At 70.4% G+C, this 55,837-nt stretch carries 48 protein-coding genes, 2 tRNA genes and 1 riboswitch (2 of these 51 running past the window's edge); of the genes, 9 read left to right on the plus strand and 41 right to left on the minus strand.

The annotated features are described in order from the left end of the window. Together AC07OQ_RS04110 and AC07OQ_RS04115 are read right to left on the minus strand one after the other, a co-directional pair. A protein-coding gene (locus AC07OQ_RS04110) for a sensor histidine kinase (RefSeq protein WP_495051817.1) crosses the window boundary here: on the minus strand, positions 1–811 show its 5' portion. It extends 635 nt beyond the left edge of the window; the window shows 811 of its 1,446 coding nt (coding positions 1–811); its start codon is at positions 809–811; its stop codon lies beyond the left edge, outside the window. Then, positions 804–2,345: a DUF3369 domain-containing protein gene (locus AC07OQ_RS04115; RefSeq protein WP_495051818.1), complete on the minus strand. Its 1,542-nt coding sequence runs from the start codon at positions 2,343–2,345 to the stop codon at positions 804–806. The genes AC07OQ_RS04110 and AC07OQ_RS04115 overlap by 8 nt, the downstream gene beginning before the upstream one ends. 88 nt (positions 2,346–2,433) lie before the next feature. Between AC07OQ_RS04115 and AC07OQ_RS04120 the strand changes: the two genes are divergently transcribed. Beyond that, positions 2,434–5,052, plus strand: a complete 2,619-nt coding sequence (locus AC07OQ_RS04120) for a PAS domain S-box protein (protein ID WP_495051819.1) — start codon at positions 2,434–2,436, stop codon at positions 5,050–5,052. Here the strand turns inward: AC07OQ_RS04120 and senA are convergent. Continuing rightward, positions 5,000–6,223: a selenoneine synthase SenA gene (gene senA / locus AC07OQ_RS04125; protein WP_495051820.1), complete on the minus strand. Its 1,224-nt coding sequence runs from the start codon at positions 6,221–6,223 to the stop codon at positions 5,000–5,002. The two genes, AC07OQ_RS04120 and senA, sit on opposite strands and share 53 nt — an antisense overlap. Before the next feature lie 7 nt (positions 6,224–6,230). On the opposite strand from senA, the gene senB reads away from it, so the two are divergent. Continuing rightward, the gene (senB, locus tag AC07OQ_RS04130) at positions 6,231–7,214 is read left to right on the plus strand and encodes a selenoneine biosynthesis selenosugar synthase SenB (RefSeq protein ID WP_495051821.1); all 984 of its coding nucleotides are present in this window, start codon (positions 6,231–6,233) and stop codon (positions 7,212–7,214) included. Here senB and cobT read toward each other — a convergent pair. From cobT to pth, 18 genes are all read right to left on the minus strand, one after another. Further along, on the minus strand, positions 7,198–8,247 hold the full coding sequence (gene cobT / locus AC07OQ_RS04135) for a nicotinate-nucleotide--dimethylbenzimidazole phosphoribosyltransferase (RefSeq protein WP_495051822.1): 1,050 nt from the start codon (positions 8,245–8,247) through the stop codon (positions 7,198–7,200). The genes senB and cobT overlap by 17 nt on opposite strands. Before the next feature lie 8 nt (positions 8,248–8,255). Then, positions 8,256–9,782: a cobyric acid synthase gene (locus AC07OQ_RS04140; RefSeq protein WP_495051823.1), complete on the minus strand. Its 1,527-nt coding sequence runs from the start codon at positions 9,780–9,782 to the stop codon at positions 8,256–8,258. After that, entirely contained in the window at positions 9,779–10,756 is a 978-nt protein-coding gene (locus tag AC07OQ_RS04145; protein WP_495051824.1) for an aminotransferase class I/II-fold pyridoxal phosphate-dependent enzyme, read from the minus strand. The genes AC07OQ_RS04140 and AC07OQ_RS04145 overlap by 4 nt, the downstream gene beginning before the upstream one ends. Next, on the minus strand, positions 10,756–11,703 hold the full coding sequence (gene cbiB / locus AC07OQ_RS04150) for an adenosylcobinamide-phosphate synthase CbiB (RefSeq protein ID WP_495051825.1): 948 nt from the start codon (positions 11,701–11,703) through the stop codon (positions 10,756–10,758). The genes AC07OQ_RS04145 and cbiB overlap by 1 nt, the downstream gene beginning before the upstream one ends. A gap of 118 nt (positions 11,704–11,821) precedes the next feature. Further along, on the minus strand, positions 11,822–12,391 hold the full coding sequence (gene cobO, locus AC07OQ_RS04155) for a cob(I)yrinic acid a,c-diamide adenosyltransferase (RefSeq protein ID WP_495051826.1): 570 nt from the start codon (positions 12,389–12,391) through the stop codon (positions 11,822–11,824). Positions 12,392–12,521: 130 nt separating this feature from the next. After that, positions 12,522–13,172 (minus strand): 5,6-dimethylbenzimidazole synthase, encoded by a 651-nt coding sequence (gene bluB / locus AC07OQ_RS04160; protein ID WP_495051827.1) that lies wholly within the window; start codon positions 13,170–13,172, stop codon positions 12,522–12,524. A gap of 8 nt (positions 13,173–13,180) precedes the next feature. After that, a complete protein-coding gene (locus AC07OQ_RS04165) occupies positions 13,181–15,244 on the minus strand; it encodes a TonB-dependent receptor (protein ID WP_495051828.1) in 2,064 nt (687 codons plus the stop codon). Then, the gene (gene cobN, locus AC07OQ_RS04170) at positions 15,241–19,296 is read right to left on the minus strand and encodes a cobaltochelatase subunit CobN (RefSeq protein ID WP_495051829.1); all 4,056 of its coding nucleotides are present in this window, start codon (positions 19,294–19,296) and stop codon (positions 15,241–15,243) included. The genes AC07OQ_RS04165 and cobN overlap by 4 nt, the downstream gene beginning before the upstream one ends. 14 nt (positions 19,297–19,310) lie before the next feature. After that, positions 19,311–19,631, minus strand: coding sequence for a DUF2149 domain-containing protein (locus AC07OQ_RS04175; protein WP_495051830.1), 321 nt, complete (start codon positions 19,629–19,631; stop codon positions 19,311–19,313). Further along, entirely contained in the window at positions 19,628–20,092 is a 465-nt protein-coding gene (locus tag AC07OQ_RS04180; RefSeq protein WP_495051831.1) for a hypothetical protein, read from the minus strand. Before AC07OQ_RS04180 ends, AC07OQ_RS04175 begins: the two co-directional genes overlap by 4 nt. Then, positions 20,089–21,408, minus strand: coding sequence for a cobyrinic acid a,c-diamide synthase CobB (locus AC07OQ_RS04185; protein WP_495051832.1), 1,320 nt, complete (start codon positions 21,406–21,408; stop codon positions 20,089–20,091). The genes AC07OQ_RS04180 and AC07OQ_RS04185 overlap by 4 nt, the downstream gene beginning before the upstream one ends. Then, the gene (locus tag AC07OQ_RS04190) at positions 21,405–22,175 is read right to left on the minus strand and encodes an ABC transporter ATP-binding protein (protein WP_495051833.1); all 771 of its coding nucleotides are present in this window, start codon (positions 22,173–22,175) and stop codon (positions 21,405–21,407) included. The genes AC07OQ_RS04185 and AC07OQ_RS04190 overlap by 4 nt, the downstream gene beginning before the upstream one ends. Further along, a complete protein-coding gene (locus tag AC07OQ_RS04195) occupies positions 22,172–23,170 on the minus strand; it encodes a FecCD family ABC transporter permease (protein ID WP_495051834.1) in 999 nt (332 codons plus the stop codon). The genes AC07OQ_RS04190 and AC07OQ_RS04195 overlap by 4 nt, the downstream gene beginning before the upstream one ends. Positions 23,171–23,299: 129 nt before the next feature. Continuing rightward, entirely contained in the window at positions 23,300–24,220 is a 921-nt protein-coding gene (locus tag AC07OQ_RS04200) for an ABC transporter substrate-binding protein (protein ID WP_495051835.1), read from the minus strand. Continuing rightward, complete coding sequence (cobU, locus tag AC07OQ_RS04205) at positions 24,217–24,798, minus strand: bifunctional adenosylcobinamide kinase/adenosylcobinamide-phosphate guanylyltransferase (protein ID WP_495051836.1); 582 nt, start codon at positions 24,796–24,798, stop codon at positions 24,217–24,219. Before cobU ends, AC07OQ_RS04200 begins: the two co-directional genes overlap by 4 nt. Positions 24,799–24,801: 3 nt before the next feature. Then, a complete protein-coding gene (locus tag AC07OQ_RS04210) occupies positions 24,802–26,691 on the minus strand; it encodes a TonB-dependent receptor domain-containing protein (RefSeq protein WP_495051837.1) in 1,890 nt (629 codons plus the stop codon). Between the two features lie 85 nt (positions 26,692–26,776). Continuing rightward, a riboswitch (cobalamin riboswitch) is annotated at positions 26,777–27,022 on the minus strand. Next, entirely contained in the window at positions 27,019–27,450 is a 432-nt protein-coding gene (locus AC07OQ_RS04215; RefSeq protein WP_495051838.1) for a hypothetical protein, read from the minus strand. It overlaps the preceding riboswitch by 4 nt. Next, on the minus strand, positions 27,447–28,091 hold the full coding sequence (gene pth, locus AC07OQ_RS04220) for an aminoacyl-tRNA hydrolase (protein ID WP_495051839.1): 645 nt from the start codon (positions 28,089–28,091) through the stop codon (positions 27,447–27,449). The genes AC07OQ_RS04215 and pth overlap by 4 nt, the downstream gene beginning before the upstream one ends. 27 nt (positions 28,092–28,118) lie before the next feature. On the opposite strand from pth, the gene AC07OQ_RS04225 reads away from it, so the two are divergent. Continuing rightward, entirely contained in the window at positions 28,119–29,525 is a 1,407-nt protein-coding gene (locus AC07OQ_RS04225) for a M20 family metallopeptidase (RefSeq protein WP_495051840.1), read from the plus strand. Here AC07OQ_RS04225 and AC07OQ_RS04230 read toward each other — a convergent pair. The 9 genes from AC07OQ_RS04230 to AC07OQ_RS04270 form a co-directional block, all read right to left on the minus strand. Continuing rightward, positions 29,475–30,869, minus strand: coding sequence for an efflux transporter outer membrane subunit (locus AC07OQ_RS04230; RefSeq protein WP_495051841.1), 1,395 nt, complete (start codon positions 30,867–30,869; stop codon positions 29,475–29,477). The two genes, AC07OQ_RS04225 and AC07OQ_RS04230, sit on opposite strands and share 51 nt — an antisense overlap. Further along, the gene (locus AC07OQ_RS04235; protein ID WP_495051842.1) at positions 30,866–34,159 is read right to left on the minus strand and encodes an efflux RND transporter permease subunit; all 3,294 of its coding nucleotides are present in this window, start codon (positions 34,157–34,159) and stop codon (positions 30,866–30,868) included. Before AC07OQ_RS04235 ends, AC07OQ_RS04230 begins: the two co-directional genes overlap by 4 nt. A 16-nt stretch (positions 34,160–34,175) precedes the next feature. Then, positions 34,176–35,378, minus strand: coding sequence for an efflux RND transporter periplasmic adaptor subunit (locus tag AC07OQ_RS04240; protein ID WP_495051843.1), 1,203 nt, complete (start codon positions 35,376–35,378; stop codon positions 34,176–34,178). 219 nt (positions 35,379–35,597) lie between these two features. Next, positions 35,598–36,221, minus strand: coding sequence for a 50S ribosomal protein L25/general stress protein Ctc (locus tag AC07OQ_RS04245; RefSeq protein WP_495051844.1), 624 nt, complete (start codon positions 36,219–36,221; stop codon positions 35,598–35,600). A gap of 157 nt (positions 36,222–36,378) precedes the next feature. After that, a complete protein-coding gene (locus tag AC07OQ_RS04250) occupies positions 36,379–37,341 on the minus strand; it encodes a ribose-phosphate pyrophosphokinase (RefSeq protein WP_495051845.1) in 963 nt (320 codons plus the stop codon). A gap of 94 nt (positions 37,342–37,435) precedes the next feature. Continuing rightward, positions 37,436–37,512 (minus strand) — tRNA-Gln (locus AC07OQ_RS04255). A gap of 39 nt (positions 37,513–37,551) precedes the next feature. After that, on the minus strand, positions 37,552–38,475 hold the full coding sequence (gene ispE / locus AC07OQ_RS04260) for a 4-(cytidine 5'-diphospho)-2-C-methyl-D-erythritol kinase (RefSeq protein ID WP_495051846.1): 924 nt from the start codon (positions 38,473–38,475) through the stop codon (positions 37,552–37,554). Positions 38,476–38,484: 9 nt separating this feature from the next. Next, entirely contained in the window at positions 38,485–39,021 is a 537-nt protein-coding gene (locus AC07OQ_RS04265) for a lipoprotein insertase outer membrane protein LolB (protein ID WP_495051847.1), read from the minus strand. Then, a complete protein-coding gene (locus AC07OQ_RS04270; protein WP_495051848.1) occupies positions 39,018–40,760 on the minus strand; it encodes a tetratricopeptide repeat protein in 1,743 nt (580 codons plus the stop codon). Before AC07OQ_RS04270 ends, AC07OQ_RS04265 begins: the two co-directional genes overlap by 4 nt. 117 nt (positions 40,761–40,877) lie before the next feature. Between AC07OQ_RS04270 and mutM the strand changes: the two genes are divergently transcribed. Genes mutM through AC07OQ_RS04285 form a run of 3 tightly spaced genes read left to right on the plus strand, consistent with a single transcriptional unit; the run spans position 40,878 to position 43,066 of the window. Next, positions 40,878–41,705, plus strand: coding sequence for a bifunctional DNA-formamidopyrimidine glycosylase/DNA-(apurinic or apyrimidinic site) lyase (mutM, locus tag AC07OQ_RS04275; RefSeq protein WP_495051849.1), 828 nt, complete (start codon positions 40,878–40,880; stop codon positions 41,703–41,705). Next, positions 41,690–42,718: an A/G-specific adenine glycosylase gene (gene mutY / locus AC07OQ_RS04280; protein WP_495051850.1), complete on the plus strand. Its 1,029-nt coding sequence runs from the start codon at positions 41,690–41,692 to the stop codon at positions 42,716–42,718. Before mutM ends, mutY begins: the two co-directional genes overlap by 16 nt. Positions 42,719–42,760: 42 nt before the next feature. Next, the gene (locus AC07OQ_RS04285; RefSeq protein ID WP_495051851.1) at positions 42,761–43,066 is read left to right on the plus strand and encodes a hypothetical protein; all 306 of its coding nucleotides are present in this window, start codon (positions 42,761–42,763) and stop codon (positions 43,064–43,066) included. Between the two features lie 40 nt (positions 43,067–43,106). Here AC07OQ_RS04285 and rapZ read toward each other — a convergent pair whose 3' ends face one another. From rapZ to AC07OQ_RS04300, 3 genes are all read right to left on the minus strand, one after another. Then, positions 43,107–44,000 (minus strand): RNase adapter RapZ, encoded by an 894-nt coding sequence (gene rapZ, locus AC07OQ_RS04290; protein ID WP_495051852.1) that lies wholly within the window; start codon positions 43,998–44,000, stop codon positions 43,107–43,109. Further along, a complete protein-coding gene (gene recN, locus AC07OQ_RS04295) occupies positions 43,997–45,697 on the minus strand; it encodes a DNA repair protein RecN (RefSeq protein WP_495051853.1) in 1,701 nt (566 codons plus the stop codon). The genes rapZ and recN overlap by 4 nt, the downstream gene beginning before the upstream one ends. Positions 45,698–45,776: 79 nt before the next feature. Then, a complete protein-coding gene (locus tag AC07OQ_RS04300; protein WP_495051854.1) occupies positions 45,777–46,664 on the minus strand; it encodes an NAD kinase in 888 nt (295 codons plus the stop codon). A gap of 68 nt (positions 46,665–46,732) precedes the next feature. Here AC07OQ_RS04300 and hrcA point away from each other — a divergent pair, with 68 nt between their 5' ends. After that, positions 46,733–47,755 carry a heat-inducible transcriptional repressor HrcA gene (gene hrcA, locus AC07OQ_RS04305; protein ID WP_495051855.1) on the plus strand — a complete coding sequence of 341 codons (1,023 nt, stop codon included), beginning with the start codon at positions 46,733–46,735 and terminating at the stop codon, positions 47,753–47,755. A gap of 74 nt (positions 47,756–47,829) precedes the next feature. After that, a tRNA-Ile gene (locus AC07OQ_RS04310) sits at positions 47,830–47,906 on the plus strand. Between the two features lie 295 nt (positions 47,907–48,201). Here AC07OQ_RS04310 and AC07OQ_RS04315 read toward each other — a convergent pair. Then, a complete protein-coding gene (locus tag AC07OQ_RS04315; protein WP_495051856.1) occupies positions 48,202–48,501 on the minus strand; it encodes a hypothetical protein in 300 nt (99 codons plus the stop codon). Positions 48,502–48,518: 17 nt separating this feature from the next. Next, positions 48,519–49,391 (minus strand): helix-turn-helix transcriptional regulator, encoded by an 873-nt coding sequence (locus AC07OQ_RS04320; RefSeq protein WP_495051857.1) that lies wholly within the window; start codon positions 49,389–49,391, stop codon positions 48,519–48,521. Positions 49,392–49,524: 133 nt separating this feature from the next. Here AC07OQ_RS04320 and AC07OQ_RS04325 point away from each other — a divergent pair, with 133 nt between their 5' ends. Continuing rightward, positions 49,525–50,313 (plus strand): cysteine hydrolase family protein, encoded by a 789-nt coding sequence (locus tag AC07OQ_RS04325; RefSeq protein ID WP_495051858.1) that lies wholly within the window; start codon positions 49,525–49,527, stop codon positions 50,311–50,313. A gap of 298 nt (positions 50,314–50,611) precedes the next feature. Here the strand turns inward: AC07OQ_RS04325 and AC07OQ_RS04330 are convergent, their stop codons facing one another. From AC07OQ_RS04330 to AC07OQ_RS04355, 6 genes are all read right to left on the minus strand, one after another. Beyond that, positions 50,612–51,031, minus strand: coding sequence for a cupin domain-containing protein (locus AC07OQ_RS04330; RefSeq protein ID WP_495051859.1), 420 nt, complete (start codon positions 51,029–51,031; stop codon positions 50,612–50,614). 166 nt (positions 51,032–51,197) lie between these two features. Next, on the minus strand, positions 51,198–51,575 hold the full coding sequence (locus tag AC07OQ_RS04335; protein WP_495051860.1) for a RidA family protein: 378 nt from the start codon (positions 51,573–51,575) through the stop codon (positions 51,198–51,200). A 506-nt stretch (positions 51,576–52,081) separates the two neighbouring features. Continuing rightward, the gene (locus tag AC07OQ_RS04340) at positions 52,082–52,405 is read right to left on the minus strand and encodes a hypothetical protein (RefSeq protein WP_495051861.1); all 324 of its coding nucleotides are present in this window, start codon (positions 52,403–52,405) and stop codon (positions 52,082–52,084) included. Between the two features lie 237 nt (positions 52,406–52,642). Next, on the minus strand, positions 52,643–53,488 hold the full coding sequence (locus tag AC07OQ_RS04345) for an alpha/beta hydrolase family protein (protein ID WP_495051862.1): 846 nt from the start codon (positions 53,486–53,488) through the stop codon (positions 52,643–52,645). After that, positions 53,475–54,656, minus strand: coding sequence for a DUF3182 family protein (locus AC07OQ_RS04350; protein WP_495051863.1), 1,182 nt, complete (start codon positions 54,654–54,656; stop codon positions 53,475–53,477). Before AC07OQ_RS04350 ends, AC07OQ_RS04345 begins: the two co-directional genes overlap by 14 nt. Positions 54,657–54,817: 161 nt before the next feature. Next, positions 54,818–55,837, minus strand: partial view of a TonB-dependent siderophore receptor gene (locus tag AC07OQ_RS04355; protein WP_495051864.1) — the 3' end only. Its footprint extends 1,155 nt past the window's final position; 1,020 of the gene's 2,175 nt are visible here — the last part of the coding sequence; the start codon falls outside the window, past its right edge; it ends in the stop codon at positions 54,818–54,820.

A 55,837-nucleotide genomic window follows, 5' to 3' on the forward strand; every position in this document is an offset into this window, starting at 1 on the left:
CGAACACCTCCATGCCGGAGGCCGCCGTCACCGCGATGCCCAGCGGTGTATTGACCTCATGCGCCACGCTGGCCACCAGCCCACCCAGCGCGGCCAGCTTCTCGCGCTCAACCAAGGTCGTCGTGGCCAGGCGCAGCTCCTCGGTGCGGGCACGCACCTCGCGCTCCAGCTCGGCCGCGCGGTCCTGGTGCTGCAGCTCGGCGGCGCCGCGCGCCGCGAAGATGGACAGCAGGGACAGGGCCAGCAGGTGCTTGTCGGCATCGATCTCGCGCTTGTCCAGCGCCACCAGGATGCCGAGGCTCTGCCCGGCGGTGCCCACCATGGGCGTGCCCACATAGCTCTGCGCGCCCATCTCGCCCAGCAGCAGGTCGTCCGGATAGGCCTGCTGCACGCCGCAGGGATAGAAGCACATGCTCTGGTCGGCCACATTGCTGCAGGGCGTGCCCTTGAGCGAATAGCTGATGTTCGGCAGCCAGTCGGCGCCGCCCCAGACCGCCAGGGTCTGGATGCCCTCGCTGCCGTCCGCCATCTCGATCAGGCGCCCGGCGATCACATAGGCCACGTCCAGCGCGGCCGCCAGGTCCTTGACCAGCACGCGGAAGAAGGCCTCGCCCTGCACCCGCGAGGTCGAGAGCGTGATCGAGCGCAGCGCCGCCTCGGCCAGGCGCCGGCTCTCCGCCTCGTCGAACAGACGGGGGCTCTCCGTGGTGTTCCCGAGCGGCCGCCGCGGATCCGGCTCCGCCGGTCCGCCGGCGGCGCCCCCTTCGAGGGGGCGCGCGGAGCGCGTAGGGGGTGGGTCAATCTCACGCATCGGGATAGCGCTCGTAGATGGCGCGCACCTCCGGCAGGCGCTCCAGCAGCAGCCGTACCAGGTTCGGGTCGAAACGCCCGCCGGACTCGGTCTTGACGAAGTCCAGCGCGGCATCGAAGTTCCAGCGCTGCTTGTAGCAGCGCACGCTGACCAGGGCGTCCAGCACGTCGGCCAGCGCCGTGATGCGGCCGACGATGTGGATCTGCTCGGCGGCCAGGCCGCGCGGATAGCCCTGGCCGTCCCAGCGCTCGTGATGCTCGTGCGCGATCGTCGCCCCCAGCTGCAGGATGCGCTTGTCGCTCTTGCTCAGCAGCTCGTAGCCGATGCGGGCATGGGTCTGCATCACCCCCCATTCCTCCTCGTCGAGCTTGCCGGGCTTGTTCAGCACGCGGTCCGGAATGCCGATCTTGCCCACGTCGTGCAGCGGCGCGGCCTGGCGCAGGAACTCCACGTCCGAGGCCTTCATGCCGACCGCCTCGCCCAGCAGCGCGGCCAGTTCGGCGACGCGGCGCACATGGGCGCCGGTTTCCTTCGAGCGCTTCTCGACCGCCTCGCCGAGGATGAAGACGGTGGAGCGCTGCGTCTCCTCGATCTCCTCGCGCAGCAGCAGGCTCTCGTAGGTGATGGCCACATTGGCGCAGAAGATCTCCAGCAGCTCGCGCGCCGCGGCGTCCACCGGTTCGCAGAACGACATATAGAGCAGGCTCTCGTTGCCGGTGCTGCTGCGGTAGTAGCCGACGAAATGGCGCTCGTCGAAGTGGCTCTGCTGCGTGGACAGCGCGCGGTCCAGCGCCTCGCGCACCTCGGTGGGCAGGGTCTGCAGCTCATCGTCCACCAGCAGGCGCGAGTACTCGGCCGTGGCGGCCAGCACCCGCAGTCGGCCGTCCATGTGCGAGGCCGCATAGGCCGCCACCCGGGTGGCGCACAGGCCCTGCGCCTCCAGCCCCAGCAGGTGCGCCACCTGCTCCAGCACGGCCGAGGCGAAGCGGCGCAGGTTCTGCGAGTCGTAGACCTTGGTGATCGCATCGATGACGCGGCGCAGCGCCTGGCGCGAGGCCTCGATGATCATGATGTCGCGGTAGCTGCGCAGCGCCGCGTAGAAGACCGTGATCAGCTTGCGCTGGGTGAGCTCGGTCTTCTCCTTGTAGTCGTTGATGTCGTAGCTCTTGATCACATGCTCTTCGGGCGCCTGGCCGGGCTGGCCGGTGCGCAGCACGATGCGCACATGGCGGTTGTGCAGCTCCTCGCGGATATGGCGCGCCAGCTCGAGGCCGGCATGCTCGGACTCCATCACCACGTCCAGCAGCACCATCGCGATGTCCTGGCGGCTGGCCAGCAGCTCGCGTGCCTCCAGGCCGCTGTAGGCATCGAGGAACTGCAGGCGCCGGCCGGCGAACTCGAAATCCGCCATCACCAGCTGCGTGACCTCGTGCACGGCCGGATCATCGTCCACAATCATCACCACCCAGGGATCCAACAGCCTGGCCGGCGCGGGGGCATCCGGAGCTTCGTCGGCAAATACCAGGTCCGTCATGAAGGCCTCGCAAGAGTCGGTGGCGGGACGATTATCGCCAGCGGTGGCGAGCGGCGCAGCGGCTAGGATGGGCCGCCGCCGACATGCGATGACTCCACTACTTCAACAACACGCCGATCTGCTGAGGGACCTGGGCACCAATCTGGGCCTGATGAGCCTGCTGGTGCTGGCCTATGCGCTGCTGGCGCCCGGGCGTTCGCAGGTGCGGGCCTGGGGCTGGCGCCATGCGGCGCTGGGCCTGGTTTTCGGGCTGGCGGCGCTGCTGGTGCAGCTGGCGCCGATCACCCTGGACAACGGCCTGCGGACCGATGCGCGCGGCGTGATGCTGGGCCTGGCCGGGGCCTATCTGCCGCTGCCCGGGGCGCTGCTGGCCCTGCTGGTGGCCGGTGCCTACCGGCTGCAGGCGGGCGGCGTCGTGGCGGTCATGGGGCTGGTCAGCATGGCGGGCGCCGTGCTGCTGGGCTGGCTGTGGGCGCGCGGCTGGGCACGCTGGCGTCCGCAGGGGCCGGTGTCGGGCGGCCGTTGGCAGCGCCCGCTGTGGCTGGCGAGCCTGGGCCTGGCGGTCGCGTGGATGGGGCTGGGCATGGCCCTTCTGCTGCTCGGCGATCGCGGCCCGCACCTGGTGGAGCAGACGGCGCTGCCCCTGTCCCTGGCCTTCTCCGCGGGGGCGCTGGGTCTGGGAACCCTGCTGGACCTGGTGCGCGACCATGGCCGTGACGTCGAGGCCCTGCAGCGTGCGCTGCACGAGCGCGAGGCCAGCCAGGCCCAGCTGGAGCTGGCCCTGGAGGCCAGCGGCGCGGCGCAATGGGAATGGCTGATCGGCGAGCGCCGCATGGTGCTGTCCGAGCGCTTCTTCCGCCAGCTGGACTACGCGCCGGGCGCCTTCCCGGCCACCGTCGAGCAATGGCGCTCGATGCTGCATCCGGACGACGCCGAGCGGGCGGTCGAGGCGGCGATGGCGGCCGCGCGCAGCGCCAGCGGGAACTATGTCAACGAATACCGCATGCGCGACGCTCAGGGGCATTGGCGCTGGCTGTTGTCGCGCGGCCGGGTGGTGCGGCGCGGGCCGCGCGGCGAGCCGCGGGTGATGGTGGGCAGCCATCTGGACATCGACACCTTGCGGCGCCAGCAGCTGGCGCTGCTGGAATCGCACGAGCGCTTCCAGCAGATCTACCAGACCACGCCCGACGCGATGGGCATCAACCGGCTCGGCGACGGCGTCTATCTCGATGTCAACGAGGCCTTTGTGCGCCTGACCGGCTATGCGCGCGAGGAGGCGCTGGGCCGCACCAGCAAGGACCTGGGCATCTGGGCCCGGCCGGAGCAGCTGCGGGCGCTGGTCGAGGCCTTCCGGCGCGACGGCCGGGTCGACTCGATGGAGATGGAGGTGCGGCGCAAGGAGGGCCGGCTGCTCCACGGCCTGATGTCGGTGCGGCCGCTGCCGGGCCAGGGGCAGGACTGCGTGCTCTTCATCTACCGCGACATCAGCGAGCGTCAGCGCCTGCGCGGCGAGGCCGAGGCCGCCGCGGCGGCCAGCCTGGCCAAGACCGAATTCCTCTCGCGCATGAGCCACGAGCTGCGCACGCCCCTGAATGCGGTGCTGGGCTTTGCCCAGCTGCTGCTGGCCGCGCCCGAACCGGTGCTGCGCGAGCGCCAGCGCGGCCAGGTGGAGGCCATCGCCCAGGCCGGCTGGCATCTGCTGGAGCTGATCAACGATGTGCTGGACATCTCGCGCATCGAGGCCGGTCAGCTGCCGCTGCAATCGCAGCCGGTGGCGCTGGCACCGCTGCTGGACGAGGCGCTGGAACTGCTCGACCCGCAGCTGCAGGCCATGGCGCTGGTGCCCGAGCTGCGGCTGGAGGCGGATCTGCCCCTGCTGGCGGCCGACCCGGTGCGGCTGCGCCAGGCCCTGGTCAACCTGCTGAGCAATGCGATCAAGTACAACCGCCCCGGCGGAAGGCTGAGCGTCAGGGCGGGGCCGGAGGACGGCCACGGGGCTCGCCGGCTGCGGCTCGAGATCAGCGACGGCGGCCTGGGCATGAGCGAGCAGCAGCTGGCCCATCTGTTCGAGCCCTTCAATCGGCTGGGCCGCGAGCGCGAGGCGATCGAGGGCACCGGCATCGGCCTGGTGCTGACCCGCTACCTGCTGGAACTGATGGGGGCCGAGCTGCATATGGCGAGCCGGGCCGGCGAGGGCACGACCGCCACCCTGCTGCTGCCCCTGGCCGAGGGGGTGCAGGTGCAGCCGCCGTTGACGGCGCCGCCCGCCGCGGAACCGGTCCTGCCGGCCGGACTATGCCTGCTCTATGTGGAGGACAACGCGGTCAACCGGCTGCTGGTGCAGGAGATGCTGTCCGGCTGGGCGGGCCTCGCCCTGCACCTGGCCGAGGACGGGGCCGAGGGCCTGCGCCAGGCGGCCGCGCTGCGGCCCGACCTGATCCTGCTGGACATGCGCCTGCCCGACATGGACGGCAACGAGGTGCTGCGCCGGCTGCACGCCGACCCGGCCTGCGCGATGCTGCGGGTGGTGGCCCTGTCGGCCAGCGCGATGCCCGACGAGGTGGCGCAGACCCTGGCCGCCGGGGCCGAGGAGTACTGGACCAAGCCGCTGCAGCTGCAGCGCTTCCGTGCCGACCTGGCGCGGGTGCTGGAATCTAGGGCGCCACGGTGCGAAAGCCCGCAAACACATCGGCACGCTGGGGCATGAAGAAGTTGCGGTAGCGGGGATGGTGCAGCCGCTCGTGGCTGACGAAGGCGCCGCCACGCAGCTCCCGGTGGCTGCCGAACCAGGGCTGCGAGTAGTCGCGGTAGGGGCCGGGCACGAAGCCCTCGTAGGGCAGGAAGGCCGTGGCCGTCCATTCCCAGACGCTGCGGCCCCAGCCAAAGTCCGCGCTGCCGGCCCGGCTGCAGGCGGCATGTTCCCATTGCGCCGCGCTCGGCAGGCGCCGCCCGGCCCAGACGCAGTAGGCCTCGGCCTCGTAGGCGTTCAGGTGCAGCATCGGCAGGGCCGGGTCCAGCGCCTGCCAGCGGTCGAAGACGCGGGTCTGCCAGTCGCCGCTGCCACCGGCCGGGGCGCGGCGCCAGCGCAGCGGCTGCGCGCGCCCGCAGCCCGCGCGCCATGTGCCGGCCGCGCCGGGCCAGCAGCGCGCCTGGTCGTAGCCGCCGGCTTCGACGAAGCGCAGGTACTGCCCGGCCGTCACGACCTGGCTGTCGATCTCGTAGGGCGGCAGCACCTGCCGGACGCCCGGCAGCTCGTTGTCGAAGGCGAAGCCCGGGCGGTCGGCCGGCCGGCCGAGCCGGACCTCGCCGCCCTCGATATGCAGCGGCGTCGCGACGGGCCGCGGCGTCAGCGCCGGCCCGACCGGCGCCGCATAGCCCAGGGCCGCGCGCAGCCATGTCAGGGCCTCGCCATGCATGTCCTCGTGGAACAGGCTCAGGCGATGGAAGTACAGCCCCGCGTCATCGGCCGCGCGCAGGCTCAGGTCCTGCAGGCAGGCGTCCAGCTGCGCCTCCAGCCGCTCCAGCAGCTCGGCGCGCGCGGGCAGGGGGATCTGCCAGCGCTGGCCATGGGCCAGGCGCGCCGAGTCGAACAGCGCATCGGGTCCGGCGAGACGGGCGGGGCGGGCCGCATGGATCAGGCCGGCGGCGTCGGCCCGGTGCGGACCGCGCAGTATCCAGAACTCGCCGAACCAGGCCAGATGGGCCAGCTCCCAGGCGATCGGGTTGATGCCCGGCTGCTCGGGCACGCGCCATTGCGCCTCGTCGAGCTCGGCGACCAGGGCCAGGCTGCGGCGACGGCTGTCGCGCAAGGCCTCGGCCAGGTCGGTGCCGGCCAGCCGGCGGGCCGCGTCGAAGCGGCTGTCTGGGCATGCGAACATATCGGGCATGAGTGGGGACCCCGTCATCATCGTGTCGCCGGCGCTGGCCTCAAGCAATAACGGCAACTGGCGCACCGCCGCGCGCTGGCAGAAACTGCTGCGGCCGGCCCTGCGGCAGCCGGTGCTGATCCGGCCCTGCTGGAGCGGCGAGGCCGCGAGTGCCCTGATCGCGCTGCATGCGCGCCGCTCGGCCGCGGCCATCGCCGGTTTCAGGGCGGCCCATCCCGACCGCCCGCTGGCCCTGGTGCTGACGGGCACGGACATCTATGGCGCCGGGCCGGAGGATGCGCTGGTGCTGCATTCGCTCAAGTGTGCCAGCCATATCGTGGTTCTGCAGCCGGAAGCCCTGGGCGGGCTGGCGGACGCCGAGCGGGCCAAGGCCCGGGTGATCCTGCAGTCGGCCGCCAGCCTGCGGCACCGCGACCGCGCGAGGCCCGGCATCGAGCTGGTGGCGGTGGGCCATCTGCGCGACGAGAAGGACCCGCTGACCCTGATGCGCGCGGCAGGGCTACTGGGCGGCGATCAGGGCGGGCCGCGCATCGTCCATATCGGCGCCGCGCTCGATCCCGCGCTGGGCGCCGAGGCCGAACGCACGATGCAGGCCTGCCCGAACTATCGCTGGCTGGGCGGCCTGCCGCAGCCCGCGGCGCGGCGCTGGATCGCGCGGGCGCATGCCCTGGTGCACATGAGCCGGCTGGAGGGCGGGGCCAATGTCGTCATCGAGGCCCTGCGTTCCGGCACCCCGGTGCTGGCCAGCCGCATCGAGGGCAATAGCGGCCTGCTGGGCGCGGACTACGAGGGCTATTTCCCGCCCGGCGACGCGCCGGCGCTGGCGCAGCTGGTGCGGCGTTTTGCGGGGCAGGATCCGGAACTGGCGCAACGCCTGCGCGATCAATGCGCGCGGCGCGAGCCCCTGTTCACGCCCCGGGCCGAGGCTGCGGCGCTGCGGGCCCTGCTGGCCGACATGCTGGCGCTCAAGCCTGCCGGCTGACCCCGGCGGCCTCGAAGCTGGCCATCTCCGCCAGGATGCGGCAGGCCGACTCCAGCAGCGGCCAGGCCAGCGCGGCGCCCGAGCCCTCGCCCAGGCGCAGGCCCAGGTCCAGCAAGGGCTCCGCTTGCAAGGCTTCCAGCATCAGGCGATGCCCGCTCTCGTTCGAGGCATGGGCGAACACGCAGCGCTCCAGCACGGCCGGCTGCAGCCTGGCCGCCACCAGCACGGCCGCGCCGCAGATGAAGCCGTCGACGACGATGACGCGTCGTTCCAGCGCCGCCTGCAGCACCGCGCCCACCATCATCGCGATCTCGAAGCCGCCGAAGGCCGCCAGCGCGGCCAGCGGCGTGGCGGCATCCGGGTGGCGCCGCAGCACCTGGCGCAGGATCTCGGTCTTGCGCCCGAGCTGAGTATCGTCAAGACCCGTCCCCCGGCCTGTGCAGTCGGCGATCGGCAGGCCCTGCAGCCGCGCCAGCAGCAGGGCCGCGGCCGAGCTGTTGGCTATGCCCATCTCGCCCAGCAGCAGGACGTTGCCGGGCCTCTTCTGCAGCAGGTTCTTGCCGGCGGCGATGGCGGCCGCGCATTGGTCCATGCGCATCGCCGGGCCCTGGCCGGCGTCGGCCGTGCCGGCGGCGATCTTGGCGATCACCAGGCCCTCGCGCGGCGCGAACTCGTGCGCCACGCCGGCGTCGACCACGGTCAGCGCCAGCCCATGCTGGCGCGCCAGCACGCTGACGGCCGCGCCGCCGGCCAGGAAGTTCTCGACCATCTGCCAGGTCACGTCGCTCGGGTAGGCCGAGACGCCGCGCGCGGCCAGGCCATGGTCGCCGGCGAACACCATCAGCTGCGGCTCGAGCAGCCGCGGCGTCTCGCTGCCAAGGATCAGGCCGAGGCGCAGCATCAGCGCCTCCAGCCGGCCCAGGGCGCCCAGCGGCTTGGTCTTGGCGTCGATGCGGCGCCGCAGCGCCTGGGCCAGCAAGGGGTCTTGCAGCGAGGGGATGGCGGGGATCAGTTCTTGCACAAGGGCTTGCATCTGGGGGCTCATGGGGCGATCAGGCCCGGCAGGCTGCCGGGCTGGAAATGGGTGTCGATGTAGTCGGCCAGGCCGTCGAACACGCTGTCCAGGGTCGGCAGGTTCAGGCCGAACAGCGCTTGCATCACGGCCGGCTGCTCGAACAGGCCATGGGCATAGCAGCCCAGCACCGAGCCCTGCTGCCAGCCGATGGCCTCGCCGGTGTCGCTGCGGACGGCCACGCGGGCCGGCGCCAGCGACGGGTGCTGGGCGGTACGGCCATGGTGGATCTCGTAGCCCCGGGCCTGGACGCCGGCCAGCGCCTGCCAGCAGCCGTCGAGGCCGGTCTCGAAGCGCAGCTCGGCCGGGCGCAGCAGCTTCTCGCGCTCGAACTGCGTCACCAGCGGCAGCAGGCCCAGGCCCGGCGCGTTGCCGTCCAGGCCATAGGGGTCCAGCAGGGCCTCGCCCAGCATCTGCAGGCCGCCGCAGATGCCCAGCACCGGTTTGCCTGCCGCCGCGTGGCGGGCGACCGCCGCATCGAGCTGCTGCGCGCGCAGCCAGGCCAGATCGGCGGCCACGGCCTTCGAGCCGGGCAGGATGATCCAGTCGGCGCCGTCCAGCTCGGCCGGCGTGCGGGCCCAGACGAGGCGCACGCCGGGCAGGCTTCTCAGGGGCTGGAACTCGTCCAGATTCGACAGGCGCGGATAGGCGACGACGGCGATCCTCAGCCCGCTGCCGTTGCGCAAGCCGTTCGCCGGGCCGCTCCCAAGAACGGCTTGGCCCCCTCGGGGGGCCGCCTGCGTACCCGCAGGCGAGGGGTCGTCATAAAGGCCGTCCTCCTCCGGCAGGCCATGGCCGCGCCACATCGGCAGCACTGCGACGGTCGGCACGCCGGTCAGCGCCTGCAACTGCTCGGGCCCCGGCGCCAGCAGCGCGGCATCGCCGCGGAAGCGGTTCAGCACAAAGCCCTTGATCAGCGCGCGCTCATGCGCGGGCAGCAACTGGTGGGTGCCGTAGAGGTGGGCGAAGGCGCCGCCGCGGTCGATGTCGGTGACCAGCAGGCAGGCGGCCCGCGCCTCCAGCGCGGTGCGCATATTGACGTAGTCGCTGGCATGCAGATTGATCTCGGCCGGCGAGCCGGCACCCTCGATCACGACGACATCGTTCTCGGCCAGCAACTCGTGCAGGGCCGCTCGTGCGGTGGGCCAGATCAGCTCGCTGCGGCCGCGCCAGGGCATCGCGCCGAGCTCGGCGCTGACCTCGCCCATCAGCACGACCTGGCTGCGGGTATCGGCCTCGGGCTTCAGGAGCACCGGATTCATCCGCACCTCGGGCATGCGGCGCGCGGCCAGGGCCTGGAAATACTGGGCGCTGCCGATCTCGCCCATCCTTCCCTCCAGGCCGGGGACCACGCGCGCGTTATTGCTCATGTTCTGCGCCTTGTAGGGCGCGACCTTGAGTCCCTGGCGGGCGTACCAGCGGCACAGCGCGGTGGCCAGCCAGCTCTTGCCGGCGCCACTGGTCGTGCCCAAAACCATCACAGCCTTGGCCGTCATTGCATGATCACCTTCTTCAATGCCAGCTGCGATTGTGGCGGCAGGGTGGCGATGCGCACCCAGCCGGGCAGGCCGAAGGAGGCGGCGTCGCGCAGCTTGATGCCATGGGTGCGCAGCTCGGCCAGGGGCGCCGGCGGACGCGCCAGCCAGAACGGCGTGCTGCTGTCGCGCTGCTGCCAGCCCAGGGTCGCCAGCATCTCGCGCTGCCGCGCGGTCCACAGCCGCAGCCGGGCGCGCGAGTCCGCCAGCCAGGCCTGGATCTCGGGCCGGTGCAGCTGCATCAGCAAGACCTGGCCCTCGGCCGACAGCACCCAGCTGGCGGCCAGCTGCCGCAGGCGCTCGTTCAGCGGGTCTTCGTCCGGCGCGACCAGATAGGCCGCGCGCACGCCGGTATGGCCCAGGGCCTTGTTGGGGCAATGCAGCTGCCAGCAGTTCGGCGGGATGTCCGGCGCCGAGCCGACCAGGCGCAGCGGCTCGTAGGCGCGGTCCAGCACGGTCAGCGCGGCACGCGCGGCGATGGCCGCGATCTCGCCGCCGGCGAGGCTGGCACCGGTCGGATTGCAGGGCTCGCAGATCCAGACCAGCGCATCGCGGGTCTCGGCTTGCAACAGCCGGGCGGCATCCGCATAGGGGCGCACGGACAGCCCCAGCGCCCGGGCCGCCGCCGCATAGTCGCCGAAGCCGGGCGCCGGTACCCAGACCTCGCGCAGGCCCTGCAGCAGCGCCGCCAGGCTCAGCCGCCGGATCGCCTCGGCGCCGCCGGCGGTCGGCAGGATCCGGCCGGCCGCGACGCCATGGGCGCCGGCCAGATGCTCGCGCAGCGCCAGGTACTGCGGGTCCGGATAACGGCGCCGGTCGGCCTGCCGCAGCGCCTCGGTCAGCGAGGCCGGCGGCGGCAGCGGATTCGCGTTGGTCGAGAAATCGTGCAGCGGGGCCGGGCCGCTGTCGCTGCCGCCATGGATGTTGTCGGTCATCAGGGCAGTCTCAGGCTCGGCGCGATGAAGGCCAGCAGCAGGGTCGATCCCAGCATCGCGCGCCGGGCCAGGCGGGCCGCCCGGTGCAGATCGGTGCCTTGCGGCGCGGCGCCGGCCTCGTTGAGGCTGTAGACGCCCGGCTTGCCCAGGCGCAGATCCAGGCGCAGCGCCATCGCCGCCATCGGCCAGCCGCTGTTGGGCGAGGGCGTGCGCGCTGCCTCGGTGGCCAGGCGCAGCATCAGCGCAGGGCGCAGGCCCATCAGGGCCATCGCGGTGAGGCGTGCCGGGATCCAGGACAGGACATCGTCGGCCCGGGCCGCCCATTTGCCCGACCATTCATTGGAATACGGGCGCTGATCGCGATAGCCCCACATCGCGTCGGCGGTGTTGGCGAAACGGTAGACCGCGGCGCCCGGCAGGCCGGCGATCGCGAACCAGAACAGCGGCGCGACGACCGAGTCGTTGAGATTCTCGGCCAGGGTTTCGATCGCGGCCTCGCGCACCGCGGTCGCGTCCAAGCCGCCGGTGTCGCGGCTGACCAGGCGCGCCAGCTGCGCACGCCCGGCCTCCAGCGATTCGCCGAGCGCGCGCTCCACCGCCAGCACCTCATCGACCAGCATGGCCCAGGCCAGCAGCGGCTTCAGCAGCAGGCCCAGCAGCAGCGCGCAGCCCAGCAGGGCGGACCAGGAGGTCCAGGGTTGCAGGCCCTGGATCAGCGCGATTTCCAACCCCAGCGCCAGCGCCGCGATCAGCGCCGCACCCAGCAGCCAGGCCATGGCGCCGCCGACGAAGGCCGGAGCCGGGGCCAGCGCGGCCAGGCGGGCGCCGAAGCCTTTCAGATAGCGGCCGATGCCGACGACCGGATGGGCCCAGCTCGGCGGCTCGCCGAACCGGCGGTCCACCCAGAGCGCGACCAGCATGGCCAGGGGCAGCAGCAAGGGCATCATGTGGCCGTGTTTCGCGGATGAACGAGTCTTGACCAAGCGGAGCCCACGGATCCGGCTCCACCGGTCCGTCGGGCGCGCCCCCTTGAGGGGGCGCGCGCAGCGCGCAGGGGGTGGGCCATCAATCTTCGATGCCTCGCTGGGCCGGCACGCCGGCCTTGAAGTGATGCTTGACCATCGCCATCTCGGTCACGGTGTCGGCCAGGTCGATCAGCTCCTGAGGCGCGCCGCGGCCGGTCAGCACCACATGCACATGCGCAGGCCGCTCGCGCAGGGCTTGCAGCACCGGCTCCAGCGCGACCCAGCCATAGCGCAGCGGATACATGATCTCGTCGAGCACGACCAGAAAGGTCTCGCCGGCGCGGATCGTCGCTTCGGCCTGGGCCCAGCCATGGCGGGCCAGTTCGGCCGAATGCTCCAGGTCCTTGCTCTTCCACGAGAAGCCGTCGCCCAGGCCAACGATGGGAACACCCAGCTGCTCGAACACGCGGTGCTCGCCGAAGCGGGCGCTGGGCACCTTCATGAACTGGTAGATCTTGACCGTCTTGCCGCGGCCATGGGCGCGCAGCGCCAGGCCAAAGGCGGCCGTGCTCTTACCCTTGCCGTTGCCGGTGTGCACGAGGACCAGGCCACGGCGTTCGGCGGTCGGGATGATGCGTTCGCGGTCGACCGGGGGCTTCTCGATTTCCATACAGATTCCTTGTTGGCGCTAACGGGCGCCGTTGAGCCAGGCATATCCAGCGGATGCCGCGGATCCGGCTTCGCCGGTCCGTCGGCATCGCCCCCTCGAGGGGGCGCGCGCAGCGCGTAGGGGGTGGGCATCATTCGTTCCAGAAGTTTTCCATCAGCAGCTCGTTCAGCGGCCGGCCGTAGCGCCAGCCCTCCTGCTCCAGCATCGGCCTCTCGTAGAAACGCTCGACCGGCCCCAGGCACAGCAGGCCCAGCGGCTGCGCGCCCTCGGGCAGGCGCAAGAGCGCGGCCAGCTGGCGCGGCTCGAACATCGAGACCCAGCCCAGCCCCAGGTTCTCGGCGCGCGCGGCCAGCCAGAGGTTCTGCACCGCGCCGCCGACCGAGCACAGCGCCATCTCGCGCGGCATGCTGCGCCGGCCGAAGAGGGTGCCATCGTCGGGCGGCTGCACGACGGCCAGCAGCTCGGCGCATTCGCGCAGGCCCTCGACCTTCAGGCGCAGGAATTCGTCACTGCGCTCGCCCAGCGCCGCGGCCGTGGCCTGGCGCTCGGCCTCCACCACGGTAACGATCTGCGCGCGCAGCGCTAGGTCGCGGATGCGCAGCACCCGCCAGGGCTGCATCAGCCCGACCGAGGGCGCCTGGTGCATGGCCTGCAGCAGGCGCTGCAGCTGGTCCTCGGGCAGGACCTGGCCCGGCATGAAATGCCGGGTGTCGCGGCGCAGCGCGATCACGCGGTAGACCGCGTCGCGCTCGATGTCGTCGAAGCGATGCTGGGCGTCCATGGCTGTCCTCAGAAGCTGCTGCGCAGCGAGACCCTCAGGGTACGCGGTTCCATCGGATGCACCAGTCGGCCGTCCAGACCTTCGCCGGTCGGGCCGCAGCCAGGGCCTTCGACCCTGGTGCAGGCGCCGCCCCAGTATTCGATGTCGTTGGCGCGGCGGTCGAACAGGTTCAGGACATCGAGGCTCAGCTGCGTCCTGGGGCCGAGGCGGTAGCCCAGCTTCAGATTGGCTGTCCAGTTGGTAGCCGACTTCTCGGTGCCGGTTTCCTCCAGCGCGTAGGAGCCCAGATAACGCAGCTTCAGCCCGCCGAACCAGGGGCCGGCCGGGGTCACCGAGGCCGACAGCGAGGCGTTCAGCGGGATCGCATTGGGCACATGGCGGCCGCCATTCTCGGCACGCACGAAGCGCGCGCGCGACCAGGCCAGGTCGGCATCGATCAAGAGCCAGTGGGTCGGTGCGAAGTCGTTCGACCATTCCAGGCCGATACGCCTGGAGGCGCCGCGCGCCTCGGTCACGCCCTCGTCGCCGACGAAGACCAGCTCCGAATCGAGCCTGGCCTGCCACAGCACCAGGCTGCTGTTCCAGCCCTTGGCGGGCCGGATGCGCAGGCCCAGCTCATGGCTCTGGGTGCGGGCCAGCAGCGGCAGCAGGTCCTGCGCACTGCCGTCGTTCGGGTTGGTCGCGCTGGTGGCGCCGCGCACATCGTTGGAGCGGAAGCCGCGGCCCCATTGGGCATAGAGCTCGGCGTCGGCCGCCACGCGCGCCACCAGACCCAGCTTCGGGCTCCAGCGGTTTTGCTTGGCACGGCCGCCGTTGGCGAGATTGAATTCGCCGGCCAGGGCGCTGTTGCGGGTCGAAAGCCGGTCCCAGCGCAGGCCGGCGCTGCCGCGCAGCCAGGAGTTCAGCTGGCTGCGCGCCTCGGCGAACAGGCCCACGGCGTTCTGCGCCACCTTGTCGGCGCGCACGGTGTGGGTGCGCTGGCGCTCCACCGTGTCGTAAAGCCCGAGCTCGGAGATCCGGTCCTGCCGCCACTGCAGGCCCCAGCTGGCCTCGGTGCCGGCCAGGGGAAAGGTGAAGCCGTGGCGCAGCTGGCCGCCATAGATGCGGCGGTGGTCGGCCTGCTCATGCTGGTCGCCCTCGGGCCCGCTGATGAAGCCCGAGGGGCCGGAGAACAGGCTCAGCGCATAGTCGATCACATAGGCGCTGGCGCGCCAGTCCTGATCCTGCCCCTCGCTGCGCGCCCATTCGACCGAGAGGCTGTGGCGGTGTGTCACGCCGCCGTCGTTCTTCAGCAGGCTGCCGTAGCGTCCGATCTCGCCGCTCTCGATGGCGCGCTCGGGCACATGCTCGCTGGCGCGCCAGCGCGCGCTATAGCTCAGGGCGCTGATCGCGATGCCATTGTCGGCATCGCCCTTCGAGAGGCGCACGATGCCGTTGCCGCGCCGCAGGCCCTCGGGCTGATCCCAGGGACCGTCGTAGCGGCTGCCTTCCAGCGCGCCCAGCAGCTGCCAGCCGCTGTCGCCCAGCTGCGTGCTGCCGGCGGCCAGGCCGCGGCGGTAGGCGTCCGGGCCGATGGTGGCCTCGACGAAGGGCGCGTCGAGCCGGCGCTGGTAGGCGATGCGGGCCGAGCCGGTGGTCACGAAGTCGCCATCCTCGGCCGCGTAGCTGCCCTTGCGGTACTGCAGGCTGGACACCAGCTCCGGGATCAGGAAGTTCAGGTCCATATAGCCCTGGCCATGGGCATGGCTGGCCATATTGACCGGCATGCCCATCACGCTGGTCGCGAAGTCGCTGCCGTGATCCAGATTGAAGCCGCGCAGGAAGTACTGGTTGGCCTTGCCGTCGCCGCTGTGCTGGGTCACGATCATGCCGGGCATCGCTTCCAGCAGCTCGGCCGGGCGCAAGAGCGGGCGCTGCGCCAGGCGCTCGGCCTTGATTTCGCCCTCGGAGGCGCTGTCGGCGGCGCCTAAAGCGGCGCGGCCGTGGACCTGGACGCTGTCGAGTTGCTGGGCGGCCTGCTGGGCATGGACCGCTGGCGCCAGGATGGCCAGGGCGATTGCTGTTTTTTTCATGCTGCTGGGTGAGGGGAGGAGGTCGATCGGCGTGCCTGCCAGGCCGCCCCCAGGCTCATCAACAAGGCCATCGCGACCCAGGCCAGGGCCTGCGATAGCTGGTTCTGGAGCTGGGGCTCGGGCGGGGGCGGGTCTTGCTGCTGCTGTTGTTCGAGCAGCAGGCCGTGCTGGCTGGGCGGCGCCGGTGCCACCGCGGCCGGTGCGATCCGGGGGACGGGCTGCGCGACGGGGCGGTGCAACTGGTCGGCCGCCCATTGCCGCACCGCGGCCAGCTCCTGATGCAGCCCGGCCTCGCGGCTCAGGGCCTGGTAGGTGGCGGCCAGCTGTTCGCGCGTCGCGGCATCGGGCTTCCAGTAGCCCAGGCGCTGGGCCTGGACCATGCGCTCCAGCGCCTGCGCATAGGCCTGCTTGTTCTGCTTCAGCCACTCGGGCAGGCTTAAGCGCTGCTTGTCGCGCACCAGGGTGTCGTAAAGGCTCTGCCAATGGTCGGGCCGCACGGTGTCGGGCGCGATCGCCTGCCAGCCCCAGGTGTATTGCACGGCCTTCAAGACCTGCAGGGTGCCGGCCCACCCCTCGCCCTGCTGGGCCTTCAGCCAGCCGGGGTGCAGATAGCGCGACTGCATCTCCATCGCCAGGCTGCTGGCCGCGCTCTCGGTGTGCAGCTCGTTGGCGTCCTGCAGCTGGCTGACATGCAGGCGTAAACCCTCTTTCCGACCGGCCGCCTTAGCCGCGGCGGACAGGCCGCCGAGGTACTGAAAAGGGTCGTCCGAACTCAGCATGGCGTACAGATGCGAGCTGCGCGACATCAGGGCCGCGTCGGTCTGCTTCAGATGCGCGCCCAGGGCTTGGGCAAACACGGCCTGCGCGGCCGGCCGGCTCAGGCGCAGCGGCTCGCCGTTGACGAATGGCTGGCTCATGCGCTGCAGGAACAGCTGGCCCAGCCGGGAGTCGTCGGCCTTCAGCCCATTGTCCTGGGCGGCCTCCGAGATGCCGGTGCCGTAGTCGCCGGTGGTGTTGCCGAACACGCGCGCTTGCGCCAGGGCCTGCGCCTCGGTCTTGCTCAGGCCCTGGCGGCGCAGTTCGGCGGCCACGCTGGCCGTGTTGCGCGCGACCACATTGCCGGGCTCGGCCGCGGCCGCCGCGGCGACGGCCTGGTCCAGCAGACTCATCAGCGCCGGGAACTGGTCGCGATAGGAGCCGGTGATGCTCAGCAGCACGTCGACTCTGGGTCTCCCCTTCAGCTCCGCGAGCGGCAGCAGCCTGACGCCGGTGGGCCGACCGCTGTCGTCCCAGATCGGTTGCACGCCTAAAGCGGCCAGCGCCTGCGATTCCATCAGGCCCTGGTGCCGCAGGGTCTCGCCGGCCCACAGCGACAGCGCCAGACGCTGCGGCGGCCTGCCGGCCTTGAGCTGCGCCTCGTACCACTGCGCGAACAGCGCCTTGGCTACCTCGTAGGCCTGCTTGGTCGGCAGACGGCTGGGGTCCAGGCCGGTCAGGTTGCGGCCGGTCGGCAGGCTGTCGGGATTGCGCAGCGGGTCGCCGCCATAGGCCGCGCTCAGGAATCGACCTTGCAGCGCGGCCAGCAGGCCCGGCATCTCGCCCTCGGTGGCCAGGCGCCGCTCCAGCTCCTGCGCGCGCTCGGCCAGCTGCAGCAGCGCGGCGCTGTCGATCGGCTTGCGCGCGGCGCGGTTCGGCACATGGCCTTCGGGCTCGCAAGAAAGCGCAGGGCCGCCCCAAGCTTTTTGCACCCCCTCGGGGGGCGGGGGCTGCGAAGCAGTCACCTGGGGGCACGGTGAGGGCCTCAGGTCCAGGGTGCTGGCGGCCTGCGCATCCTGCAGCGCGACATTCAGCCAGCGCGCCGGCCGCGAGCTCGCGACGCCCTCGTGGTTGATCAGGAAGGCCTCGTCGATGTCCTCGCCCAGCGCCTCGATCAGCGGCTGGCGCAGCATCTGCAGGATCGTCGTGTGCCGGGCGTTCTCGTCCGGAACCTGGCCGAATACCGCCAGGCCCTTGGGCTGGGAGCTTTGCGCCAGCCGGTCGAGCCAGGGATGCAGCAGCTCCAGAAAGCCGCTGAAATCGGCGGCTATTGCGGAGGCCGTCCAGCCCAGGTCGCGGTGCAGCTGATGCTCGACGAATTGCGCCACCATCCGGCGTTCCAGCGCCTGGCGGGTCGGGCCGGCATCCACCGTCTCCCATTCGTGCATCAGCTCGTGCATATGGGCCATGCGGGCGTTGAAGCCGGCCGGCGCGAAGCTGGGCGTGCGGTGGCTGACCATCAGCGCGCGGCCGCGGCGCTTGGCGGTCAGGCCCTCGCCGAGGTTGTCGACGATATAGGGGTAGATCACCGGTACATCGCCCAGCGGCAGCAGGGCCTCGTCGTTGACATCCAGCGCGCGCAGCTTGCCGGGCGCCCACTCCTGCGTGCCATGGGTGCCGAAATGGATCAGCGCATCGGCCTGGCGCTGCGCCCACAGATAGGTCGCCAGATAGTGGTGCGAGATCGGCGTCTTGCTCTTGTGCATGAAGGGATCCTGGCCCCGTCTCAGCGTCTCCTCGCGCGGCGGCTGCGGCAGCACGCTCAAGGCCCCGCGCTGCAGGCGCGGGATCACGAAGACCTGGCGGCCCTCGTGAGTCACGAGATAGCGGCTGTTGGCCGGCTCGCCCCATTGCGCGTTGATGCGCTGCTGCAGCGCCGGCGGCAGGTTTTTCCTGAACCAGGCCTGGTAATCGTCCAGCGGCAGCGCGGCGGCCTGGTCGCGGGCCAGCAGGGCCTGCAGATCGGCGCCGGGGTCGTTCTTTTGGTAGTAGGCGGCGATCAGCGGCTTCAGCCGCGCGATCCACTCGGGCTCAAGCAGCGGCTGCACGCCGTAGCCGGCCTCACGCAGGCCGTTGGAGACGCGCTCCAGGCTGCGCGGCACGTTCAGGAAGCTGGCGCCGAAATGGTCGCCGCCCGGCGGGTAGTTGTAGACGAAGGCCACCAGGCGCTTGTCGGCGGCGGGCTTGGTCTGCAGCGCGATCAGGCGCCGGGCCTTGGCGATCACGGCCTCGGCCTGGCGGGCGATCAGCTGCGGCTCCCTTCCCTTGTTCGCATGGGCCACGACCATCAGCGGGTCGATTGCGCCGGCGCCCTCGGGCTGGGCGAAGTAGAAGGGCAGGTCGCTCATCAAGAGGCCGGTCTCGCTGGCCTCCCAGTCGGCCGTGCCGCCGGCACGATAGGGCAGGGTCTGCAGCAGCGGCGCGCCCCAGCGATCGAACAGCGGCTGCAGGCCGCCGGCCTGGGGCAGCAGCGCATGGTTGACGATCACCGACGCATGCAGCTTGCCGCCCGGCATTTTTTCCATCAGCGGCGCCAGCGAATCGCCGGCAAGGTGCGAGCTGAACACCGCGTAGGCCAAGAGGCCCTGCTTGTCGAAACGGTGCAGCCAGTCGTCGATCCAGGCGGTGGCGCCCTGCACGAAGTGGTAGCGGTGCAGCAGCAGGGCCACGGCGGGTCGCCGGTCGCCTTTTGCCTCGGCCCAGCGTGCCAGGTCTGTGGCGCTCGCGAACAGGCCCGGCGCGCCCGGCAGATAGAGGCCGCGCTGCGGCAGCAGCACCGGCGCCGGCAGATCGGGCGCCGGCTGTTGCGCTAGCTGGGCCTGCAGCAGCGCGAAGGCCGCGCGCGTGTTGGCCGCGCCGCCGGCCTGCAGATAGGCGCGCAGCGAGCGGTCGCCGGCCGCGGGCTCGCCGGCCGTGATCCATAGCACGCCGATCTGCGGCTGCAACTTCTTCAAGGGCTCGTGCAGCATGGCCCGCAGCTTGGTTTCGACACTGGCGTGCGGCGCGTCGATCCAGACCATCTGGGCCTGGCCCAGCGCCTGCTCCAGTTCGCGCGTCTGCGCGGCATCCAGCGCCGTGCCGCGCAGCGGATAGTCCAGGGCCTTGAACGCGAAACCGGCGGCCGCCGCCTCGCGCTCGACCAGGCCGCTGCGCGCCGCGGGAGTCACGTCCAGCGTGATCCACAGCAGCCGGCCGGCCCAGGCGGGAGCCAGCAGCAGGCTCAGGAGCAGGGCCACGCAGGCGCTTCTCATCACGGCTTGCCGCCCTCGGGCACGTAGATGATGTTGCCGTCCTTCAGCTTGTAGGCCACGCCGGCGCGCACGCCCTGACCCTCGCTGCTGCCGCCGTTGCCCTTGTAGCGGATCTCGCGCCCGTTCTCGCGCACGACGATCTCCATGTCCGGCTCGCCGGGCTTCCTGATGATGGTGACGTTCTCATCTGCGGCCGCTTGCTGCTGCAGCGCCACCGCGGTCAGCAGCGCAACCACCAGCACCAGGAACACGTCGACCAGGTTGACGGCCGACAGCATCGGATCGTCGTCCTCTTCGCCGAGGATGGAGAGGTGCTTCATGCCAGGCCCCGCGAAGCGCGGATGCCGACCAGCTCGGCCATCAGCCAGCGGCGGCGCACCGAATAGGCCACCAGGCCGATGGCCGCGGCCGCCAGCGCCAGCACCACGCCGGCAAAGGCGCCGCTGAACACGGCCAGCGCCTGCTGGCCCTGGCCGGCGGCCACGCTCTGCAGCGCCGGGCCCAGCGGCACCATGGTCGCGATCAGGCCCAGGAGCGGGCTGACCCGGCCCAGCAGGCGCAGCGGCTCCAGCTGGCGCACGACCTGCAGCTCCACTTCCTCCATCGGCTTGTCGGCATGGCGCCACAGGGCCCGGTAGCCGGGCGAGCGCCAGCGCTGCGCCGCCTCCATCAAGGTGGCACCGGCCACCCACAGGGCGTAGATGAAGCCGCAGGCCACGAGCACGAGCACGGGCCACAGCAGGGCCTGGGCGATCTGGGCAAAACCTTGTTCGAGCATCATGGTGTGGAGGAGGACAGGAAGAACGCAGCGACGGCCTGCGGGTTGGAGGGGAAGTAATGGTGGAGGTAGCTGGCGCGCAGCGAGCCTTGCTGGTACAGCGCCTCCGCCGCCTTGCCCCCATTGGGATTGCTGGCCCGGGCGATCGGTTCCAGCGGCGTGTCGAAGCTGGAGTAGTGAAAAGTGTGGCCGCGCAAGCTGCCCCGATCTCCAAGTTCGGGCCAGTCGATGGCCTGCAGGCCCAGCCCGGCCAGGCGCTTTTGCAGCCGCGCGCGCCCGGGCAACAGGCCGGCCATCGCATGCTCCTTGTCCTCGCCATCGCTCAGGCTCTCGGCCAAGGCCAGCATGCCGCCGCATTCGGCCAGCAGCGGTTTGCCGGCTTCGAGATGGGCGGCCAGGTCGGCGAAGAAGCGCGGATTGGCGCGCAGCGCCGGCGCATGCAGCTCCGGGTAGCCGCCTGGCAGCCACAGCGCGTCGCAGTCGGGCATGGCCTGACCCTCGATCGGCGCGAAGCTCAGAACCTCGGCGCCCAGCGCGCGCAGGCAGTCCAGATTGGCGGGGTAGATGAAGGAAAACGCCGCGTCCCGGGCCACCGCGATGCGTTTGCCCTGCAGCAGCGGCGGCGGGGCCGGCTCGGGCTCGAAGTCGAAGCGCACCGGCTGGAACTCGAAGCCCGCGGACGCTTCTCCCCAGGCCGCCGCCCAGCCGTCCAGCTGAGCGTCCAGCTCCGGCAACTCTAGGGCCTGGACCAGGCCCAGATGCCGCTCGGGCAGGGCCAGGTCTTGCCGGCGCTGCAGGGCCGCGACCAGGGGCAGATCGCCGGGCAGACCCTCGGCCACCATGCGGCCATGGGCGGCACTGCCGACGCGGTTGGCCACCACGCCGCACAGGCGGACCTCGTCGCGGCGGAAGGCCTGCAGCCCAAGCGCCAGGGCGGCAAAGGTCTGGGCCATGCCGCCGGCGTCGATCACGGCCAGCACCGGCAGGCCGAAGGCCGCGGCCAGATCGGCGCTGCTGGGCTTGCCGTCGAACAGGCCCATCACACCCTCGACCAGGATCAGGTCGGCCTCTTTGGCCGCCGCGGCCAGCAGGCTTTGGCAATGCGCGAGGCCGCCCATGAACAGGTCCAGCTGGTAGACCGGGTGGCCGCTGGCGCGCTCCAGCACCATCGGGTCCAGATAGTCGGGGCCGGTCTTGAAGACGCGCACCCTCTTGCCTGCATTGCGCGCATGGCGCGCGATCGCGGCGGTGACGCTGGTCTTGCCCGATCCGGAGGCCGGGGCGCTGATCATCAAGGCGGGGCAGTTGGTGGTGTTCATGCGTTCAATGCGACCCATCGCTCATTCAGCTGGGTGATCAGCAAACGGTGTTGGAAAACCTGCTGCAGGGCTGCATGCGTGGCGGCCTCGTGCGGCGCACCCTGGTGCACGATGCGGCCGGCGTCCATCACGACCAGCAGATCGGCCTGCAGCGCGATGTTCAGCTCGTGCAGCACCGAGATGACCGTGCCGTCCTCGGCGGCGATGCGTTCGCGCACGATGCGCACCCAGTCGCTCTGGTGCGGCGGGTCCAGATGGGCCAGCGGCTCGTCCATCAGCAGCAGCTTTGATCCCACCGCCAACGCGCGCGCCAGCAGCACGCGCTGGCGCTCGCCGCCGGATAGCTGGCCCAGCGGACGCGCGCGCCAGTCCCAGCTCTGGGTCTGGCGCATCGCGCGCTCCACCGCCTCGCGGTCGGCCTGGCTGGCCGGCGCCAGCCAGGCCTGGTGCGGCAGCCGGCCCAGCATCACGACGTCCAGCGCGCTCAGCTCGTCGGCGCTGGCCTCGTTCTGGCCCAGCCAGGCCAGCCGGCGGGCGCGCTCGCGCGCCGGCCATTGGGCCCAGGGGCGGCCGTCCAGCAGCAGCTCGCCCTCGAAGGGCAGCAGGCCCGAGAGCGCGCGCAGCATCGTGGACTTGCCGGCGCCATTGGGGCCGACCACGGCGGTCCAGGCGCGCGGCGGCGGCGCGAGTTCCAGCCGATGCAGGATGGGCGTGCCGCCGAGGCTCAGCCCGCTCAGGCGCAGTTCCAGCAAGGGCGCTGCGCTCATCGTGCGCCCCCGCGCGCGCCGCGGCGATGCATCAGCCACAGCAGATAGCTGCCGCCCAGCAGCGCGGTGATGATGCCCACCGGCAGCTCCTGCGGCGCGATCACCCAGCGCGCGCCGATGTCGGCCGCCAGCAGCAGCATGCCGCCGGCGAGAGGCGCCAGCAGCAGCAGGCCGCGGTGCGTGATCGCGCCCCAGCTGCGCACCAGATGCGGCGCCACCAGGCCGACGAAGGCCACCAGCCCGCATTGGGCGACCGCCGCGCCGGTGGCGAGCGCCAGCGCGCCGATCAGGAGCAGGCGCACCAGCGGCAGGCGCACGCCCAGCGAGCGCGCGGTGGCCTCGCCCAGGCTCAGCGCGTCCAGGGTGCGGCTGCAACCCAGGGCCACCAGCAGGCACAGCACGAGGGCCGCGGCCATGATCTGCACCGCGCTCCAGCCCACATAGCCGGTGCTGCCCAGCATGAAGGCCTGCATCGCGCGCATGATGTCCGGGTTCATCAGGGTCAAGAGGGCCGAGCCCGAGCCCAGCACGACGCCGACCACCACGCCGGCCAGCAGCAGGCGCAGGGTCTGCTCGACGCCGCGCGCCAGCAGCAGGGTCAGCAGCACCGCGCCGACCGCGCCGGCGAAGGCCGCGCCGGTCATGCCCACGCGCAAGGCCAGCGCGGTGGCCGCCGGCGAGAAACCCACCATGAAGAGCAGCACGGCCACGCCCAGCGAGGCGCCGGCCGAGCAGCCCAGCAGATAGGGGTCGGCCAGCGGGTTGCGGAACAGGCCCTGGGCCACCGCGCCGGCCAAGGCCAGGAGCGCACCGGCAGCCCAGGCGCCCAGCGAGCGCGGCGCGCGGATGTCCCACAGGATCATGGACATCGCGGGGTCGCTCGCCGCGCCCAGCCAGGGGCTCCAGCCGGTGCTGCCGATAGCCAGGCCCAGGGCCAGCAGGGCGGCGCTGCCGGCGAGCAGCAGGACCAGCCAGAGTTTGTGCCGGGAACTCATGCGCCCGCCCACCGATGGAAGAAGTGGCAGCCCAAGTCGAGCGGAGCCCTAGGCTCCGGCTTTGCCGGGCCTAGGGGCTTGCCCCTCGAGGGGCGCGCGCGGCGCGTAGCGGTGGTCAACATCATTTTTTCAGCGCATTCCGCCGGCGGGCGCGTTGAAGGGCGTGGTCGGCCAGGGCACCGGGCCGGCGGCGGCCTGGCGCAGGCAGCGCGCCATCAGTGCGGCGGCCTCGGCCATCCGGGGCCCGGGACGGACCAGCACGTCGGATTCGCCCGGCACCCAGACGCAGATCTTCCTGTCCTTCACCGCGCGGATGCCGGCCCAGCCTGGGCGCTCTCGCAGGCCATGGGCGCTGCGCTGGCCCACCATGATCAGCTGCGGATCGGCGCGCACGACGAACTCGGGGTTCAGCTTGGGGAACGGGCCCAGCTCGGCCGGCACGATGTTCCTCGCGCCCAGGCGCGCCAGGATCTCGCCGATGAAGCTGCTGCGGCCGGCGGCATAGGGCGCGGCGTCGACCTCGTAGTAGACGCTGAGCTCGCGTGCGGCGGGCGGCAGCTGCTGGGCGCTCAGCGAAATCGCGCCGTCGATGCGGTTCCAGAGGCGGCGCGCGTCGTCGGGCCTGCCCAGCACCTGGGCCACCTTGCCGAGCACGCGCTGCACATCGGCCATGCTCCTGGGCTCCAGCGCGACCACCTTGATGCCCAGCGCTTCCAGCCGGTCGATCACTCGGGCCGAGACGCCCAGCAGCACCACGTCGGGCTTCAGCGCCACCAGGGCCTCGATGCCGGTGTCGTCCAGCCCGCCCAGCTTGGGCAGGGCGCGCACGCTGGCCGGGAAGTCGGAGAAGCGGTCGACGCCGACCAGCTTGGCGCAGTCGCCCAGCTCGCAGACGGTCTCGGTCAGCGATGGCAGCAGGCTGACGATGCGCCGGGGTGCATCGGGCAGCGTGATGCTGGCGCCGCGGTCGTCCTTCAGCGCAATGGGCGTGGCTTGGGCGGCCGCAGCCAGCAGGCCCGCCAGCACGGCAAGAGCTCGGATGAGGTTCATGGTTCTTCTCGGTTCTCCACCGCGCGGGTCCAGGCCTGTCCGGCCACCATCAGGGTCAGGTCTTGACAGCGCCGTGCCACGGCCTGGTTCAGCCGGCCCAGCTCGTCGACATAGAAGCGCGCCTCGCGCGACATCGGGCTGACGCCCCAGCCGACCTCGTTGGAGACGAAGACGACCGGTGAGGGCAGGGCCGGCAGCGCATCCAGCAGGGCCTGGCGCTCGGCCTGCCAGCCGGCCAGGTCGGGCGTACCTTCCATCGGCCCTTCCATTGGCATTAACCAGTTGGTCAGCCACAGGGTCAGGCAGTCCACCAGCAGCAGGCGCCGCGGCTCGGCCGCCGCGCGCAGCGCGGCCGTCAGGGCCAGCGGCGCCTCGACGGTGGCGAAGCCCGCCGGCCGATCCTCCCGATGCCGCGCGATGCGCGCGCGCATCTCCGCGTCGAAGGCCAGGGCCGTGGCGACGACCGCCACCTCATGCGCCGGATCGGCGCGCTGCCAGGCCAGCGCCAGGCGCTCGGCCTGGCGCGACTTGCCGCTGCGCTGGCCGCCGACGATCAGGTGGTGCTGGCCGGCCGCCATGGCTCAGAGGCTCGGCGTGACGCGCAGGCCGACGAAGACCTGGCGCGGCGCGATCGCGTAGCCGCGGGCGGTCTGGTACTGGCGGTCGAAGACGTTGTCGACCTTGAACTGCACATTGACCTGGCGCGACAGCGCGTACTGCGCGTCGAGGTCCAGCGTCGCATAGCCGCCCAGCTTGTAGCCGGTGCTGGCGTTGTCGATGCGCTTGCTGCTGGCCAGCAGCTGGCCGCCCAGGGTCCAGGCGCCCACATCGGTCTCGGCACGCAGCACGCCGTGGGTCCTGGCGCGGCGCGGCAGCAGCTTGCCGTAGTTGGCCGAGCCCTCGCCGATGTCCTTCGGGGCCTGCAGGTCCAGCGAACCGGACAGGCGCAGCGTCATCAGCTCGGTGGCGCCGCGCAGGCTCAGGCCCTGCAGCCGGCCCTCGCTGACGTTGTCGTAGCAGCCGAACTCGCTAGCGCAGGGGCCGGGCGCACCGAAGATGATCAGGTCGCGCACCACATTGCGGTAGGCGGTGATACCGAACTCGTTGCGGCCGCTGGCGTAGTGCAGGCCCAGCTCGGTGTTGCGGCCCTTCTCGGGGTCCAGGTCCTGCTTGCCGTACTCGGTGAAGCGCTGGAACAGCGAGGGCGCGCGGAAGGAGGTGCCGACCGAGGCCTGGATGCGCCAGGCCGTGCCGAGCCGGTAGCCGCCGGCCAGGGAGCCGGTGCTGGCGCCGCCGAACTCGCTGTCGCGGTCGTGGCGGCCGTGCAGCTGCAGCGACAGCGCACCGGCGCTCCACAGCCAGCCGGCGCCGATCGCGTCCTGGTGGCGCTTGCCCTGGCCGGGCGTGGGGCTCTCGGTCAGGCCGCTGTTCTCCAGCTTGTCCTCGCGGCGCTCCAGCAGGCCCTGCAGGGTGCCGGCCCGGCCCAGGTTCCAGCCGGCGTTGAGCCCGTAGCTGCGCACCTTGGTCTCGGTCAGGTAGGGGCTGGGCCTGGTCTGGTAGCGCTCCATCGACTCGCCGACGCTCAGCTCGCTGCGCAGGGCCGGGCTCCATTGCGCGGTCCAGGCCAGGCGCGCGGTGCGGGTGTCCGACAGCGTGTGGTCGTCGGTCTTCGAGGTGAGGGTGGGGTCGTACTCGGAGTCGACATGGCTGCTCAGCGCGTTCAGCTCGAGCCGGTGCTCCCGGTTCAGCTGGGCGCCCAGGCGCAGGCTGGCGTTGCGGCTGACATAGCCGTCGTCGTCGGGCGTGAAGGTGGCGGTGGCCTTGGCCGGGCGGGCATTGAAGCCGTTGCTGCTTTCGCCGGCAACGCCGAGCGCGTAGTCGACGATGCCGTGGCGGCCGCTGACGCTGGCGTCGGCCTTGGCCAGGCCGCGCGTGCCGCCGCCGAGGCCGAAGTCGACCAGGGTCTTGCCCTCGCCCCTGCGGGTGAAGATCTGCACCACGCCGCCGATCGCGTCGGAACCGTAGAGTGCGCTGGCCGGGCCGCGCACGATCTCGACGCGCTCGACCTGGGCCAGCGGGATCGCGTTCCAGGAGGCGCCGCTGCTGGCCTGCGAGTCGACGCGCACGCCGTCGATCAGCACGGCCGTGTGGCGCGTGTCGGCGCCGCGCACGAACATGCTGGTGTTGGCGCCGGCGCCACCGTTGCGGATCATCTCGAAGCCCACCTGGCGGCGCAGCAGATCGGCCAGCGAGCCGAAGGCCTGGCGCTCGATGTCCTCGCGGTTCAGCACGGTCATGTCGGCCAGCACATCGGCCTGCTTGATCGGCGTGCGCGTGGCGGTGACGACGACGTCGTCGAGCTTGTTGTTCTTGCCGGGTTCGACCGCCAGGGCGGGCAGGACGGCGGCAAGCGCCAGGGCCATGGGGGAGGCGCGCAGCAGGACGCGGCGACGCGATACGGAGGAGCTCATCAGAAGGTGGACCGGATAGCAGACAACCAGGACGCCAGCTTCCCCGCAGGCCCCTGTGAAACGATGCGCCAAGCCCGTCAAGGCCGAAGCGCATCACCTGTTGGCCGGTATCCGGGCTGGCGGAGCAGGCCTGCTGCGTCCTTCCCAGTGCGCGGGGCACCAGTGGACTGTTATGCAGAGGCCGAAAGCCTTCGATGAAGAAAGCCTTGTCCGCTTACCGTTGCGGGGACAGCTCAGGTTAGGTTTGCCTCGGCGAGGCGCGCCCTTCTGATTCCCGTTTAACTGCGCAGGTCGGAAAACCTGCACGAGCACCAACAGCGGCGGATTCTAGCCGGAGCCCGGCGAGACATTGGTCCTGGGTGGCTTCGGCTTTTTGGTCCTGGGCTTCTTGCTCGTCAGCGGCTGGTGGGCCGAGGGGGCGCTGGCGGCCTGGGCGGGCGGCTGGCCGCGGCCGTGGATGCCGATGGCGCCGGCCTGCTGCTGCTGTTCGTGCCGGTGGCGCTCCTGCTCCAGCTGCCGGGCGAGCCTGGCGTCGCGTTTGGCGATGGAGCCGGCCTCCTGCTGCTGCGCCGCGCTGGGCGCGTCGTAGTCGAGCTTGCCGGCTTGTGCAGGGCCGGGACAGGGTGCGTCGCGCAGATCGCGGCCCTCAGGCCCGCATCGCCAGATCTGGGTGCCGCGCCTCTCGGTCTGCGCCGCCGCGCCGCCGGCCATCAGGGAGATGGTCATCAGGCAGCAGGCGAGCGGCGCGGCGCGGTTCATGACTGGGGTGGTTCCGGCAGATCGGCAGGTTTCACCGCGGGCTTGGGAGGCTTGGGCCGTGGCGGCTTGGCATGAATCTTCATCATGGCCCGCTCCATCTCGCCCTTCAACATCAGATCGACCGCGTCCAGCGACTTGGCGATGCAGTCCTCCACCGCCTGGCGCTCCGGGCCGGGCGGCTTGCGCAGCACATAGGCCGCCACCTCGGACTTGACCCCCGGATGGCCTATGCCCAAGCGCAGGCGCCAGAAGTTGGCCGAGCCCAACTGGGCCTGCATGTCCTTCAGGCCGTTGTGGCCGCCGTTGCCGCCGCCCTGCTTGAACTTCATCTCGCCGGGCGCGATGTCCAGCTCGTCATGCACCGCGAGGATCTCCTCGGGCGCGATCTTGAAGAAGCGCGCCAGCGCGGCGACCGACTTGCCGCTGAGGTTCATATAGGTCATCGGCTGCAGCAGCCAGATCGGACCGGCGGCCCCGGGGGCGCCGTTGATGCGCGCGACCAGACCGTGGTAGTTGCGGTCCACCTGCAGCGTGCCGCCCAGGCGGCGGGCCAGCGCCTGCACCCACCAGAAGCCGGCGTTGTGGCGCGTGTCCTCGTATTCTGGGCCCGGGTTTCCCAGGCCGACAATGAGTCGAATCATGGCGCGATTATCGCTAGCATGCTTGGCATGAACCGCGACCAACTGCTAGCCAGCACCGACATCGAAGCCCTGCAGCGCAGCCTGGCGCGCCGCGTGGCCATCCCCACCGAGAGCCAGAACCGCGAGCGTGCGCCCGAGCTGCGGCGCTATCTCGACGAGGAGCTGATCCCGGAGCTGCGGGCAATGGGCTTTGCCTGCGAGCTCTGGGACAACCCGGTCGACGGGGCGCCGCCGATGCTGTTCGCCGAGCGCATCGAGGACCCGGCGCTGCCCACGATGCTCAGCTACGGCCATGGCGACGTGGTGCTGGGCGACGAGAGCAAGTGGAAGAAGTCCGCCTCGCCCTGGGCGCTGGAGGCCAAGGACGGACGCTGGTACGGCCGCGGCGTGGCCGACAACAAGGGCCAGCACAGCCTCAATCTGCAGGCCCTGGCCCAGGTGCTGGCGGCGCGCGATGGCAAGCTGGGATTCAACGCCAAGTTCCTCATCGAGATGGGCGAGGAGGTCGGCTCGCCGGGGCTGAAGGCGCAGTGCGAGCGGCGCCGGGACCGGCTCGAGGCCGATGTCTTCATCGCCTCCGACGGGCCGCGCCTGTCCCAGCAGCAGCCGACCCTGTTCCTCGGTTCGCGCGGCGTGCTGAATTTCGACCTCGAGCTCGAACTGCGCGAGGGCGCCCACCATTCGGGCAACTGGGGCGGGCTGCTGGCCAATCCCGGCGTGCTGCTGGCCGCGGCCATCCACAGCATCGTCGACGCGCAGGGCGTGATCCGGGTCGAGGCGCTGCGCCCGCCGCCCGTCCCCGAGGCGGTGCGCGCGGCGCTGGCGGAGGTGCAGCCGGGCGAGCCGGGCGGGCCGGCGATCGACCTCGACTGGGGCGAACCGGGCCTGACGCCGGCCGAGCGCGTGTTCGGCTGGAACAGCATCGAGGTGCTGGCCTTCAGATGCGGCAATCCGGACAAGCCGGTCAATGCGATCCCGCCGCGGGCCGTGGCAAACATGCAGATCCGCTTTGTTGTCGGCCGTGACCCGGCGAGCTTTCTGCCGGGCTTGCGCGCGCATCTGGACGCCCATGGCTTCGAGCGGGTGCGGCTGCGCCAGGCCGGCGCCGAGATCATGGCGGCGACAAGACTTGACCCCGACAGCCCCTGGGTGCGCTGGGCCCAGGCCTCGCTGCGCGAGAGCACCGGTGCGGCGCCGGTGCTGCTGCCCAATCTGGGCGGCTCCCTGCCCAACGACTGCTTCGCCGAGGTGCTGAAGCTGCCGACGATCTGGGTGCCCCATTCGGTGCCCACCTGCAGCCAGCATGCGCCGGACGAGCATCTGCCGGTCTACACGCTGGAGCAGGGGCTCAAGATCATGGCGGGGCTGTTCTGGGACCTGGGCTCAGGTTCCACCCCAGCCGCCGGCCAGCGCCTTGTAGACGCCCACCAATGAGGTGGCCGCCGCGGTCTGCGACTGCGCCAGGCGGTCGCGCGCCGACAGCAACTCGCGCTCGGCGTCCAGCACCGCCAGGAAATCGCTGACGCCGACGCCGAAGCGTTCGCGCGCGATCAGGGCGGCCTTCTCGGCCGAGCGCGCCGCGTCGAACAGGTATTGCGCCTGCTGCTGGCTGCGCGTATAGCCGGCCAGCGCGCCCTCGGTTTCCTCCAGCGCGGCCAGCACGGTGCGCTCGTAGCCCAGCATCGCGACCTCGCTGCGCGCGTCGGCGGCGGCGATCTGGGCCCTGATGCGGCCGAAGTCCAGCAGGTTCCAGACCAGCTGGGCGCCCAGGTTGTAGGCATAGGAGGCGCCATCGCCCAGATTGCCCAGGCGCGACGCGTTCTGGCCCAGGGTACCGCCCAAGGTGATGCGCGGGAACAGGTCGCTGCGCGCCACGCCGGCGCGCGCGGCGGCGGCCGCGGCCTGGGCCTCGGCGGCCTGCACGTCGGGCCGGCGGCGCAGCAGATCCTGCGGCGTGCCGATGCCGCCCAGCGCCACGGACTTCAGCCCGGGCAGCGGCCGGACTTCCGCCAGCTCCTGGTCCAGCGCGGTCGGTGTGGCGCCGCTCAACACGGCCAGGCGGTAGCGGCTGCGCAGCAGCGCCGCTTCCAGCGCCGGCACGCCGGCCGCGGTCGACTGCACCAGCGCGCGGGCGCGTTCGCTGTCGAACGCGGTGCCGCGGCCGGCCTCCTGGCGGCCCAGCACCAGCTTCAGCGCGGCCTCCTGCGTCTCCAGCGAGGCGCGCGCCACGCGCAGCTGCTCCTGCAGGCCGCGCAGCTCGAAGTAGTTGCGCGCCACCTCGGCCGACAGGCTCAGCTGGGCCGCGCGCAGCCCGGCCTCGCCGGCCAGCACGCCGGCCGCGGCCGCGCGCTGCTCGCCGGAGAGACGGCCGAAGAGATCGGCCTCCCAGGCCACGTCGAAGCCGGCCGAGTAGGCGCTGCGGGTCTGCGGCCGGCCCTGGTCGTTCTGCGCGCGGATGCGCGCGGCGCCGGCCGAGAGGTCGATGCTGGGCAGTCGCTGCGCGTCGGCGAAGCGGCCCAGTGCGCGCGCCTCCTGCAGATTGGCCGCGGCGATGCGCAGATCGGTGTTGGCCTTCAGCGCGCGCTCGATCAGCGCGTCCAGCTGGGCATCCTGGAAGCCGCGCCAGAACTGGGCCACCGGCTCGCTGCCGGGGGGAACCTCGGCCGGCTTGTTGGCAAAGTCGGCCGTCAGCGCGGGCTCGAAGCGCTTCGGTTCGGGGGCCGTCGCGCAGGCGGTCAGCGCGGCCAGGCTCAGAAGACTGAGGACGGTACGCATCATGCGCCCTCCTTGCTGGAAGCGGGGTTGGCATCGTCGATGCCGGGATGGAAGGGGTGGGCCGCGGCGTCGACCTCGCGCCGGAGCTCGGCCGCATGGGCGCGCTGCTTCTCGGTGCTCTTGCGCAGCAGGCTATAGAACACCGGCGTCAGGAAGATGCCGAAGGAGGTGACGCCCACCATGCCGGAGAACACCGCGATGCCCATCGCACGGCGCATCTCGCTGCCGGCGCCGCTGCCCAGGATCAGCGGGATCACGCCGGCGCAGAAGGCGATCGAGGTCATCAGAATGGGGCGCAGGCGCAGCCTGCAGGCCTCGATCACGGCCTCGATCATCGGCTTGCCGCGCTCTTCCAGCTCCTTGGCGAACTCGACGATCAGGATCGCGTTCTTGCAGGCCAGGCCGACGAGCACGACCAGGGCCACCTGGGTGAAGATATTGAGATCGCCGGTCTGCCCGAAGGGCGGGAAATGCGAGAGCCAGACGCCGAACAGGGCCGAGAGTATGCACATCGGCACGATCAGGATGATGGCCAGCGGCAGGCTCCAGCTCTCGTACTGCGCGGCCAGCACCAGCACCACCAGCAGCACCGAGAGCAGCAGCACGGCGCCCAGCGTGGGAATCTTGATGCCCAGACCCGGCAGGGTGACGTCGCGCGTCAGCCGGTCCTGGTAGCTGAGCTCGGTCCACTCGTAGCTGGTGCCGCGCGGCAGACCCTTCAGCAGCTGCTCGATCTCGCCCTCGGCCTGGCCGCTGGAGAAGCCGGGCTTGGGCGCGCCATTGATGTCGGCCGAGGGGAAGCCGTTGTAGCGCGTCACGCGCGTCGGGCCGAAGGTGGGATTGACGTCCATCAGCGCGCCCAGCGGCACCATCTCGCCGCGGCCGTTGCGGGTCTTCAGGTCGGTGATGTTGTCGGACTGGGCGCGGAAGGGCGCGTCGGCCTGCACGATCACCTGGTAGGTCTTGCCGAAGCGGGTGAAGTCGTTGACATAGAGCGAGCCCAGATTGATCTGCAGGGTGTCGTAGATGTCGCCCAGGGCCACGCCCATCTGCTTGGCCTTGGTGCGGTCCACGTTGGCAAAGAGCTGGGGCACGTTGATGTCGTAGGTGGAATAGGGCGTGCCGATGCTGCTCTTGGGGTTGCCGTAGATCGGCCCCAGCGTGCCCCAGACCGCGCCGTACAGGGCCTGCTCGCCCTGGCTGCTGCGATCCTGCACCTGCACCTTGAAGCCGCCGGCATTGCCGAGGCCGTCCACCGCGGGCGGCGGCACCACGAACATGCGCGCGCCCTGGATCTCCTGGATCGCGCCGTTGACCTTGCCAAGGATGGCATCCTTGGAGAGATCGCGGCTCTTGCGCTTCTCGAAGGCGTCCAGGCCGAAGAACACGATGCCCTCGTTGGGCGCGGCCGAGAAGCCGGCGATCGACAGGCCCGGGAAGGCGATCGAGTCGACGATGCCCGGCACCTTCAGCGCGATGTCGCTCATGCGGCGTATCACGGCCTCGGTGCGGTCCAAGGTGGCGCCGGCCGGCAACTGGGCGATGCCGATCAGATACTGCTTGTCGGGCGCCGGCACGAAGCCGCTGGGGATGCGGCTGAACAGCAGCATGGTCGCGGCTATCAGCAGGGCATAGACGATCAGCGCCAGCGACTTGCGCCGCAGGATGCCGGTGACGCCGCGGCCGTAGGCCTCGCTGCGGCGCTGGAAGAAGCAGTTGAACCAGTGGAAGAAGCGGCCGAACAGCTTGTCCATCACCTTCATCACGCCGTCCTTGGGCGCATCATGCGGGCGCAGCAGCAGGGCGGAAAGGGCCGGCGACAGGGTCAGCGAGTTGAAGGCCGAGATCACGGTGGAGATCGCGATCGTGGCGGCAAACTGCTTGTAGAACTGGCCCGACAGGCCCGGCACGAAGGTGAGCGGCACGAACACCGCGCACAGCACCAGCGCGATCGCGATGATGGGGCCGCTGACCTCCTGCATGGCCTTGACCGTGGCCTCGTGCGGCGTCAGTCCGTCCTCCAGATTGCGCTCGACGTTTTCCACCACCACGATGGCGTCGTCGACCACGATACCGATCGCCAGCACCAGGCCGAACAGGGTCAGGGTGTTGATCGAGAAGCCCAGCAGCAGCAGCACCGCGAAGGTGCCGACGATGGAGATCGGCACGGCCAGCAGCGGGATGATGGAGGCGCGCCAGGTCTGCAGGAAGATGATGACGACCAGCACCACCAGCAGCACGGCCTCGATCAGGGTCTGGACCACCTTGGTGATCGAGGTCTGCACGAAGCGCGTCGGGTCGTAGACGATGTCATAGTCCACGCCCTCGGGGAAGCTGGTCTTGGCCTTGGCCATCACCTCGCGCACCGCGTCGGAGATGGCCAGCGCGTTGGAGCCCGGTGCCTGGAAGATGCCGATCGCGGCGGCCTCCTTGTTGTTCAGCAGGCTGCGCAGCGCATAGGAATTGGCGCTCATCTCGACGCGGCCGATGTCGCGGACGCGCACCAGGGCTCCGGTGGCGGGATCGCTGCGGATGATGATGTTGGCGAACTCCTCCTCGTTGAGCAGCCGGCCCTGGGTGTTGATGGCCAGCTGGAACTCGGTGCCCTTGGTGGTGGGCGAGGAGCCGACGACGCCGGCCGCCACCTGGGCGTTCTGCTCACGCACCGCGGCCACCACGTCGCTGGCCGTCATGCCGCGGCCGGCCAGCTTCTGCGGGTCGACCCAGATGCGCATCGCGTAGTCGCCGCCGCCGAACAGCTGCACCGAGCCCATGCCCTTGATGCGCAGCAGGTCGTCGCGCACCTGCAGATTGGCGTAGTTGCGCAGGTAGAGCGCGTCGCGGCTGTTGTCGGGACTGACCATGTGCACCACCATGGTCAGGTTGGGCGACTGCTTCTCGGTCGTCACGCCGATCTGGCGCACCACCTCGGGCAGGCGCGGCAGCGCGCGGTTGATGCGGTTCTGCACCGCGGTCTCGGCGGCCTCGGGGCTGGTGCCGATCTGGAAGGTGACGGTCAGGGACATGACCCCGTCGGCCGTGGCCTGGCTCTCGTAATAGAGCATGCCTTCCAGGCCGTTGATCTGCTCCTCCAGCGGCGTGGCCACGGTCTCGGAGATCACGCGCGGGTTGGCGCCGGGGAACTGGGCGCGCACCACCACCTGGGGAGGAGCGACCTCGGGGTACTCGGAGATCGGCAGCTGGAAGATGGCCAGCAGGCCGGCCAGGAAAATGAAGATCGACAGCACGGTCGCGAAGCGCGGCCGGTCGATGAAGAAGCGGGAGATGTCCATGTTGCGGCGCTCCGGCTCAGGACTTGGGGGCGGGAGCTGCGGGGGCGGGCGGCAGGGGCATGCCCTTGTCGTCCACCTTCAGCTGCTGCGGGGTGACCGGCGCGCCGGGGAAGGCGCGCAAGAGACCGTCGACGATCACCAGTTCACCGGGCTTGATGCCCTCGATCACCCGCATGCCCTCGATCAGCGCGCCGGGTTTCACCTCGCGCGGCTGCACGATGTTGTTGGCGCCGACGGTCAGCACGATCTTGCGGGTCTGGTCGGTGGTGATGGCGCGGTCCGGCACCAGGGTGGCCCGGTAGCTGCCGCTGCCCACCAGCTTGACGCGGGCGAACAGGCCCGGCGTGAACAGGCCGGCCTTGTTGTCGAACACCGCGCGGCCGCGGATCGAGGCGGTGGCAGGATTCAGGCGGTTGTCCACGAAGTCCATCTGGCCCTCGTGCGGGTAGCCTTCCTCGTTGGCCAGGCCCAGCAGCACCTTGTTGGGGTTGCTGCGGTGCGAGGGCATATTGCCGGCGCGCGCCGCGCGGGCGTATTTCAGGAAGGTGGCCTCGCTGGCGTCGAAGTAGGCGTAGGTCTTGTCGCTGGAGACCAGGGTGGTCAGCACCGGCTCGCCGACGTTCACCAGATTGCCCGGCGTGACATTGGCGCGCGAGATGCGGCCCGAGATCGGCGCGGTGACGCGGGTGAATTCCAGGTTCAGCCTGGCCTGGGTCAGCGCGGCCTCGGCGGCCTTGATATTGGCCTGGGCGTTGCGCGAGCCCGCGGTCAGCTGGTCGATCTCCTGTTGGCTGACGCCCTGGATCGCCACCAGCTTCTGCGCGCGCGCCAACTCACTGGCGCTCAGTTCGGCCTGGGTGCGGGCCGCCAGCAACTGGGCGTCGGCGCGTGCCACCTCGGCGGCAAAGGGGCGGGGATCGATGGTGAAGAGCGGCTCGCCCTTCTTGACCAGCTGGCCTTCCTTGAAATGCACCCTATCCAGGGTGCCGGCCACCCGGGCGCGGATCTCCACCGTGTCCGGCGCCTCCAGGCGCGCGGTGAACTCGTCGAACTCCTGCACCTCGCGCTGCACCGCGGGCACGACGGACACCGGGGGCGGACCGCCGGCGGCACCTTGCGAATGGGCCTCTTGCTGACCGCAACCTGCCACCAGCAGGGCGGCTACCAGGGCGAGCAGGACTGCCGGCAGCGGCAGTCCATGGTGGACCTTTGGACTCATGAACGCTCTCCTCATGCATCGGCCGCATCCCGACCGAAGGCGGTCGAGCCTCGTGCGTGCCGGCGAGAGCGACTCTAGGGGGGCGCGGCCCGGCTGGCTACTCCCTAAGGTCTTAGTCTGCTGACAATTAATGGCAGCAGAGCCGTGGGCATGTGTCGTGCGGGCATGAAAAAGGGCCCCGAAGGGCCCTCTCTATGGGAAAGAAGCAGCCGGAAGGGCTTACTTCTTGCCCTTCTTCTTGCCCTTGGCATCTTCCACCGGAGCCGCGACGACAATGACTTCCTCGGCTACCGGGGCCACGGCGGTGGCGACGGCGGGGTTCGGCTTGCCGTGCACGACGACCTTGACGCCGGCGGGCAGCTTCAGGTCATTGATGTGCAGCGAGTGACCCAGGGTCAGGCCGCTCAGGTCCACCTCGATGAACTCGGGCAGCTGACGGGCCAGGCAGGTGATCGCCAGCTCGGTGATGACGTGGTTGACGGTGCACTTGTCGGTCTTGACGGCCACCGAGTTCTCTTCGCCCACGAAGTGCAGCGGGATCTTCTTGGTGATCTTGGTGGTGTCATCGACGCGCTGGAAGTCGATGTGCAGCACTTGCGGCTTGTAGGGGTGCAGCTGGTAGTCGCGCAGCAGGACCTGGTCGACCTTGCCGCCCAGTTCCATCTCGAGGATGGTGCTGTGGAAGGCTTCCTTCTTCAGGGCATGGAACAGCGCGTTGTGGTCCAGCTCGATCATGGCGGGCTCGCCGGCGCCGAAGACGATGCCGGGCACCTTGCCCATATTGCGCAGGCGGCGGCTCGCTCCGGTCCCCTGCAGCGTACGCTCAAAAGCGGTGAATTTCATATCAGACTCCAAAAATGCCGAAACGCCACCATGGCGCTCCGGGGTGGAAGGCCCGCGACCAGGCTCTTCCGTACAAAAGGCGCTGTCTTACGACCGAGCCCTCTGAATCTTAGAAATTGTTGTTCTGTTCCGGTCGCGCGCAGCGCGCGGAGCCAGATCAGAAGTTGTTGTTTTGCTCCGAGAACAGCGAGGTGACCGACTCGCCGTCCGAGATGCGGCGGATGGTCTCGGCGAACAGGAAGGCCACCGACAGCTGGCGGATCTTGCCGCAGGCCTTGGCGGCGTCGGACAGCGGAATGGTGTTGCTGATCACCACCTCGTCCAGCTTCGAGCCCGAAATGCGCTCGATCGCGGGGCCCGACAGGATGGGGTGGGTGCAATAGGCGAACACGCTCTTGGCGCCGCGGTCCTTCAGCACCTCGGCCGCCTTCACCAGGGTGCCGGCGGTGTCAATCATGTCGTCCATGATCACGCAGTTGCGGCCGTCGATCTCGCCGATCACGTGCATCACTTCGGAGACGTTGGCGGCCGGACGGCGCTTGTCGATGATGGCCAGGTCGCAGCCCAGCTGCTTGGCCAGCGCGCGGGCGCGCACCACGCCGCCGACGTCGGGGCTGACCACCACCAGGTTCGAATAGTTGCGGCTCTTCAGGTCCGACAGCAGCACCGGTGACGCATAGATATTGTCGACCGGGATGTCGAAGAAGCCCTGGATCTGGTCGGCGTGCAGGTCCATCGTCAGCACGCGCTCGACGCCCACGGTCTCCAGCAGATTGGCCACCACCTTGGCCGAGATCGGCACCCGGGTGCTGCGTGGACGGCGGTCCTGGCGGGCATAGCCGAAGTAGGGGATCACGGCGGTGATGCGGCGCGCGCTGGCGCGCTTCAGCGCATCGACCATGATCAGCAGCTCCATCAGGTTCTCGTTGGTCGGCGCGCAGGTGGGCTGGATCACGAACACGTCGCGAGCACGCACGTTCTGCTGGATCTCGACGGTGACTTCGCCGTCGGAGAAGCGACCGACCACGGCCTTGCCGAGCTCGAGGCCCAGATGGGTGGCGATTTCCTGGGAGAGAACCGGATTAGCGTTGCCGGTGAAGAGGACGGTATTGAGCAGCACGGCGGCCATCCTTGGTGAAGGACCCGTGGCCAGCCAGCGCGTCCCGGGTCTTTCAAAACCAGAAACCCGCAGGGCGGGTTTCTTTCAGATCATTTGGCAGGGGAGGAAGGACTCGAACCCTCGCATGTCGGAATCAAAATCCGATGCCTTGACCAACTTGGCGACTCCCCTACACAGGACACTGCAGAGCTGCAGCACCCCAAAACTTTATCAGCCTTCGGCCCAGCCCCGCAGGGGATGCTCGGCCAGACCGCGGCATATCTTCCCAACCCAGCCGCAAGCTTGCCCTTGCAGAATCGTCGCCATGGATTGGTGCGACATGCCTTCTTCCCCACCCACCGTCGCCGTCTCCACTCTCGCGAAGACCGCGCTGCCCGAACCCGTCATCCGGCTGTTGCCGAACTGGGCTTCCAGCAACCTCAGCGCCTGGAGCACTTCGTTGCAGCTTGCCTCTGCCGGCTTCTGCAGGTCATTCCGACCAAAGCCATTCAGAAAACTTGCCACATTCGCTGCGCTTTTTGCGTCGCTGCTGTTGTGTGCAGGAAAGCCCGCTACTATAGCCACGCTTTCCGATCTTGCCAAGAGGGGGCTCGAAAAAATTTCCTTGGTGGCGATGCCGGTGGGCGGTTTGAGAACAGCGTACTGCTGGTCCGGCAGTTTGACCGGGTGCAGGATTTCGCCGATGCCCTCGACGAAGGCATTGCGGCCGCCCAGGAAGAAGGGCACGTCGGCGCCCAGCCTCAGGCCCAGCGGCAGCAGGCGCGACAGCGGCCAGTTCAGCCCCCACAGCCGGTTCAAGGCCAGCAGGGTGGACGCGGCGTCCGAGGAGCCGCCGCCCATGCCGGCGCCGGCCGGCAGGCGCTTTTCGATGTGGATGTCGGCGCCCAGGCCGATGCCGCTCTCGGCCTGCAGCAGCCTGGCGGCGCGCAGGCACAGATCGTCCTCGGGCAGGACATCGCCCTGGTCATGGCGTCGCAGCAGCCCGTCGGTGCGGCGTTCGAAATGCAGGGTGTCGGCCCAGTCGATCAGGGCGAAGATCGATTGCAGCAGGTGATAGCCGTCGGGTCGCTTGCCCACCACGTGCAGAAAGAGGTTGAGCTTGGCGGGAGCCGGGACGTCGTAGAGCGCTTGCATGAACAAAGATCAGGGGTCGAGCCGCGCGCGCAGGGTCACGGTCGGTTCGGTGGGGCGGGTGGCGACGATCAGGCCGTCGCCGGTGCGGGAGAGGTCGATCTGCCAGCCCAGCTGGGCGAAGCCCTGGGCCGGTGCCTTCAGCGGCGCACTCGCGGCCTGCGGCCAGGGGCGGCCGCGCAACCAGTCGAACAGCGCGGCCACGGGCACGGCCTCGCCCAGCATCTCGCGGGTCAGTGCATCCAGATCCTCGAAGCGGCGCTGGTCGGTGGGCGTTTGCAGCATGACCTCACGGGCGCTCCAGCGCGCCCGCGCGACCAGGCTGCCCAGCGGCGTGCTGAGCTCCAGGCGGCCGGCCGCGGGCGAGCCCAGCAGCTCGAAGGCGGCGTTGCCGCCCTCGGTGCGGGTTGCGCCGCTGACCTGCACCGACAGCCGGCCCGACAGGCGCAGATCGCCTTCGGCGGCCTCGGGCGGGGCCTCGCGCTGCAGATTGGCGCAGCCGCCCAGGAAGACCGCCAGCGCCAGGCCGGCGGCGAGCATCGACCTCATTGACCCGCCTTCAGGCGCTGGCGCGTCTCGCGCAGGGCCTCGTTCTTCGGGTCGCGCTTGGCGCCCTCGCCCCACACCTTGCGGGCCTCGTCCTGCTGGCCGCTGACCCACAGCACCTCGCCCAGATGGGCGGCGATCTCGGCGTCCGGGCGCGACCGATAGGCCTGGCGCAACAGGCGCAGCGCCTCCTGGTGGTTGCCCATGCGGAACTCGACCCAGCCCAGGCTGTCGACGATGAAGGGCTCGCTGGGCGCGTATTGCAGCGCCTTGGCGATCAGGGTCTTGGCCTCGTCCAGGCGCGTGTTGCGCTCGGCCAGCGAATAGCCCAGCGCGTTGTAGGCGTGGTAATGCTCGGGCTTGAGCTCCATGACCTTGCGCAACAGCTGCTCCATCGGTTCCAGGCGACCCAGTTTCTCGGCCATCATGGCCTGCTCGTAGAGGATGTCGGCATCGCCCGGGAAGCGCGTGGCGGCCCGCTCCAGCACCGCATGGGCGGCTTCCCACTGACGCACCTCGCGCAGCAGCTGCGATTCGGCCATCAGCTTGGCGCGCAGATCCTCGTCGCGCTCGCCGGGCAGGGCCTGCAGCAGCGCGCGCGCCTTGGCCACCTGGCCCTGGCGAGCCATCAGGCTGGCGCGGCGGTAGCTGACCTCCAGCTGGCGCTGCGGCGCATCGACCTTGGCCAGCCAGCTTTCGGCCATCTTCAGGTCGCCGCGCATCTCGGCCGCCTGCGCCAGCAGCAGCCAGGCCTGCTGGCGCGAATCCTTCAGCGCCTCGGCGCTCTCGGCGCTCGTGCCGTCCAGGCGGCTCAGGAAATTCTGCAGGGCCTTCTCGGCCGCTTCGGGGTGACGCAGGTCCAGCTCCAGCGCGCCCAGCGCATACCAGGCCTGGGCATTGTCCGGCGAGGCCAGCGTGACGATGCGGAACTCGCGCGCCGCATCGGCCGCGCGCTGGGCGCGGGCCAGGGTGCGGCCATAGGCCAGGCGCAGCGCATGGTGGTCGGGCTGCGCCTGCAGCCGCTCGGTGATCAGGTTTTCGGCCTCGGCCCGGGCGGGCATCAGGTCCAGCGCCAGCAGCAGCGGCTCGTCGGCCTGCGGGAATTCCTTGGCCGCGGTGCGCGCCAGGGCCAGGGCCTTGTCGTTCTCGTCGGCGCTCAGCGCCATGCGGCTCTGCACCAGCAGGGCCATCAGCCTTGTCGGCGGCTGTTGGGCCGCGGCCTCCAGCACCGGCTCCAGCACCTCGTAGACCTTCTTGGGTTCGGGCGTGCGCTGGAACAGGCGCGGCAGCGAGGCCAGCACGCCGCTGCGCTGGGCTTCCGGCGTCAGGGTCAGCAGGCTGCGCAGCGGCGCGGCCACCTCGGCCGGGCGATTCAGCGCGGCCAGCAGCTGGATCACCATCTGGTTGGCCTCGATCGATTCGGGCACGGCCTCGCGCCAGCCACGGGCCGCGATCAGGGCCTGGTCGCCGGCGCGGGCCTGCAGCGCGATATTGACGACGCGGCGATAGAGCTCGCTGTCGCCGGTGCGGCGCGCCGCATCCAGCAGCACCTGGAAGGCCACGCCGGGCTGACCGGAGCGCAGCTCCATCTCGCCAACCAGCAGCTGGTAGAACAGCGGGGCATCGAGTTCGGAATTCGAGGGCGTCGCGGCGCTGGCCGCGCTGGCGGCCTGCGCCTGGGCCGGGCTCAGCAGGGCCAGCAGGCCGGCGGCGGCCAGGGCGGCGAGGGTGGACTTGGGCATGTGGGCTCCTGAGATGGCCGCCGCATGATGCGGACGCCACATTGCTGGATTGTTGACCATTCTAGGAAGCCGCCCCGACGCCGATGGGCAATTCCCTGGGCCTTTATCATGCCGGTCATGCCCGAGTTGCCCGAAGTCGAAGTCACCCGCCTGAGCTTTGCCTCCGCCATCGAGGGGGCCGAGGTGCTGGAGCTGAGGCTGGGCAAACCGCTGCGCTGGCCGCTGGGCGTCGACCAGGACGAGTTGCTGGGCAGCGTGGTCGGCCCGACGCAGCGGCGTGGCAAATACCTGTGGCTGCCGCTGGCACAAGCGCGCGGCCAGGGCGGCTTGCTGCTGCATCTGGGCATGTCGGGCTCGCTCGCCTTCACGGCACGCGACTCGGCGCCGGGGCCGCACGACCATTTCGACCTGCGTACCAGCCGCGGCCTGCTGCGCCTGCACGACCCGCGGCGCTTCGGCGCGGTGGTCTGGTCCGAGGGCCTGGACCGCGGGCCGGCGGCCAAGCTGCTGGCCGGGCTGGGGCTGGAGCCCTTCGATCCGCGCTTCGACGGCAGGCATCTGAAGGCCGGTCTGTCCGGCCGCCGCGTCGCGGTCAAGCAGGCCCTGCTGGCCGGCGATATCGTGGTCGGTGCCGGCAATATCTACGCCTGCGAGGCGCTGTTCCGCGCGGGCATCGACCCGCGCATGCCGGCCCACAAGCTCAGCGGCCCGCGCTGCGAGCGCCTGGCGCGCGCCGTGCGCGAGGTGCTGGGCCAGGCCCTGCAGGCCGGCGGCACCACCTTGCGCGACTTCCGCGACGCCCATGGCGTGGCCGGCAGCTTCCAGATGCAGGCCCAGGTCTATGGCCGCGAGGGCGAGCCCTGCCGAGTCTGCGCCACGCCGATCCGCCGCATCCTGCAGGGCCAGCGTTCGACATTTTTCTGCCCTTCATGCCAAAAGAAATAACGCTGCCCCGGGACTTTGCCGCGCTGCTGGTGGCCTGGCAGCGCCAGCATGGCCGCCACGAGCTGCCCTGGCAGCAGACCCGCGATCCCTACCGCGTCTGGCTGTCGGAGATCATGCTGCAGCAGACCCAGGTGACGACGGTGCTGGGCTATTACCAGCGCTTTCTGCAGCGCTTCCCGACCGTGGCCGCGTTGGCGGCCGCACCGCTGGACGAGGTGCTGGCGCTCTGGGCCGGGCTGGGCTACTACAGCCGGGCGCGCAATCTGCATCGCTGCGCCCAGGCGGTCGCGCAGCAGCACAGTGGCGAGTTCCCGCGCAGCGCCGCCGAATTGCAGGAACTGCCGGGCATCGGCCGTTCCACCGCGGCGGCCGTGGCGGCCTTCTGCTTCGACGAGCGCGTCGCGATCCTGGACGGCAATGTCAAGCGCGTGCTGTCGCGCGTGCTGGCCTTCGACGGCGATCTGGCCAGCAGCGCCGAGGAAAAGAAGCTCTGGATCCATGCCCAGGCCCTGCTGCCGGGCGCGCCCGACATGAGCGCCTACACCCAGGGCCTGATGGACCTGGGCGCCAGCCTGTGCGCGACGCGTTCGCCGCAATGCCTGCTGTGCCCGCTCAGCGAGCTGTGCCGCGGCCGCGCCGAGGGCGAGCCGACGTTCTATCCGGTCAAGACCAAGAAGCTCAAGCGCGGCCGGCGCGAGAACTGGTGGCTGTGGCTCGAGCATGAGGGGCGCGTCTGGTTGCAGCAGCGGCCCGCCACCGGCGTCTGGGCCGGGCTGTGGACCCTGCCGCTGTTCGACGATGAGGCCGCGCTGGCGGCCCAGGCCCGCGCGCTGAGCACCGAGCTGGAGGTGATGCCGCGCGTCGAGCATGCGCTGACGCATTTCGACTGGGTGCTGCATCCGCGCCGCGCCGAACTGGCCCATGCCGCCGCGCCGGGCGAGGGGCGCTGGGTGGCGCGGGAGAAACTGGCGGACTATGCGCTGCCGGCCCCATTGAAACGCCTGATCGGCTAGGCGTATGCTTCGCCACCCAAGTTCCGCCGTTGGTTTGCAAGCATGAAGCCCCTGGTCAAAAGCGCCATCGAATCCGCCCTGATCGCCCTCCTGGTGGCCGCCGGCTGCCTCTGGTTCCTGATCTCGGCCGGCACCGCCGACGAGGTCAACAACGCCAAGATGGCGCTGCTCGGCCTCGGCCTGGCGGCCAGCCTGATCGCGCACCTGACCTATATGGGCCTGGCCCTCAAGCGCGACGGCCGCCCGCTGCTGGGCTGGATGGTCGGCTTGGTGCTGCTGTTCCCCATCGTCACCATCGTGGCGCTGGTGCTGATGTCCGCGCGCGACGAGGAGTCCCGGACGGCCTGACGCCGGGAGCGTCCCCTTGAGGGGGCGGGGAGGGCGGTCCTTATTTGGCGTCCAGCTCGCGGTGTCGCTTCAGCACATGGCCGTGGCTGGCGAACTGGCGGGCCAGGGTCTCGACCAGATAGACCGAGCGGTGCTGGCCGCCGGTGCAGCCGATCGCCACCGTCAGGTAGCTGCGCTGGTCGGCCGCGAAACTTGGCAGCCACTGGCGCAGGAAGCCGCTGATCTGGCCCACCATCAGCCTGACCTCGGGCTGCTCGGCCAGATAGTCGGCCACCGGGGCGTCGCGCCCGGTCAGCGGCCGCAGCTCGCGGTCGTAATAGGGGTTGGGCAGCACGCGCACGTCGAACACGAAGTCCGCGTCGCTGGGCACGCCATGCTTGAAGGCGAAGGATTCGAACACCAGGGTCAGCGCGCCGCCGGTGGCCGAGACCAGGTCGCGCACCCAGGCGCGCAGCTGGGCGGCGCGCAGCAGGCTGGTGTCGATCACGGTGGATTCGGTGCGCAGCGCGGCGAGCAGCTCGCGCTCCAGCGTGATGGCGTCCAGCAGCACGCGGTGCGCGTCCGCGCCATCGCCATGTAGCTCGCTGCGCAGCGGATGCGGGCGGCGGGTCTCGGAGAAGCGGCGTATCAGCGCGTCGTTGTTGGCGTCCAGGAAGATCGAGCGCACCAGCACCCCTTCGCTGCGCAGGCGCTTGATCAGCGGCAGCAGATGGGGCAGGGAGCCTTCGCTGCGCACGTCCATTGCGATTGCGAGGCGCCGCGCGCCGCGCTGCTGCTCCAGGGCCAGGAATTCCAGCAGCAGCTCGGGCGGCAGGTTGTCGACACAGAAGAAGCCGGCGTCCTCCAGCGCATGCATGGCCACCGACTTGCCGCCACCGGACATGCCGGTGACCAGCACCACCTCGCGTTGATTGCCGGCGGTGGGCGCGCTCACGAGCGGGCCCTCCGGGGGCGCGGTGCCGCATCGGTGGCCGAGAGCGCCAGCATCTCCTGCGCATGGGCCAGGCTGGCCGAGGAGAGGCGTTCGCCGCCCAGCATGCGGGCGATCTCCTGCACGCGCGTCTCGCCGGTCACCGGCCGCACGTCGCTGGCCGTGGCGCCGTCGCGCAGCGCCTTGGCCACGACGAAGTGATGGTCGGCGCAGGCCGCCACCTGGGGCAGGTGGGTGACGGCCAGCACCTGGCGTTCGCGCCCCAGCTGCTTCATCAGCCGGCCCACGGTCTCGGCCACCGCACCGCCGACGCCGGCGTCGATCTCGTCGAAGATCAAGGTGCCCGCGCCGGTGCCTTCGCCTCGCTCCAGCTGGCAGGTCGTCACCGCGATCGCCAGCGCGATGCGCGAGAGTTCGCCGCCGGAGGCCACCTTGGCCAGCGGGCGCGGCGTGCTGCCGGCATGCCCCGCCACCATGAACTCGGCGCTTTCAAGGCCGAAGCTCTGCGGCTCGGCCTGCGGCAGCAGCGCCACCTCGAAGGTGCCGCCGGCCATGCCCAGCTGCTGCATGGCCTGCGTGACGGCGGCCGCCAGCGCGGGTGCGGCCTTGGCCCGCGCCTTGCCGACGCGCTGGGCCTCGCGCTCGTAGGCGGCGCGCGCCTCGGCGAGCGTGCGCTCCAGCGTGGCCAGGTCGCCGGCCTCGTCCAGCGCCTGCAGCTCGGACTTCCATTGTTGATGCAGGGCCGGCAGTTCGGCGCCGGGGCGGCGGTAGCGGCGCGCCAGCGCCATCCAGGCCGACAGGCGCTCGTCCAGTTCGGCCAGGCGCTCCGGCTCCATTTCGGCGCCGTGTAGATAGTTGTTGAGCGTGTGCGCCGCGTCCTGCAGCTGGGCCTGCGCCCCCTGCAGGGCCTCGATGGCCGGGGCCAGGCGGGTGTCGTACCCGACCACGTCCCGTAGCTTGTCCAGCGCCTGCTCGGTCAGGCTCTCGGCGTTCTGCTCGGCTTCGCCGATGGCGTCGGCGGCGGCGCGCGCCGCTTCCATCAGGGAGGCGGCATGCGAGAGGCGCTGATGCTCGGCATTCAGCTCGTCCCATTCGTCGACGCCGGGCGCGAGGCGGCCGATTTCTTCGAGCTGCCAGGCCAGGCGTTCGCGCTCGCGGGCCAGTTCGCCGCTGCGGGTCTGGGCCGCCTCCAGCCGGTCGGCGGCCAGCTTCCAGGCGCCATGGGCCTGGGCCAGCGGCGCGCCGTCCAGCTGGGCGAAGGCGTCCAGCAGGGCGCGCACCGAGGCCGGGCGGGTCAGGCCCTGCCAGGCATGCTGGCCATGGATGTCCAGCAGGCTGTCGGCCAGCTCGCGCAGCTGGGTCACGGTGGCCACGCTGCCGTTGATCCAGGCGCGGCTCTTGCCTTGGATGTCGATCACGCGGCGCAGCAGCAGGGTCTCGGCCTCGCGCTCGAAGCCGGCCTCCTCGAGCCAGGCGGCGAGGCTCTCCGGGCTGTCGAACTCGGCCGTGATCTCGGCGCGGGAGGCTCCCTCACGCACCACGCCGGCGTCGCCGCGGCTGCCCAGCGCGAGCTGCAGCGCGTCGATCAGGATCGACTTGCCGGCGCCGGTCTCGCCGGTCAGCACGGCGAAGCCGCCATTGAAATCAAGCTCCAGGGCCGGCACGATGACGAAATCGCGCAGGCTCAAACGCCTAAGCATCACAGCTCTCCATGCCGACAGGCGGCGTGCTCGTTGCAGTTGCACGGCCGCAGGCCGCAGGCCGCTGGGGGGCGGGCCATCAGCTCACTCCCTCGTACCAGCGCAGCTTGCGGCGCAGCGTCGCGTAATAGCTCCAGCCCTTGGGGTGCAGGAAGCAGACCTTGTGCGCCGAGCGGCGCACCGTGATGCGGTCGCCGTGCAGCAGGCTGGCCAGGCTCTGCATATCGAAATTGACGCTGGCATCGCGGCCCGCGACGATCTCCAACCGCACCTCGCCCGAGTCCGGCAGCACGATGGGCCGGTTCGACAGCGCATGCGAGGCGATCGGCACCAGGATCCAGCCGGCGATGCTGGGGTGCAGGATGGGCCCGCCGGACGACAGCGAATAGGCGGTGGAGCCGGTGGGGGAGGCGACGATCACGCCGTCGGCGCGCATATTGGCGACGAACTCCTCGCCCACGTCCACCTTCAGCTCCACCATCGAGGCGGTGGCGCCGCGGCTGACCACCACATCGTTGAGCGCCAGACCCTCGAAGATCACCTCGCCGTCGCGCCAGACAGCGCCTTCCAGCATCGCGCGCTGTTCCTTCTCGTAGTCGCCGGCCAGGATCGGCGCCAGTGCCTCGCGGAAGCGTTCGAAGGAAATGTCGGTGATGAAGCCCAGCCGCCCCTGGTTGATGCCCACCAGCGGGGTGCCATGTCTTGCCATGTCGCGGGCGAAGCCCAGCATGGTGCCGTCGCCGCCGACCACGATGGCCAGATCGCACTGCGCGCCCATCTCCTCGTTCGAGAGGGCCGGGTAATCGGTGATGCCGGTGTTCTCGGCGGTGTCGCGTTCCAGGGAAACATCCAATCCCTGAGCGGCCACGAATTCGGCAATCTCCTCTAGAACCGGGCGTATGCCGCGAGCCTGGTGCTTGCCCACGATGGCCGCATGCAGAAAGGACTTGGGAGGAGGATTGACCATGCGCAGAATTACACCACAGCGATGTGAATACCCGCTGACCGATGGCCGCCTGTCCGTACAATGAAACAATGCTCGACGAGCGCTCCAAATCCCTGCTGAAGATCCTGGTCGAACGCTATATCGCGGACGGCCAGCCCGTGGGTTCGCGCACGCTGTCCAAGGCCTCCGGCCTGGAGTTGAGCCCGGCCACGATCCGCAACGTGATGGCCGACCTGGAGGAGCTGGGTCTGATCGCCAGCCCGCACACCAGCGCCGGCCGCATCCCGACCGCGCGCGGCTACCGGCTCTTCGTCGACACCATGCTGACGGCCCAGCACAGCATCGTGGGCGCGGACTCGCGGCCGATCGACACCCAGCAGTTGCTGCCCGACCAGCCGCAGCGCGTGATCGCCAGCGCGGCCCAACTGCTGTCCAACCTGTCCAGCTTCGTCGGCGTCGTGACCGCGCCGCGCAAGCCCAGCGTGTTCCACCACATCGAGTTCCTGCGTCTGGGCGAGCGCCGCGTGCTGGTGATCATGGTGTCGCCCGACGGCGATGTGCAGAACCGCGTGATCTTCACCACCCAGGACCTGAGCCAGCCCGAACTGGCCGAGGCCAGCAACCGGCTCAATGCCCACTATGCCGGGCTCAGCCTGGAGGCCGTGCGCGAACGGCTGAAGAGCGAGGTGGATGCGCTGCACGGCGAAATCGCCCAGCTGATGAGTGCGGCCGTGCAGGTGGGCACCGAGGCGCTGGAGCATGAGGAGGATCGCGTCGTCGTCTCCGGCGAACGCAATCTGCTGACCGTGCAGGACTTCAGCCACGACATGGGCAGCCTGCGGCGCCTGTTCGACCTGTTCGAGCAGAAGACCCAGCTGATGCGCCTGCTGGACATGTCCAGCCGCGCCGAGGGCGTGCGCATCTACATCGGCGGCGAGAGCCAAGTGGTGCCCTACGAAGAACTGTCCATCGTCTCGGCCCCCTACGAGATCGACGGCCAGGTGGTCGGTACCCTGGGCGTGATCGGCCCGACGCGCATGGCCTACGACCGCATGATCCAGATCGTGGACATCACCTCGCGGATGGTCAGCAACGCGCTGTCGCAGAAGTAGCGCCCCCCGCTGAGCCCGGGAAACCAGCGCATACAATCCGCGCTCGCCGGCCGCAGGGCCGGTTCCCATCCCAGGGGCCGTTAGCTCAGTTGGTTAGAGCAGAGGACTCATAATCCTTTGGTCACAGGTTCAAGTCCTGTACGGCCTACCAAGTTTTCATGGGGCATTGCCAGCAAGTGGCTGCCCACGCGCGCAGCTGCCACCTGATTGGCCCTTGGCCGGGCGGCTGGTGATGGTTCTGGGGAGGCAAGACGTGCCCCTTTGCAACACGCGGCGGGGATTGCGGAGCAAGAGCGACCCGTCTGGTTGCCATTCCGCGGTTCCCGTCCAGCTCTTGACGACGTTTCCCCGGAAGACCTTGACGAGCGACCTCCCGACCGTCGCAATGTGATTGCGAGCGGCGGCGAGGATGTGGGATTCAAGCTGCTTCACCCCTGTCGCACGATTCAATCGGCACGGTGGCTCGGTTCTACTTCGGCGCCGACCGCCCAGGCCCTGACCAGCAGCTCGCCGCTGCCCGGCACGCGGAACAGCTCGGCGTCGATCAGCTCGACCGGCTCGCCGCTGGCCAGGCGCCACTGCTTGGCGCCAGGGTAGCTGCGCCGGCCGCGGGGCGTCATCACGGAGGTGTAGTAGCGGCACTCCAGTACGACGACGCTGCGGTCGTCCTCGCCGGCACAGACCAGGCGGCGCAGCACCTTGTTGCTGTGGCGCGTGTCCTGGGTTGCCTGGGTCGTCCGGGCCATGGCGGCGGTCTCGCGTGTCAGGAGGCGGCGCCGGCCACGCGGTAGCTGGACGGATCCACGCCGTAGGCGCTCTTGAAGGCCTGCCAGAAGTAGCTGCGGCTGCGATAGCCCAGCTGCAGGCTGATCGCCTTGATCGGCTGGTCGGTGTGGCGCAGCAGCTCCTGCGCCCTGCGCAGCCGCAGCGTTTTCAGGAAGGCGATCGGCGAGCTGCCGTAGGCGCGCGCGAAGGACTGGTGGAAGCTCGTGCGGCTCATGCCGGCGATGTCGGCCAGGCTGTCCACTGTGTGGGCGCGGGCGGGCTCGTCGAGCATGCGCTCCATCGCCCGGGCCAGGCGCTCGGCGTGGCGCGGGTCGCCCTGACCGGTCGGCGTGCGCATCGACGGGCAGGGATGCCGGCGCAGCACGGCCGTGACCAGGCGCCTGGCGATGCAGTCGACGATGCAGGCCGCGCCGGCCTCGGCCGAGGCGGACTCCGCCAGCAGCTCGCCCGCGGCGGTGCGCAGCAGCTCGGTGCCGCCGATGTCCACGCCCACCGGGGCGCCGCCGGCGAACAGCTCCCGGCCGTCGCGCAACCGGGCGTGCACACCGGCATGCACCAGGCGCAGCGCGGGCATGTCGGCGCCGCCCGCGTCGCGCACCCGGCCGCCGGCGCCCGGCGCCAGGGTCAGGCTGCCGGCCGCCAGCCGCAGGGTGCCGGCCCGCTGCGTGGCCAGCTCGGCGCGGCCCTCGGCGACGACCAGCAGCGTCAGCGGGCGCCCATGCTCGGGCAGTGGCGTCCAGGCCGCGGGCGCGTGCAGCGCTGCGAATGGCTGCGCGCCGACTTCCAGCCGCTGCAGCATGCTTTCAAGAGAGGGCAAGGGCGAAGGGTTGGTCATCGCTTTCGACTGCATTGCGGCGATTCCTTATTATCCATAAAAATAGCGTACTAATAAATAGATCAATAAAGAACGCCGTGCGAATCAAATGAGACGGCGTGCTCCCTATCGTGGAGGCCTTGGTCAACTCGCACACCGGAGCATTGCGATGAAGAGCACGAAAACGAACCCCGGCGCGCTGCTGCGCGCCACGCTGCTGGGCGCGGCCTTGCTGGCGGCTGGCGCCGCCGGCGCGGCCCCCAAGGCCTATGCCGACCCGGCCAAGCCGGCGCTGCCGGCCTCGACCTTCCAATGGGATCTGAGTCGGACCGCCGTGGTCGTGATCGATCCGCAGGTGGATTTCATGAGCCCCAAGGGCAAGGGCTGGCCCATCTTCGGCGAAAGCGTCGCCGAGCAGAACCTGGTGCCCAATCTGCAGCGCCTGCTGGCGGCCTCCAAGCGCGCCGGCGTCACGGTCGCGATCTCGCCGCACTACTACTACCCGCACGATCACGAGTGGAAGCATGCGGGTCCGGCCGAGATCGTCCAGCACCAGCTGGGGATGTTCGACCGCAAGGGTGCGCTGACGCTGGACGGCTTCCGTGACTCGGGCGCCGACTATATGCCCGAGCTCAAGCCCTATATCGAGGACGGCAAGACGCTGATCGCCTCGCCCCACAAGCTCTACGGCCCGCAGAGCAACGACGTGATGCTGCAGCTGCGCAAGCAGCGCGTTGACAAGATCATCCTGGCCGGCATGGCCTCGAACCTGTGTGTCGAGTCGCACCTGCGCGAGTTCCTGGAGCGCGGCTTCGAGGTCGTGGTGGTGCGCGACGCGATCGCCGGCCCCAAGCTGCCCGACGGCGACGGCTACCACAGCGCGCTGGTCAACTTCCGCTACATCGCCAGCGGCCTGCTGAGCACCGACGAGGTGCTGGCCAAGCTCGAGAAGCGCTGAGCCGCGTTCGGGCCGCGTGCCGGCCGAGGGCTCGCGGCCCGTTCCGCGGCCAGGCGCTCGGCCAGCCGGCGCTGGCCTGGCCGGCGCCAGCCTGTGCCGGCACCACGGCGGGCAGCGATTCGTGCATCGGGTCGGCCTCCGCGGCATCCGGCTCGATGCGGTAGCCGATGGCGCGGAACGGCGGCAAGGGCGATGTCGTGACCCCCTCGACCGGCGGACCCGTCCGGTCCCTGGAACAAGGCGTCCGGCTCCTGCGAGGGCAGGGCCGGCTCGGCATGAAGAGAGGTGGCCCCGTCGTCTACTTGTGGCCCTCCACCGGCGTCAGCACCGGCGCCCCCTTGCGCTTGAGCAGCACCACGACGAAGCGCGCCGGCGCGCTGCTGCTGGCGTTGCGGCCGACGACGTGGATGTCCTTCGGGCCTTCGTAGAAGGTCTCGCCGGCATTCACCGTCACCAGCGGGCCGCCCTTGAGCTGCATCTGGATCGTGCCCTCAAGCACGTACACCAGGGCATGCGCATCATGCCTGTGCACCATGTCCTGCGCGCCCGGTGGGTAGGACACCTCGAGCATCATGGCCTCCTTGCCTGGATAGTCCGCCAGGGGCTTGACCATCAGTTCCTTCACCTCGGCATGCGGGGCAGCATGGGCGGCGCCGGCGCCCAGCAATGCACCGCACAGCAGGGCGGCGACGGGCCAAAGCAGATTCGTCTTCCTCATCGGGGTTCCTTTCGGGATCGGGTGGTTGTCGCGGCAGGGGCCCGCCCGGGTCCCTGCCAGAAGAGCGCCGCGCGCGGCGCTTCCCACTCAAGACGTTTGGTGCCGCCGCTTTGTGACGGGGCGTGACCCGCCCTTGCACGGGACGGGTCTTCGCACCCCGGCGGTCTCATGGCTTGTAGGCGATGACCTCGATCTCGACCTTGGTCCCGGCCATGTTGGTCGCCTGCATTGTCGAGCGCGTCGGCTTGTTTCCAGGGAAGAACTCGCTGTAAACGCGATTGAACTCAGCGAAATCACCGGCGTCGTCGAGCCAGACCATGGTCTTCACCACGTCCTCGAGCGTGCAGCCGGCCAAGGCAAGTGCACGAGCGACATTCCTCATCGTCTGGCGCGTGTGGGCTTCAATGTTCCCGGCGATGACATTGCCGTCTTCGTCCCTGGCGACCTGGCCACCCACAAATACAAAACCGCCGGCCTTGGTCGCCAATGAGCGCGGCAATGTTCGTGTGCCCGGATTGCTCTCTTCAAAGAACTCAATCGTCATGTCGCTCTCCTTCGGCGAAGGGCTCATCGGGCCCCGTGCGACCGTCCATGAACGCCATGGCGTCCGCGTCGAACCCGCAGCATTGGTCCGCCCGCGGGAAGGAGCATAGTTCGCGTTGGCTCCCGTGCGTGAACGGGAGTCGGCAGGGATGGTGAGGCCCAGGGAAACGCCGATCAACAACCCGGCGCTGGGTCGCCCCGTGCACCTATGAGGGCATGGTTCACGGCTGGCTCACGGCAGGTCTAGCCCCATGAGCCAGCTTGGCCAGTGGGTCCGGCCGCACGAAACGGAGGTTCGGTGGCGGCGTGTTGTCGCTGCCCCGGTTGGGCGCTTCCGTGGAGGACGGCATCGGCAACTCGGCGATGGAGATGCCGCGATGACGGGGGTCTGCGCTGCTTGATGTCGGCCAAGGCGGGCCAGCAGGCCAGCGCTCGGGCTCGAACCGGGCGCCCGTGATCAGACTGCCGGCAGTGGCCCGCATCGCGGGGCGCCGCCGGCTTCTCCGCTCAGTGGTTACTGTTCAGCAGGGCCAGTTCGCCCGTTGCGCGGGCACGCTGCAGTTCCGCATAGACTTCCGCGCGGCTGCGGGTCGAACCGGCACCGACCCGGACCGGATCGACTTCCCGGTCGTTCCAGGCCAGTTCGCCACTTTGGCGTGCGCGCTGCAACTCGGCGACAACGGCGACACGGCTGGTCTGAGGCGCCTGGATCTTCACGGCCTGGCGTGCGGCGATCGTGGCCTCGCGACCGGTGTCGGCGGAACTGCCACCGTCGGCCAGCGCAGCGCCGGCGGTCAGGAGGCTCAGGGCAATCACGGTCAGCTTCTTCATGATGGGTTCCTTTGGTAGAGGTTTTGGACTTGCCGGTCTGTGCCGCTGTCCATGGGCTCTACTGTGGAGCCTGATCGTCGATCGATAAATCAGCGGCAGTTCAATGCACTGTTCGCGATTTCGAGATGATGGTGGCGTGAGGCGGCGCGGCGGGCCGAGACGCCGCCCGTCATCGTCGGCAGCGACCAGGGGGTCTCGTTCCCGCTGCGCTGGGTCGAGGCCTACGGGCCGGCCCCGTCATGCCATGCTCGTCACGCCGCTCCGCGGCGGCTCGGGCGGCGACTCGGGGGCCGGGTTGCGGTTGCTGGCCGATGCGGCGGCGGCGTCGGGCGTGTGCAGCGGGCCCGTGCGCGCGCCGGAGATCATTTCCTTCAGCCAGGTGAGCAGGGCCGTCGTGTAGGCGCGCTGGCTGCCTTCCTGCGTCAGGCCGTGATCGGCGCCGCGCAGGCAGCGGTAGGTCAGCGAGAGGCTGCGCGTCGAGGCCTCGCGGTAGCTGGCCAGCACGGAGGCCGGCACGATGTCGTCGAACTCCGATTCGATCAGCAGCATGTCGCCATCGAACTTGTGGCAGGCCTGCAGGGCGCGGTTGTCCGCGGCGCGCACCAGGGTGCGGCGGTAATTGGGCAGGTCCTGGTTCTTGCTCAACTGCAGCTTGGGCAGCTCCCAGTCGCTGTCGCGGTAGAGCGCGGGCGCGCGCAGCGCCAGCCAGCGCACCGGCCGCATGGTGCTGAGGATCGCGGCCAGGTAGGCGCCGTAGCTGCTGCCGACCACGGCAATGGCATGGGTGTCGACATGCGCGCGCTGCACCAGGCGGTCGTAGGCCGCCAGCACATCGTTGAGATTGCTCTCGCGCGACACGGTCTCGAACTGCGGCCGGGTCAGGGCATGGCCGCGTAGATCGAAGGTCAGGCAAATGCAACCGAGGGCGGCGACGGCGCGCGCGCGCGCCAGGTACTGCTGCTGGCAGCCGCCCCAGCCATGCACGAACAGCACGCCCGGCAGCAGGGTCCCCGGGGTCACGAAGGTGCCGGCGATGTGTCCGGTACCGACGCCGATCTCCACCGTTTCCTCATGCGTAGACATCGGGCAGCACCTCCGCATACTTGGTCAGCCGGCCCGCCTGCGGGTCGCTGCCGTCATACAGCAGCCGGCTGCCGGGCGGCGGCACATGCTCGCCGCGATGGTAGATCTCGTGCGTCGAGGCCTGCACGCGCTGCAGCGAGGGCTTGGCCTTGAAGGCGAGCAGGGCCGCCACCTCGGCGCCGCTGGCGCCGCCGATGCGCCAGGACTGCTCCAGCACGCCCGAGAGGCGGGCGCCCCACGCGTCCGGCCCCTGGGCAATGTCGTAATTGACCCGCGAGGCGAACAGGCCGGGAAACGCGGCATGGGTGGCCTTGTGATAGGCGATGGCCTGCTGCACCGCCAGCCGCACCTCGAAGGCCAGCGGCAGGCGCAGCAGCGCGTCGAAGTCGCCGCGCACCAGGTCCAGCGACGAGCCGCCGTAGACCTCGTGGCCATGGTGGTTGCGCGTCAGCCGCTGCGTGCCGATATAGGACGCGACCCAGCGGCCCGCCACGTTCACCCGGCCGACGCTGAGCGTCGTGACGGTTTCGAGATTGCGTTCCAGCACCCAGCCATGGCGCAGCAGCAGGGCGGGATCGATGGCCGCCAGCCGGGCCTCGAACTCGTCCAGATCGCGCACCACGGACTGGCCCGCGCCCCCCACGCCCAGCGCGCTCTTCAGCCGCAGCGGCCCGGCGGGCAGCAGCCGCCGCGCGGCCAGGCGCGCATCCTCCGGCGTGAACACCGAGAAGCCCGGCAAGGTGGCGGGTTGCAGCGCGGCGCCCAGCTCCGGCGCCCAGCCCACCGGGGCCAGCGCGGACCGGCGCACCAGCGGATGCGTGATCACCTTGGTGGCGACGAAGGGCCAGGGTGCCACGCCGCCGAACAGCTGGCCGATGCCGCGTATACCCAGGCGCCGCACCTCGGCGGGGTCGCACAGCGTGTCGTCGGGCACCAGGTAAAGAGGCTGCAGCGTGGCGGGGTCGCCGGGGCCGACGGAGCCGGCGAATTCGCGCTCCAGCAACTCGGCCAGCCATTCGGCCACCATGGCCTTGCTGCGCTGGTCGTGGCTCGGCGGCCGGGCGCCGCCATCGCAGCGGTAGAAGGCCACGGGCGGTCCGCGCAGCGCCGCCACCAGGCCGGGGCCGTGCAAGGAGCGAACCGAGGGGGTGGCGAGGCTGGTCGGCATGGCGGGCGGTCCTGTTGGGTGCGGCAAAACGATCGGGCGGGACGACACCGGCGCGCGCCCGCTGCGAGGCTCTTTTATCCGCCAGCGGCCAGCCCCGAGCCATCGGCCGTGGCGCCGCCCGCTTGTCAGACTTGCCCGACGCGCGCCGCCCGGCGCCACGCTCACCATCGATAGGCCAGCGAGGCCACCGCCCGGCGCTGGCTGCCGTACCAGCAGTCGCCGCGCTCCAGGCAGGTCGCGATATAGGTCTTGTCGCCGACATTGGCGATGTTCAGCGCCGCATGCCAGGGGCCCCGGTCCCAGGAGACCATCAGGTCCACCAGCGTGTAGGACGGCGTGGTCGTGATGTCCACGCCGTCGCTGGTCTTGCCCACATAGCGCAGGCCGGCACCGGCCTTGAAACCGCTCAGGCCGTAGGCGTCGAGCCGGTGCAGGGCCCATAGCGAGGCCGAATGCCTGGGGATGCCGCTGAGCTGCTTGTCCAGGTAGCGGACGTCCTCGCTGCTGACCTCGGACTGGCGCGCGTCCATATGGCTGTAGCTGGCGATCAGGTCCCAGGCGCGCAGGCTGGCGTTCAGCTCGAGCTCCAGCCCCTTCACCTTCACCTTGCCGCGCTGCACCGAGAAGCCGACATTCAGCGGGTCGGTGCTGAGGCGGTTCGTTTCCTCCAGCTGGTAGAGCGCGGCGGCGGCCGTGATGTTGCGATTTCCCGGGGCCCATTTCAGGCCGGCCTCCACCTGCTTGCCGCGCTTGGGTTTGAAGGCCTTGCCGGCGGCGTCGGTGCCGCCCACCGGCTCGAAGGACTCCGAGTAGCTGGCATAGGGCGACCAGCCGCCGTCCATCAGGTGCACCAGGCCCAGGTTCTTCGAGCTGGCCGAGTCCTTCCGAGCGTCGCCGCTGCGCGCCTTGTCGTGGCGCAGGCCGGCCACCAGCACCCATTGCTGGCCGAACTTGATCTGGTCCTGGGCGATCAGGCCCCATTGGCGCACTCGGCTGACCGTGGCCTCCACGTCGGGCAGGACCGGCAGCGCGAAGCTGCCGTACACCGGGTCGTAGACATTCAGCGGCGTGGCCGCGTCCTCCCAGCTCTTCTGCGTGCTGCGCGAGCGCATCGCGTCGACGCCCAGCAGCAGCCTGTGCTGCGTGGCGCCGAACTTCAGCTTGCCTTCCAGCAGCAGGTC

The organism is Roseateles sp. GW821-FHT09B06 (genome assembly GCF_059418245.1).

Coding starts and splice junctions, on each gene's coding strand:
- AC07OQ_RS04115 (WP_495051818.1), bottom strand. CDS start 2,345: ATGACGGACCTGGTATTTGCCGACGAAGCTCCGGATGCCCCCGCGCCG.
- AC07OQ_RS04120 (WP_495051819.1), top strand. CDS start 2,434: ATGACTCCACTACTTCAACAACACGCCGATCTGCTGAGGGACCTGGGC.
- senA (WP_495051820.1), bottom strand. CDS start 6,223: ATGTTCGCATGCCCAGACAGCCGCTTCGACGCGGCCCGCCGGCTGGCC.
- senB (WP_495051821.1), top strand. CDS start 6,231: ATGAGTGGGGACCCCGTCATCATCGTGTCGCCGGCGCTGGCCTCAAGC.
- cobT (WP_495051822.1), bottom strand. CDS start 8,247: ATGCAAGCCCTTGTGCAAGAACTGATCCCCGCCATCCCCTCGCTGCAA.
- AC07OQ_RS04140 (WP_495051823.1), bottom strand. CDS start 9,782: ATGACGGCCAAGGCTGTGATGGTTTTGGGCACGACCAGTGGCGCCGGC.
- AC07OQ_RS04145 (WP_495051824.1), bottom strand. CDS start 10,756: ATGACCGACAACATCCATGGCGGCAGCGACAGCGGCCCGGCCCCGCTG.
- cbiB (WP_495051825.1), bottom strand. CDS start 11,703: ATGATGCCCTTGCTGCTGCCCCTGGCCATGCTGGTCGCGCTCTGGGTG.
- cobO (WP_495051826.1), bottom strand. CDS start 12,391: ATGGAAATCGAGAAGCCCCCGGTCGACCGCGAACGCATCATCCCGACC.
- bluB (WP_495051827.1), bottom strand. CDS start 13,172: ATGGACGCCCAGCATCGCTTCGACGACATCGAGCGCGACGCGGTCTAC.
- AC07OQ_RS04165 (WP_495051828.1), bottom strand. CDS start 15,244: ATGAAAAAAACAGCAATCGCCCTGGCCATCCTGGCGCCAGCGGTCCAT.
- AC07OQ_RS04175 (WP_495051830.1), bottom strand. CDS start 19,631: ATGAAGCACCTCTCCATCCTCGGCGAAGAGGACGACGATCCGATGCTG.
- AC07OQ_RS04180 (WP_495051831.1), bottom strand. CDS start 20,092: ATGATGCTCGAACAAGGTTTTGCCCAGATCGCCCAGGCCCTGCTGTGG.
- AC07OQ_RS04185 (WP_495051832.1), bottom strand. CDS start 21,408: ATGAACACCACCAACTGCCCCGCCTTGATGATCAGCGCCCCGGCCTCC.
- AC07OQ_RS04190 (WP_495051833.1), bottom strand. CDS start 22,175: ATGAGCGCAGCGCCCTTGCTGGAACTGCGCCTGAGCGGGCTGAGCCTC.
- AC07OQ_RS04195 (WP_495051834.1), bottom strand. CDS start 23,170: ATGAGTTCCCGGCACAAACTCTGGCTGGTCCTGCTGCTCGCCGGCAGC.
- AC07OQ_RS04200 (WP_495051835.1), bottom strand. CDS start 24,220: ATGAACCTCATCCGAGCTCTTGCCGTGCTGGCGGGCCTGCTGGCTGCG.
- cobU (WP_495051836.1), bottom strand. CDS start 24,798: ATGGCGGCCGGCCAGCACCACCTGATCGTCGGCGGCCAGCGCAGCGGC.
- AC07OQ_RS04210 (WP_495051837.1), bottom strand. CDS start 26,691: ATGAGCTCCTCCGTATCGCGTCGCCGCGTCCTGCTGCGCGCCTCCCCC.
- AC07OQ_RS04215 (WP_495051838.1), bottom strand. CDS start 27,450: ATGAACCGCGCCGCGCCGCTCGCCTGCTGCCTGATGACCATCTCCCTG.
- pth (WP_495051839.1), bottom strand. CDS start 28,091: ATGATTCGACTCATTGTCGGCCTGGGAAACCCGGGCCCAGAATACGAG.
- AC07OQ_RS04225 (WP_495051840.1), top strand. CDS start 28,119: ATGAACCGCGACCAACTGCTAGCCAGCACCGACATCGAAGCCCTGCAG.
- AC07OQ_RS04230 (WP_495051841.1), bottom strand. CDS start 30,869: ATGATGCGTACCGTCCTCAGTCTTCTGAGCCTGGCCGCGCTGACCGCC.
- AC07OQ_RS04235 (WP_495051842.1), bottom strand. CDS start 34,159: ATGGACATCTCCCGCTTCTTCATCGACCGGCCGCGCTTCGCGACCGTG.
- AC07OQ_RS04240 (WP_495051843.1), bottom strand. CDS start 35,378: ATGAGTCCAAAGGTCCACCATGGACTGCCGCTGCCGGCAGTCCTGCTC.
- AC07OQ_RS04245 (WP_495051844.1), bottom strand. CDS start 36,221: ATGAAATTCACCGCTTTTGAGCGTACGCTGCAGGGGACCGGAGCGAGC.
- ispE (WP_495051846.1), bottom strand. CDS start 38,475: ATGCAAGCGCTCTACGACGTCCCGGCTCCCGCCAAGCTCAACCTCTTT.
- AC07OQ_RS04265 (WP_495051847.1), bottom strand. CDS start 39,021: ATGAGGTCGATGCTCGCCGCCGGCCTGGCGCTGGCGGTCTTCCTGGGC.
- AC07OQ_RS04270 (WP_495051848.1), bottom strand. CDS start 40,760: ATGCCCAAGTCCACCCTCGCCGCCCTGGCCGCCGCCGGCCTGCTGGCC.
- mutM (WP_495051849.1), top strand. CDS start 40,878: ATGCCCGAGTTGCCCGAAGTCGAAGTCACCCGCCTGAGCTTTGCCTCC.
- mutY (WP_495051850.1), top strand. CDS start 41,690: ATGCCAAAAGAAATAACGCTGCCCCGGGACTTTGCCGCGCTGCTGGTG.
- AC07OQ_RS04285 (WP_495051851.1), top strand. CDS start 42,761: ATGAAGCCCCTGGTCAAAAGCGCCATCGAATCCGCCCTGATCGCCCTC.
- recN (WP_495051853.1), bottom strand. CDS start 45,697: ATGCTTAGGCGTTTGAGCCTGCGCGATTTCGTCATCGTGCCGGCCCTG.
- AC07OQ_RS04300 (WP_495051854.1), bottom strand. CDS start 46,664: ATGGTCAATCCTCCTCCCAAGTCCTTTCTGCATGCGGCCATCGTGGGC.
- hrcA (WP_495051855.1), top strand. CDS start 46,733: ATGCTCGACGAGCGCTCCAAATCCCTGCTGAAGATCCTGGTCGAACGC.
- AC07OQ_RS04315 (WP_495051856.1), bottom strand. CDS start 48,501: ATGGCCCGGACGACCCAGGCAACCCAGGACACGCGCCACAGCAACAAG.
- AC07OQ_RS04320 (WP_495051857.1), bottom strand. CDS start 49,391: ATGCAGTCGAAAGCGATGACCAACCCTTCGCCCTTGCCCTCTCTTGAA.
- AC07OQ_RS04325 (WP_495051858.1), top strand. CDS start 49,525: ATGAAGAGCACGAAAACGAACCCCGGCGCGCTGCTGCGCGCCACGCTG.
- AC07OQ_RS04330 (WP_495051859.1), bottom strand. CDS start 51,031: ATGAGGAAGACGAATCTGCTTTGGCCCGTCGCCGCCCTGCTGTGCGGT.
- AC07OQ_RS04335 (WP_495051860.1), bottom strand. CDS start 51,575: ATGACGATTGAGTTCTTTGAAGAGAGCAATCCGGGCACACGAACATTG.
- AC07OQ_RS04340 (WP_495051861.1), bottom strand. CDS start 52,405: ATGAAGAAGCTGACCGTGATTGCCCTGAGCCTCCTGACCGCCGGCGCT.
- AC07OQ_RS04345 (WP_495051862.1), bottom strand. CDS start 53,488: ATGTCTACGCATGAGGAAACGGTGGAGATCGGCGTCGGTACCGGACAC.
- AC07OQ_RS04350 (WP_495051863.1), bottom strand. CDS start 54,656: ATGCCGACCAGCCTCGCCACCCCCTCGGTTCGCTCCTTGCACGGCCCC.